43 protein-coding genes are annotated in these 49,321 nt (G+C 60.0%); 23 read left to right on the top strand and 20 right to left on the bottom strand.

Annotation, left to right across the window (positions count from 1 at the left end):
• Nucleotides 1-2,199, bottom strand: a 2,199-nt coding sequence (locus tag VGU61_RS07030; protein ID WP_326858395.1) for a heavy metal translocating P-type ATPase, incomplete at its 3' end; no start/stop codon positions are given.
• Between the two features lie 65 nt (nucleotides 2,200-2,264).
• Nucleotides 2,265-2,708: a GNAT family N-acetyltransferase gene (locus tag VGU61_RS07025; protein ID WP_326858394.1), complete on the bottom strand. Its 444-nt coding sequence runs from the start codon at nucleotides 2,706-2,708 to the stop codon at nucleotides 2,265-2,267.
• Nucleotides 2,709-2,796: 88 nt separating this feature from the next.
• Between VGU61_RS07025 and VGU61_RS07020 the strand changes: the two genes are divergently transcribed.
• The 7 genes from VGU61_RS07020 (at nucleotide 2,797) to VGU61_RS06990 (ending at nucleotide 11,191) form a co-directional block, all read left to right on the top strand.
• Entirely contained in the window at nucleotides 2,797-3,828 is a 1,032-nt protein-coding gene (locus tag VGU61_RS07020; RefSeq protein ID WP_326858393.1) for an alpha/beta hydrolase family esterase, read from the top strand.
• A 520-nt stretch (nucleotides 3,829-4,348) separates the two neighbouring features.
• Nucleotides 4,349-4,867, top strand: a complete 519-nt coding sequence (locus tag VGU61_RS07015; RefSeq protein ID WP_326858392.1) for a PDC sensor domain-containing protein — start codon at nucleotides 4,349-4,351, stop codon at nucleotides 4,865-4,867.
• 53 nt (nucleotides 4,868-4,920) lie between these two features.
• Nucleotides 4,921-6,669 (top strand): methyl-accepting chemotaxis protein, encoded by a 1,749-nt coding sequence (locus VGU61_RS07010; protein WP_326858391.1) that lies wholly within the window; start codon nucleotides 4,921-4,923, stop codon nucleotides 6,667-6,669.
• A 334-nt stretch (nucleotides 6,670-7,003) separates the two neighbouring features.
• Nucleotides 7,004-7,702, top strand: coding sequence for an adenylyl-sulfate kinase (gene cysC / locus VGU61_RS07005; protein ID WP_326858390.1), 699 nt, complete (start codon nucleotides 7,004-7,006; stop codon nucleotides 7,700-7,702).
• On the top strand, nucleotides 7,702-8,745 hold the full coding sequence (locus VGU61_RS07000) for a hypothetical protein (protein WP_326858389.1): 1,044 nt from the start codon (nucleotides 7,702-7,704) through the stop codon (nucleotides 8,743-8,745). Before cysC ends, VGU61_RS07000 begins: the two co-directional genes overlap by 1 nt.
• A complete protein-coding gene (chrA, locus tag VGU61_RS06995; protein ID WP_326858388.1) occupies nucleotides 8,735-9,988 on the top strand; it encodes a chromate efflux transporter in 1,254 nt (417 codons plus the stop codon). The genes VGU61_RS07000 and chrA overlap by 11 nt, the downstream gene beginning before the upstream one ends.
• A gap of 105 nt (nucleotides 9,989-10,093) precedes the next feature.
• On the top strand, nucleotides 10,094-11,191 hold the full coding sequence (locus VGU61_RS06990; RefSeq protein ID WP_326858387.1) for a sulfotransferase: 1,098 nt from the start codon (nucleotides 10,094-10,096) through the stop codon (nucleotides 11,189-11,191).
• Nucleotides 11,192-11,286: 95 nt separating this feature from the next.
• Here the strand turns inward: VGU61_RS06990 and VGU61_RS06985 are convergent, their stop codons facing one another.
• The gene (locus tag VGU61_RS06985) at nucleotides 11,287-12,015 is read right to left on the bottom strand and encodes an autoinducer binding domain-containing protein (protein ID WP_326858386.1); all 729 of its coding nucleotides are present in this window, start codon (nucleotides 12,013-12,015) and stop codon (nucleotides 11,287-11,289) included.
• Nucleotides 12,016-12,436: 421 nt separating this feature from the next.
• Here VGU61_RS06985 and VGU61_RS06980 point away from each other — a divergent pair, with 421 nt between their 5' ends.
• The 3 genes from VGU61_RS06980 (at nucleotide 12,437) to VGU61_RS06970 (ending at nucleotide 14,162) form a co-directional block, all read left to right on the top strand.
• Complete coding sequence (locus VGU61_RS06980) at nucleotides 12,437-12,808, top strand: DUF4902 domain-containing protein (protein ID WP_326858385.1); 372 nt, start codon at nucleotides 12,437-12,439, stop codon at nucleotides 12,806-12,808.
• 77 nt (nucleotides 12,809-12,885) lie between these two features.
• Nucleotides 12,886-13,557 carry an acyl-homoserine-lactone synthase gene (locus VGU61_RS06975; RefSeq protein WP_326858384.1) on the top strand — a complete coding sequence of 224 codons (672 nt, stop codon included), beginning with the start codon at nucleotides 12,886-12,888 and terminating at the stop codon, nucleotides 13,555-13,557.
• Between the two features lie 407 nt (nucleotides 13,558-13,964).
• The gene (locus VGU61_RS06970) at nucleotides 13,965-14,162 is read left to right on the top strand and encodes a hypothetical protein (RefSeq protein ID WP_326858383.1); all 198 of its coding nucleotides are present in this window, start codon (nucleotides 13,965-13,967) and stop codon (nucleotides 14,160-14,162) included.
• Nucleotides 14,163-14,267: 105 nt separating this feature from the next.
• On the opposite strand, the gene VGU61_RS06965 is transcribed toward VGU61_RS06970, so the two are convergent.
• Complete coding sequence (locus tag VGU61_RS06965) at nucleotides 14,268-14,480, bottom strand: DUF3820 family protein (protein ID WP_326858396.1); 213 nt, start codon at nucleotides 14,478-14,480, stop codon at nucleotides 14,268-14,270.
• Between the two features lie 135 nt (nucleotides 14,481-14,615).
• Nucleotides 14,616-15,452, bottom strand: a complete 837-nt coding sequence (locus VGU61_RS06960; protein WP_326858382.1) for an AraC family transcriptional regulator — start codon at nucleotides 15,450-15,452, stop codon at nucleotides 14,616-14,618.
• A 262-nt stretch (nucleotides 15,453-15,714) separates the two neighbouring features.
• Here VGU61_RS06960 and VGU61_RS06955 point away from each other — a divergent pair, with 262 nt between their 5' ends.
• Nucleotides 15,715-17,397 (top strand): methyl-accepting chemotaxis protein, encoded by a 1,683-nt coding sequence (locus VGU61_RS06955; RefSeq protein ID WP_326858381.1) that lies wholly within the window; start codon nucleotides 15,715-15,717, stop codon nucleotides 17,395-17,397.
• A gap of 71 nt (nucleotides 17,398-17,468) precedes the next feature.
• Here VGU61_RS06955 and VGU61_RS06950 read toward each other — a convergent pair whose 3' ends face one another.
• From VGU61_RS06950 to VGU61_RS06940, 3 genes are all read right to left on the bottom strand, one after another.
• Nucleotides 17,469-17,870: a VOC family protein gene (locus VGU61_RS06950; protein ID WP_326858380.1), complete on the bottom strand. Its 402-nt coding sequence runs from the start codon at nucleotides 17,868-17,870 to the stop codon at nucleotides 17,469-17,471.
• Nucleotides 17,871-18,022: 152 nt separating this feature from the next.
• Nucleotides 18,023-18,637, bottom strand: coding sequence for a response regulator transcription factor (locus VGU61_RS06945; RefSeq protein ID WP_326858379.1), 615 nt, complete (start codon nucleotides 18,635-18,637; stop codon nucleotides 18,023-18,025).
• On the bottom strand, nucleotides 18,624-20,096 hold the full coding sequence (locus VGU61_RS06940) for an ATP-binding protein (protein ID WP_326858378.1): 1,473 nt from the start codon (nucleotides 20,094-20,096) through the stop codon (nucleotides 18,624-18,626). The genes VGU61_RS06945 and VGU61_RS06940 overlap by 14 nt, the downstream gene beginning before the upstream one ends.
• A gap of 325 nt (nucleotides 20,097-20,421) precedes the next feature.
• On the opposite strand from VGU61_RS06940, the gene VGU61_RS06935 reads away from it, so the two are divergent.
• The 3 genes from VGU61_RS06935 (at nucleotide 20,422) to VGU61_RS06925 (ending at nucleotide 23,146) form a co-directional block, all read left to right on the top strand.
• Nucleotides 20,422-20,964: a TRAP transporter small permease subunit gene (locus VGU61_RS06935; RefSeq protein ID WP_326858377.1), complete on the top strand. Its 543-nt coding sequence runs from the start codon at nucleotides 20,422-20,424 to the stop codon at nucleotides 20,962-20,964.
• On the top strand, nucleotides 20,961-22,673 hold the full coding sequence (locus VGU61_RS06930) for a TRAP transporter large permease (protein ID WP_326858376.1): 1,713 nt from the start codon (nucleotides 20,961-20,963) through the stop codon (nucleotides 22,671-22,673). The genes VGU61_RS06935 and VGU61_RS06930 overlap by 4 nt, the downstream gene beginning before the upstream one ends.
• 254 nt (nucleotides 22,674-22,927) lie before the next feature.
• Nucleotides 22,928-23,146, top strand: a complete 219-nt coding sequence (locus VGU61_RS06925; protein ID WP_326858375.1) for a hypothetical protein — start codon at nucleotides 22,928-22,930, stop codon at nucleotides 23,144-23,146.
• A gap of 43 nt (nucleotides 23,147-23,189) precedes the next feature.
• Here VGU61_RS06925 and VGU61_RS06920 read toward each other — a convergent pair whose 3' ends face one another.
• Complete coding sequence (locus tag VGU61_RS06920) at nucleotides 23,190-23,852, bottom strand: lytic transglycosylase domain-containing protein (RefSeq protein WP_326858374.1); 663 nt, start codon at nucleotides 23,850-23,852, stop codon at nucleotides 23,190-23,192.
• Between the two features lie 116 nt (nucleotides 23,853-23,968).
• Nucleotides 23,969-25,114 carry a glycerophosphodiester phosphodiesterase gene (locus VGU61_RS06915; protein ID WP_326858373.1) on the bottom strand — a complete coding sequence of 382 codons (1,146 nt, stop codon included), beginning with the start codon at nucleotides 25,112-25,114 and terminating at the stop codon, nucleotides 23,969-23,971.
• Between the two features lie 223 nt (nucleotides 25,115-25,337).
• Here VGU61_RS06915 and VGU61_RS06910 point away from each other — a divergent pair, with 223 nt between their 5' ends.
• Nucleotides 25,338-26,663 carry a hemolysin family protein gene (locus VGU61_RS06910; protein WP_326858372.1) on the top strand — a complete coding sequence of 442 codons (1,326 nt, stop codon included), beginning with the start codon at nucleotides 25,338-25,340 and terminating at the stop codon, nucleotides 26,661-26,663.
• A 240-nt stretch (nucleotides 26,664-26,903) separates the two neighbouring features.
• On the top strand, nucleotides 26,904-27,410 hold the full coding sequence (locus VGU61_RS06905) for a hemerythrin domain-containing protein (RefSeq protein WP_326858371.1): 507 nt from the start codon (nucleotides 26,904-26,906) through the stop codon (nucleotides 27,408-27,410).
• A gap of 53 nt (nucleotides 27,411-27,463) precedes the next feature.
• Here VGU61_RS06905 and VGU61_RS06900 read toward each other — a convergent pair whose 3' ends face one another.
• The 3 genes from VGU61_RS06900 to ahpC all read right to left on the bottom strand — a co-directional run bounded on the left by VGU61_RS06900 (nucleotide 27,464) and on the right by ahpC (nucleotide 30,304).
• Entirely contained in the window at nucleotides 27,464-27,667 is a 204-nt protein-coding gene (locus VGU61_RS06900) for a hypothetical protein (protein WP_326858370.1), read from the bottom strand.
• A 184-nt stretch (nucleotides 27,668-27,851) separates the two neighbouring features.
• Nucleotides 27,852-29,429: an alkyl hydroperoxide reductase subunit F gene (gene ahpF, locus VGU61_RS06895; protein WP_326858369.1), complete on the bottom strand. Its 1,578-nt coding sequence runs from the start codon at nucleotides 29,427-29,429 to the stop codon at nucleotides 27,852-27,854.
• Nucleotides 29,430-29,740: 311 nt separating this feature from the next.
• Complete coding sequence (gene ahpC / locus VGU61_RS06890; RefSeq protein WP_326858368.1) at nucleotides 29,741-30,304, bottom strand: alkyl hydroperoxide reductase subunit C; 564 nt, start codon at nucleotides 30,302-30,304, stop codon at nucleotides 29,741-29,743.
• 447 nt (nucleotides 30,305-30,751) lie between these two features.
• On the opposite strand from ahpC, the gene VGU61_RS06885 reads away from it, so the two are divergent.
• Together VGU61_RS06885 and VGU61_RS06880 are read left to right on the top strand one after the other, a co-directional pair.
• On the top strand, nucleotides 30,752-31,147 hold the full coding sequence (locus VGU61_RS06885) for a PA2779 family protein (protein WP_326858367.1): 396 nt from the start codon (nucleotides 30,752-30,754) through the stop codon (nucleotides 31,145-31,147).
• 35 nt (nucleotides 31,148-31,182) lie between these two features.
• Entirely contained in the window at nucleotides 31,183-32,100 is a 918-nt protein-coding gene (locus tag VGU61_RS06880; RefSeq protein ID WP_326858366.1) for a PA2778 family cysteine peptidase, read from the top strand.
• 269 nt (nucleotides 32,101-32,369) lie between these two features.
• On the opposite strand, the gene VGU61_RS06875 is transcribed toward VGU61_RS06880, so the two are convergent.
• From VGU61_RS06875 to VGU61_RS06855, 5 genes are all read right to left on the bottom strand, one after another.
• The gene (locus VGU61_RS06875) at nucleotides 32,370-33,407 is read right to left on the bottom strand and encodes a VWA domain-containing protein (RefSeq protein ID WP_326858365.1); all 1,038 of its coding nucleotides are present in this window, start codon (nucleotides 33,405-33,407) and stop codon (nucleotides 32,370-32,372) included.
• 2 nt (nucleotides 33,408-33,409) lie between these two features.
• Complete coding sequence (locus VGU61_RS06870; protein ID WP_326858364.1) at nucleotides 33,410-34,357, bottom strand: DUF58 domain-containing protein; 948 nt, start codon at nucleotides 34,355-34,357, stop codon at nucleotides 33,410-33,412.
• Nucleotides 34,332-35,360: a MoxR family ATPase gene (locus tag VGU61_RS06865; RefSeq protein ID WP_326858363.1), complete on the bottom strand. Its 1,029-nt coding sequence runs from the start codon at nucleotides 35,358-35,360 to the stop codon at nucleotides 34,332-34,334. The genes VGU61_RS06870 and VGU61_RS06865 overlap by 26 nt, the downstream gene beginning before the upstream one ends.
• Before the next feature lie 17 nt (nucleotides 35,361-35,377).
• A complete protein-coding gene (locus VGU61_RS06860; RefSeq protein ID WP_326858362.1) occupies nucleotides 35,378-36,310 on the bottom strand; it encodes a S1C family serine protease in 933 nt (310 codons plus the stop codon).
• A 351-nt stretch (nucleotides 36,311-36,661) separates the two neighbouring features.
• Nucleotides 36,662-40,642 (bottom strand): EAL domain-containing protein, encoded by a 3,981-nt coding sequence (locus VGU61_RS06855; RefSeq protein ID WP_326858361.1) that lies wholly within the window; start codon nucleotides 40,640-40,642, stop codon nucleotides 36,662-36,664.
• Nucleotides 40,643-40,960: 318 nt separating this feature from the next.
• Between VGU61_RS06855 and rfbB the strand changes: the two genes are divergently transcribed.
• From rfbB to rfbD, 4 genes are read left to right on the top strand one after another with little or no spacing between them, the layout of a single operon-like run.
• Nucleotides 40,961-42,004 carry a dTDP-glucose 4,6-dehydratase gene (rfbB, locus tag VGU61_RS06850; protein WP_326858360.1) on the top strand — a complete coding sequence of 348 codons (1,044 nt, stop codon included), beginning with the start codon at nucleotides 40,961-40,963 and terminating at the stop codon, nucleotides 42,002-42,004.
• A gap of 2 nt (nucleotides 42,005-42,006) precedes the next feature.
• The gene (rfbA, locus tag VGU61_RS06845) at nucleotides 42,007-42,897 is read left to right on the top strand and encodes a glucose-1-phosphate thymidylyltransferase RfbA (RefSeq protein WP_326858359.1); all 891 of its coding nucleotides are present in this window, start codon (nucleotides 42,007-42,009) and stop codon (nucleotides 42,895-42,897) included.
• 2 nt (nucleotides 42,898-42,899) lie between these two features.
• Nucleotides 42,900-43,445: a dTDP-4-dehydrorhamnose 3,5-epimerase gene (gene rfbC, locus VGU61_RS06840; RefSeq protein ID WP_326858358.1), complete on the top strand. Its 546-nt coding sequence runs from the start codon at nucleotides 42,900-42,902 to the stop codon at nucleotides 43,443-43,445.
• Entirely contained in the window at nucleotides 43,442-44,329 is an 888-nt protein-coding gene (gene rfbD / locus VGU61_RS06835; RefSeq protein ID WP_326858357.1) for a dTDP-4-dehydrorhamnose reductase, read from the top strand. Before rfbC ends, rfbD begins: the two co-directional genes overlap by 4 nt.
• 198 nt (nucleotides 44,330-44,527) lie before the next feature.
• Here rfbD and VGU61_RS06830 read toward each other — a convergent pair whose 3' ends face one another.
• Nucleotides 44,528-45,148: a hemerythrin domain-containing protein gene (locus VGU61_RS06830; protein WP_326858356.1), complete on the bottom strand. Its 621-nt coding sequence runs from the start codon at nucleotides 45,146-45,148 to the stop codon at nucleotides 44,528-44,530.
• A gap of 509 nt (nucleotides 45,149-45,657) precedes the next feature.
• On the opposite strand from VGU61_RS06830, the gene VGU61_RS06825 reads away from it, so the two are divergent.
• On the top strand, nucleotides 45,658-46,920 hold the full coding sequence (locus tag VGU61_RS06825) for an NHL repeat-containing protein (protein ID WP_326858355.1): 1,263 nt from the start codon (nucleotides 45,658-45,660) through the stop codon (nucleotides 46,918-46,920).
• 248 nt (nucleotides 46,921-47,168) lie between these two features.
• Here VGU61_RS06825 and VGU61_RS06820 read toward each other — a convergent pair.
• A partial coding sequence (locus tag VGU61_RS06820) for a CHASE domain-containing protein (RefSeq protein ID WP_326858354.1) occupies nucleotides 47,169-49,321 on the bottom strand: 2,153 nt, incomplete at its 5' end.

Genomic DNA, 49,321 nt, shown 5'->3' with positions numbered 1-49,321 from the left:
GTCCCCGCGCATCAGCGTCACGCCGGCCGCATGCATGGCGACGTCGGTACCGGTCGACATGGCGATGCCGACATCCGCCGCCGCCAATGCTGGCGCGTCGTTGATGCCGTCGCCGACCATCGCAACCACCTGGCCGGCACGTTTGAGTTCCTCCACCTTGGCTGCCTTGTCGCCAGGCAGGACTTCAGCGATCACCTGCCGGATGCCGAGCGCGCCGCCGACAGCGGCGGCGCTGCCGCGGTTGTCGCCGGTCAGCATCACGGTATTCACGCCGAGGCGATGCAAGCGGTCGATGGCCTCCTTCACGCCGGGCTTGATGCTGTCGCCGAACGCAATGAGCCCTAGCAGGCGGGGCCGTTCGCCGGTTTCCGCCAGCCATGACACGGTGTGTCCGGAAGCCTGCAACCGTTCCGCGCGTTCCCGCAATGCTTCCAGTGAAATGTTCAGTTCCTGCATCAGCCGGGTGCTGCCGAGCCGCAGGTCCATGCCGTCAACCGTCGCTGCCAGCCCGCGTCCCGGAAGGGCTTTCAGGCCGATTGCCGGGGCTGCCGCCAGGCCCTCGATTCGTGCCGCATCCACCACCGCCTTCGCCAGCGGATGTTCGCTGCCTTGCTGGATCGATGCGGCGAGCCGCAGCAGTTCCTCGCGCATGATTTCGAACGGCACCATGTCGGCCACCACCGGCTTGCCTTCGGTCAGGGTGCCGGTCTTGTCGAACACGACGGTAGTGACGCCATGCGCGACTTCCAGCGCCTCCGCGTCCTTGATCAGGATGCCGTGTTTCGCGCCGATGCCTGTGCCGGCCATGATCGCCGTCGGCGTCGCCAGCCCCAATGCACAGGGACAGGCGATCACCAGCACCGCCACCGCATTGATGAGGGCGGTCTCGACACCGGCACCGGCGATCCACCAGCCGGCGAACGTGGCCAATGCGATCAGCAGCACCACCGGCACGAAGACCGCGCTGACCCTGTCGACGAGCCGTTGAATCGGCGCCTTGGCCGATTGCGCGCTCTCCACCAGCCGGATGATGCGCGCCAGCGTGGTCTCGGTACCGATCGCGCCGGTCCGCACCAGCAGCAAGCCATCGGCATTGATCGCGCCGCCGGTCACCTTGTCGCCCGGATGTTTCGGAACCGGCAGGCTTTCGCCGGTAATCAGCGATTCATCGGCCTGACTTTCGCCTTCGACGATGATGCCGTCGACCGGGATGCGCTCGCCGGGACGGATCACCACCAGGTCGCCCAGCCGCACCGCATCGACCGGGATGTCGGTATCGACGCCGTCCCGCCGCACGCGCGCCGTGTCCGGCCGCAGCACCTGCAATGCGCGGATCGCCGACGCGGTCTGGCGCTTGGCGCGCGCTTCCAGCCATTTGCCGAGCAGGACCAGCGTGATTACCACCGATGAGGCTTCGAAGTACAGATGCGGCATGCCGCCGTCGCGGCCGGCCCACAACTGATAGATGCTCAGGCCGTAGGCGGCGCTGGTGCCGAGCGCGACCAGCAGGTCCATGTTCCCGGTCCCAGCCTTGACCGCCTTCCAGCCCGCCTTGTAGAAGCGTGCGCCGAGCCAGAACTGCACCGGCGTCGCCAGCAAAAGCTGAACCCATCCGGGCAGCATCAGGTGTACACCCGCCAGTTCCAGCGCCATCGGTACCGTGAGCGGAAGCGACAGCAGGGCGGCCAAAATCACATGCCTTCCGCCATTGTCCTTCGGCTTGTTGATCTCCGCCGCCGTGCTGGCTGCTTTCTTGACGGACGCGTGATAACCCGCCTTTTCCACCGCGCCGATCAGGGCGGCAACGGATACGCCTTTGCCTGCAGCGACGCGGGCGCTTTCGGTTGCAAGGTTGACGCTGGCGGCCGACACCCCATCCACCTTCCGCAATGCCTTTTCCACGCGGGCGACACAGGAAGCGCAGGTCATCCCTTCGACATCCAGATCGAATTCTTCCTGTGCAACGCTGTAGCCGGCTTTCTCGACTGCCGCCTGCAAGGCGGCAACATCGACCGTCGTGTCGGCAACCACGGTAGCGGATTCGGTGCCGAGATTGACGCTCGCCTCCGTTACGCCGGGTACCTTGGCAAGCGCTTTTTCCACTCGCATCACGCAGGATGCGCAGGTCATGCCCTCGATGCCGACCGACAATGTATGCCGGCGCTCTGCGATGGCAGGTGATTCAAGCATAGTGTTCATGGTGATTCTCCTTGACGATCCATGACTGGTTAATCGTCAGTGTGGATCTTCCCATGATGGGAAGGTCAAGCATTTGATTCGCCTGCCGGCGATCGGCGCATCGCCAGCAGGTTTTGGCCTTCCGCAATATATGAAGCCAGTCTGTCCGAAAGAAAGCCGGGTAACTCCCGCTGGTCGGCCACCGTGAATCCGGCGCTCCGGTAAAAACCGACGAGATGAGTATATGGCAGGCAGTAGGCAATGCCTTCGTCCAGGAAGGGGATGCACGCCGACAACAGCCTCGATCCGATGCCGCGCCGCTGAAAGCCGTCCTGCACCTGCATGCCCCGCAATACCGTCAGGCCTCCTTCACCTTCGGGGCAAAGACGCACCGCGCCGACTACCTTGCCACCATCGGTCGCGATGAGGACGAGATCGTTATCGGCGACGCCGCCGGTATAACCGGATCGCGCATAGAGGCTTCTGACGTCATCGAACTGGTCTTTACGGGCGATGGAAATGTCGATCATGTTTCGGATAAGTCGTTGTAGAAATGGAAATATTTTCCTACACTGCCGGACACCGGAGCTGCCGTGTTCCGCTTTCGAAAGGATTCTCATGATACGACCCGTCGTCTGCGCGATCGTGCTTCCACTCTTTATCGGCTTCGCGGCTTCTCTGTCACCGTCTGCAATCGCGGAAGACGGGCCTATCCGGCAAAGGTTGAAGGAGCGCATGATGCAGCGTCAGCAGGAAAAGGCGAATGAGCACGAGAATGCCGCCGGCGCCGAGGCCAGGATTGTGAGGCCCGGCGACTATGAATTCACCATCCGGCATGACGGCCTCGAGCGCCAGTACCGCGTCCATGTGCCGGCAACATACCGCCCTGCGAACCCCGCGCCGTTGCTGGTGGCGCTGCACGGCGGCGGCGGAAATATGGATTTTCAGGCGGACGATGAACGGTATGGCCTGATCAGCAAGTCCGAAAGCGAAGGATTCATCGCCGTTTTCCCCAATGGATACAGCAAGCGGAACAGCGGTCGATTGGCCACCTGGAACGCCGGTACCTGCTGCGGCGCTGCGCGCGATGAAAACGTTGACGACGTCGGCTTCCTGCGCAGGGTCGTGGCGAACGTCACCCGCCAGATAAATATCGATCGCAGGCGCATCTATGCCACCGGCATGTCGAACGGCGGCATGATGTCCTATCGGCTGGCATGCGAGATGTCCGATGTGATCCGCGCCATCGCCGCAGTCGGCGGCACCGACAACACCACCGGTTGCCATCCGAAGCATCCCGTCGCGGTCCTGCATATCCATGCGCTGGATGATTCCCATGTGCTCTTCAACGGCGGAGCCGGTCCCGGCGTTCCCAGAAAAGCGGCGGTCACGGATTTCACATCGGTGCCGGATACGACGGCCAGATGGGCCGGCCTGAACAGCTGCGCCACTCCACCCAAACGCATCCTTGAAAAAGCCGGCGCCTATTGCGATCTCCATGCGCCATGCAGGTCGACGTCGGAAGTGCAGCTATGCGTTACCGAAACAGGCGGGCATTCATGGCCGGGTGCGGTAAGGAGCCGCGGCGATACGCCATCACAAGCGATCAATGCCAACGATGTGATGTGGGACTTCTTCAATCGGCAGTGAGCTGCCGGCTTGACGGCTCCAAACGGCTCGATAGTGTTCCGGTCGGGCCGGCTCCTTGCGGTCAATCGTCGTGCGAACAACATGCTGCTCGATCCTGGCCGGTTGCACGATCCAGCCAGGCGTGAGCAGATTGATGGAAAACGATTGCACTGACCGGTGTTCAATTCACTACAACTGCTTTGCTTCTCTGTCTGTTAAGCGTCAGCAGGCAGTCCTTGGCATGTCGGATCGATCCTACATCCCCGCCTGTCAAGGTTGACAGTTTTTGCTCCGGCTTCCGATTTCGTTGTTGACGTCGTGTTTCCCAATAGCAATAGTGAAGGCAAGCGCACGGCTTCTTCTCCCTGTCTGCAGCATTGCAGACGAAAGCCGAACGGCGTGCGTTGCCCGGCCCGGACAAAAGCAGTGCCACCAGCCGTGCCAGCAACGATGACAACAGCAACATTCAACGGAAAGGAAGTCCTGCATGAAAATAATGGAAACGAAACCAGTTCAAAAAAGGCGCATTGCATCCTGCCTCATGATGCTGGGAATGGTATTGATGATCTCGCCGGCTGTCGCCGCCGATTCGCTTCCCCCGGCCTTGCAGGCCAAAGTCGAGCAGTACAAGAAAAAAATGGCGGAGTGGGCCGCCGATCCGGCGATCGTCGCGGCGGTCAAGGAAGCCAACGCAAGAGGGAGCCTTGCAGGCATGTCCAACAGCAAGTGGCTGGAAGTCGATGAAAAAAGCCCGACATCCCAGGCATTCACCACCAGCAAGGCTGGCCTCATCATCAAGAAATGGGAAGAAGACAAGCAGATCAACAAGCTGGTCGTCCGCGATGAGAAGGGCAATCTGGTGGCGGCCAGCACCAAGCCGCTGCTATACAACAACGCGATACGGCCGGTGTACATCAACGCGATGAAAGGCGAACCGTGGGCGGCGGGCAATATCGCCCCTGATCCCACCACGCAGGTCAAGAGCGTGCAGGCATCTGCCCCTATCATGGATGGCGGCAAGGTGATCGGCGTGGTACACGCCGGCATCACGACCGAGTAATTTCCTTCCTGCCACGCGCATCCGCGCGTGGCCTCCTCTAATCGGAGATATCGATGAAACTCTTGGAGTCCCTGAGGGTCGGCCCCCGGCTTGCCATCGGCTTTGGCATCGTGTTGGTTCTGATGCTGATCCTGACTGGCGTTGCGATCAGCCGCATGTCATTCATTCGCGCCAGCCTGGACGGAATCGTGCAAGGCGATGCGGCCAAGCTCAGATTGGTGAACTCAATGCGCGATCTGGTCCGCTACCAATCGGTCACCGTGCGCGACGTGGTGATGCAGGACGATTTCGCCTTCAAGAAGAAGGAGCTGGCGTTGGCAAGGCAGGCGAAGGAAACCTACCAGGCGACGGTCGTGAAACTTGAAAAGCTGGACATCGGTCCTCAGGAAAAAGCGATTCTCGCCAAAGTGGCCGCCATCGACGGTAAAGTGCGCGAGGCGATGGACAAGGCGATCGACATATCGTTGAGCGGGGATCAGGCCGAAGCCGCCAACATGATCCGCGACCACGTAAGGCCGAGCCAGATCGAACTAATGGCCGCACTGGATACCCCGCTTGAACATGTAGAGGCCGGATCGCGCAGCGCAGCGACTGAAGCGGGAGAGATTTACAAGGGCGCGGTAACGTTCATGACAATACTGGGCATCGTCGCGCTCCTGGTCGGACTGGTTGCCGCCTACGCGATCACCCGCGGCTTGCTGAAGCAGCTCGGCGGCGAACCCGCGTATGCCGCAAAAATTGCGAATCAGATTGCGGCGGGTGATCTGGCCGTCGCCGTCGACATCAAGGAGAACGATCGCGGCAGCCTGTTGTTTGCGATGAAGGAGATGCGCGAAAGCCTTGCGCGAATCGTTAGCGAAGTGCGCAACAGCACCGATACGATCAACACCGCAGCCGGTGAAATTGCTTCCGGCAATTTGGATCTGTCGTCGCGCACCGAACAGCAGGCAAGCTCGCTAGAGGAAACCGCTTCATCGATGGAGGAGTTGACCTCTATCGTCAAGCAGAACGCCGACAATGCCCGGCAGGCCAACGGACTGGCGACGACCGCTACCGACGTCGCGCGAAAAGGCGGAGAGGTGGTTTCGGAAGTGGTGGGCACGATGGGCGCGATCAACGATTCGGCGAAGAAGATTGTCGACATCATCGGCGTGATCGACGGCATCGCTTTCCAGACCAATATCCTCGCGCTCAACGCCGCAGTCGAAGCCGCGCGCGCCGGCGAGCAGGGACGCGGTTTCGCGGTGGTGGCTGCGGAGGTGCGCAACCTCGCGCAGCGTTCGGCGGCGGCGGCCAAGGAAATCAAGACCCTGATCGGTGACTCGGTGGATAAAGTCGATGCCGGCGCCAGGCTGGTGGACCAGGCCGGCGCCACGATGGAGGAGATCGTCGGCAGCGTCAAGCGCGTGAACGACATCATCAGCGAGATCGCCGCAGCGAGCGCGGAACAGGCCGCCGGCATTGAGCAGGTCAACCAGGCGATCACGCAGATGGACCACGTTACCCAGCAGAATGCGGCACTGGTGGAACAAGCCACCGCTGCCGCTGAATCGATGCAGGAACAGGCGGGCAGCCTGTCGCAGATGGTCAGCGTGTTCAAGCTGGATGCAACCATGGGGCAGATGGCGGTGACCAGTTCCAAGCCTGTGAACAATGTTGCTGCGATAGCACCCGCCACCCCGGCAAAGGCTGCGAAGCTACCCAAGAAAGCAGCACCGCAACCCATTGCAAAGCAACCTGCGCGATTGAAGAAAATCGTCAATGCACCGGCTCTTGCCAACTCTGAGTGGGAAGAATTCTGATGCGAGCGAAACTTGCAAGCGGTCCGTCCTCGTTAAGCGCATTGCATGAGAATGGACATGACACCATGCGGATCTGAAAAGCAACAAAGAGATTTCACTAACAATATCAAAGCCGGAAATTTCCCTGTCAGGCTTGACAGGGGCGAAGCAAAATCAACGATATCAAGTTGACGTAAGCCCATGCGATGTCAATAGTACGAGCAAGCACATCCCGCTCATACTTTGACGCGGCCATTTGAAAACCTGCCGGGCTCGCAGAACTCGATACCGCTTTCAAACGGGTGCCGGAGAGTGTGTATGCATTGCATTGCGTGCTTTGATCGAAAGGTTGGAAATGACTACCAAGACACTCATCTGCGAAGAAGATGCCGTTACCGGTGAACAAGCGGTTTCCCCGGACCCCGATCCTCTTTGCAACAGGGCAGGCTCCACTCCGGCAGCGTGCAATATTTTCTGGAATGCCGGCCGCGTGTCACAGCAGGACCGGCAGCAGCAACTGGGCCATCGTCCGGCAACGGTCTGGCTCACCGGGCTGAGCGGCGCCGGCAAGTCGACACTCGCCTATGAACTGGAACTGATGCTTCTTACAGAAAAACATCCCTGTTATGTGCTGGATGGCGACAACCTTCGCCATCATCTGAATCGTGATCTCGGATTCTCGACCGAGGATCGCAAGGAAAACATCCGTCGCGCGGCGGAGGTGGCGCGGCTGATGAATGAAGCGGGATTGGTCGTGATCACATCTTTCATATCCCCCCGCAGGGAGGACCGGGAAATGGCGCGCGCCATCATCGGTGAAGAGCGCTTTATCGAAGTGCATGTGAGTACGTCGGCGCGGGTATGCGAATCGCGCGACCCGAAAGGTCTGTATGCAAAAGCCCGTGCAGGCCAGATCCCGGACTTTACCGGTATCTCATCGCCTTACGAGCCGCCAACGTCACCTGCGCTCGAGATCGATATGGGAAGGACGACTCCCGACGAAGCGGCACGGACCTTGCGCAACTGCCTTGCGAATCATCTCGGACGTTCATAATGAATGCATCAATTTCAAAGCCGGTTCCCGAGACGGCATCGTGGTTGCGCGCCTACGACGTTTTCAACGGTGACGCCGACGGCATCTGCGCCCTGCATCAACTGCGACTGGTACATCCACGGGAAGCGACGCTGGTCACCGGCGTAAAACGCGACATCGATTTGCTGAAAAGGATTCCTCCCGGCGAGAAGGCCGACGTGACCGTCCTGGATATCTCGCTGGTTGTCAATGCACCGACGTTGCTGCGCATCCTGCACGACGGTGGGCAGGTCGCCTACTTCGATCACCATTCCGGCGTTGGCCCGTTTCCGCATGCGGGCCTGACACTTCACTGGGATGACTCGCCGGATGTATGCACCAGCATTCTCGTGGACCGCCACCTTGGCGGTGTGTGCAGGAAATGGGCCGTGGTTGCAGCGTTCGGGGACAATCTTGATGGCCCGGCGCAAGCCCTGGCTGCCTCTATCGGCGTTGATCGCCGGCGCTTGCAGGAACTCGAAGAGCTTGGACGCCTGATCAACTACAACGCCTACGGAGAACGCGTCGAGGACCTGCATGTGGCGCCGGATATTCTTTATCTTGGGCTGCGGGCCTATACCGATCCGTTTGATTTCATCCATGGCTCGGACCATTTTCGCCTGCTGTCCGAAGGATATCGCGACGACGCGGCTCGCATGCGCAGCTTGTCGCCCGCCAGCGAAACCGAGGGCGGCGCAATCTACCTGCTTCCAGATGCGCCCTGGGCTCGTCGGATCTCGGGGACGTTTGCAAACAAACTGGCTTCCGAAGGAACGCCCCGGTCCTATGCGGTCCTTACCGAACGCAGCGACGGCGGTTACGTCGTCAGCGTTCGATCGGGGCAACCGGAGCTGCGCAGCGCGAACAGGTTATGCGACTGGTTTCCCACCGGCGGCGGGAGGAAGGCGGCAGCAGGCATCAACTGTCTCGCGGCGGACGACCTGGAGAACTTTGCAAGGGCGTTTCACGAATATTTCGCACCAAACTACGCAAACGGCGTTCCGGCGAGAGTGCATGTTGAATAACGGCGGTCAGCACGTCATCCGGCACGGCGAGGACATCCGCCTGGCGGCGCTTTGGTGGATGATCCTGCGCATCGCGAGTACGAGTTTCGGCGGCTTCATGGCCATGATTTCCGTGACGCAGAACGTGGTCGTCGAGCGCCGCAAGTTGCTGTCGAGCGAAGAAATGCTGAATGGCATTTCGCTTGCATCGGTGTTGCCGGGCCCGACCGCCATCAATGTCGTTGCCTACATCGGGTACCGCCTGCGCGGGGTGCCCGGCGCGGCGATATGCGTGTGCGCTGCGGTGTTGCCCGCATTCATGCTGATGGTCGGACTAAGCTTTGCGTACTTCAACTGGGGCTACGGTGCGGCAATGGGCCAGGCGTTCATGGGCATCGTTCCCGCGGTCGCTGCGATTGTTGCAGTTGCTGCATCGCGCATGTGCCACACCGCAGTGACGAGGCCGCTCGAAGCCATTCTGGCCGGTGGCGCAGCCGCGGCCGTGCTTTCAATTGGAGGCCTGGCCGCTACGCTGTTGCCGATAGCGCTGGCTGGCATTGCGGGATACCTGCATCCCGCCAACCCCCCTGAAGGAAACAGTCAATCGGCCGCAGCACACGACCACGCCACGCTTGCCGCCGTGCTGTCCGCTGCAATGCCGGCACTGCGGTCGAGGGTCCGCCTGCTTGCGGCATGCGCGCTGATGACGCTTCCTCTGGCTGCCGCCGCGCTGCAGGGGCGGGAGGCCGGACTGCTTGCGAAGCTGTTTGCCGTCTTTTCGGGCCTGAGCCTGCTGATGTTCGGTGGCGGCTATGTCTTCATCCCGATGTTTCAGCAAGCCGTCGTTGATGGCTACGGGTGGGTAACGCAACAGGAATTCATCGATGCCATTGCGCTCGGCCAGGTTACTCCGGGGCCGGTGCTGATCAGTGCGGCGTTCATCGGCTACAAACTCGCCGGCGTCGCCGGCGCGGGAGCGGCCACGCTCGGCATGTTCATACCGCCGGCGGCGCTGGCGATATTGTGCGCGCGCCTGGTTTCGGGGGTCCGTGCATCCGTGCGTCTGCACGGGGCATTGCGCGGTGTGCGCGCGGCAACATCCGGGATGGTCTGCGCAGCGGCGGTCCTGATCGGAAAATCGGCGGCACCCCACTGGTTATCCGTCGTCCTTTTTCTGCTGGCGCTGGTGGTCCTGACGCGCTGCCGGATCGAAGCTGTCTGGGTTGTACCGGCGGCGGGACTGATCGGATACCTGTCGTACTGATCGGGCGGAACAGCCATGGACTCAGGTCAAACCAATGTTTCGGCATCACCGGCGTATCGACTTCAGCAACGCCGCATTCATTCATCATCTGGAGAAGAATAAGCTATGAACACAAGCATGCACATCCCTGGTGTCAAGTCGGCGTCATCTCGTCCGCGCCCCGTACTGATGATTCCCGTAAGGCGGTGCGGCAGCCATGCGTTGCGGCTTCGGCTCAATTTCAATCCACGGTTCTTTTCGCCGTATCCGCTCCATATCGTCGATTTCATGCCGTTGGTGCCGCTGTATGGCAATCTGGCTGATGACGATGCCTACTTCCGCATGGTGGTCGACGTCGTCGGCCTGCAGGCCGCAAGCATGGTCAAATGGCCGGACACTGCGTTCGATCCGATCGATATCTTTGAATCGATCTGCGACGAACCGCGTAGCGTCCATCGGATTGTGTGGGAAATGCTGCTGCGTGCGGGCGAGCGCCACAAAGCCAAGGTGGTGATGGACAAGTCGCTTGACAGTGTGCAGTACGCCGACGAGCTGATGCGGCTTTTTCCGGACATGCTGTTTCTGAATGTCGTGCGCGATCCGCGCGCGCAGGTCGCGTCCATGAACAAAGCCATCATTCATGAATTTGATACGCTGCTCAATGCCCGGATCTGGGTCGATGCCCATCGCAGCGCCTGCGAGCTGCTGGCTCGTTATCCGGATCGTGTCCTGACGATCCGCTACGAGGACTTTCTTTCCAACCAGGAGAAGACGTTGATGAAAGTCTGCACGTTTTTCGAAATCGATTTCCTGCCGCAGATGCTGGATGTGACCCGGTCCGCTGAAGCTAATCAGATAGCGAAGTTGTCCGCGCTGTGGATGTCCAACTGTTATTCACCCATCGTGGCGAATGCGGACAAGTTCAAGAAACAGCTTTCGATGGACGAAATCGAAATGGTCGAAACGTTGGCGCAGCAGTATATGCGGCTTTACGGATATGAAATGATGACGAATGCACGCGCGACGGTGGACGATAAGGTGCTTGGAATCGCGCGTGCACGTTCCGACGCAGGCAGGGAAATCGCATGGCGTGATCTCAGGGAGAAAAACTTTCGTGACTACACGCTGCGCCGGTACAGAGCGGACTATCTCGCCCGGGTGCGGGCAGGACTGGAAGCTGCGCGTGGCATGGCAGGCCATGCCACGCGCAGCGCGGTTGCCTGATTGTTGCCGCGCGCAGGCATGGCATGAAGCAAGCGGCGGTATCGTACCGCCGTTCCGGCGGTGAAAGGGACGCTGCGACGGAAAGCGGCGCCGCGCTACACCAGCAGCCCAAGGGCCGCAGCTTTCACCGCGGCCTGGGTCTTGTTGCAGGTGCCAAGTTTGGTAACCACGTTGTTGACATGGAAGTTGACCGTGCGTTCGGAAATCGACAGGATCTGCGCTATCTCGTAAGCGGTTTTTCCTTCTGCGGTCCAGCGCAGCACTTCCTTTTCCCGCCCGGTAAGCGTGATCTGCGTTTCCGGTGCAAGTCTGGGCGTGAGCAGATTGGCCATCGCCGCATGCGTGTATTGGCCAAGCCATGACATTTTCGTCTGATTTTCACCCAACTCCGATGCCGTCAGCGGTTCGGCGCTGCGGGCCAGTGTCAGCAGGCCAACGGCGCCGTTCGGCCCGCGTGATGCCTGGGCCCATCCAACCTGTAGTCCCTGGCTGCGCGCCTCTTCCCACATATCCAGCGCCGATGAAAACAATTTGTTCGACCAGACGATCGGCAGCGTCGACCTGAATGCATGCTGCACTGTCGGATCGACCTGCAGATAGCCTCTCTCTTGATAACAGCGTTTCCACCGCTCCGAGTAGTTACTGAACATCGCGGCGCTTGGGCGGGATATCGGCACCGGCATCTTGATGCCGTAGGCGCAGTATTCGAAACCCAGCAACTTGGCCATATCGACGACGCGCGTGAACAGGTCCTGTTCCGATTGAACCTTTAGTAGCGCATCGAAGGGGTCATTCATCCAGTTCTCCATTGCTCGCATCTCCATCACCTGCTCTCCTTTCGTGTCCCCAATCCCTGATTTCTCTCATCCATTTTTCTGTAGCATCCGCCGTAGATTTGGTTAAGTCAAGCGATGTACTAATAGTCGTGCGTGCGGTATGCGACACGATAGCGCACAAAACAGCGTTGCAATCAAAGACTTATTAATTCCACGCAACGGACACGATGACTCTGTAGTGAACAGCATGAGTGCGCAGGACATGGATGGAGCAGGGCGTGTAGGCCGCGACAGTGGGAGTGCCATTGTCAAATCTAACAGTCCTAAGATTCAAGCGCCTCGCATAGACTTTATTGGCAGCTACTTGTTTGTTTAATCCAATCCAGATAGATGGGCTTTCAAGACCTCGTCACCAACTTACGTGATCTCATATCCGCCACCAGTTCCGTATGAAAGGCGCGCACCGACCATGTCGCCGGACGGCTATATCCGCATGCAGTTCGCTTGCCTTGCCAAACTGCCTCTCGTGCATCTGTACTCGGACAGTGACCCCGAATATTTGCAGGAGTTGAAGGCGCAAACCGTATCGGCACGTATCGCGGGATTTTGCGAATGGCGTAGCGAAATCGATCCCACGGTTTCGCTCGGCTGGAGCTGGTTCATTCACAGTCAGTCGGATCGCATGATGCTCGCCCCGGATCCCGTCCGGAGCAATGTCATGCTGATCGATGCGCAGGGGTACGACCTCGGGCAAGCGCAGACAGCAAACCTGTTTTACGCGTGGCTTGGTGAATTCGAGTGGCGCAACACTGTCGGCGGATTTCTCAAGCAGTCTTGCTAGTCCTGTTAATTCTGTCAGTTACCAAACTCGTAGCCCGGCGTTGTAATGGTTGCAAGCCAACAACCTGTTTAGCTGCCATGCAAACGATGACCGGAAGATCCAAAGACCTTACGCCAGAATTCGAGACTGCCCTTGCACAGTACCGGCACAAGATATTCATCGAGCGGTTGGGTTGGTCACTTCCTGTTGATGACGGCTTGGAGCGCGACCAGTTCGATCATCCGGAAACCATCTATGTCGTCACGCGCGAGCCGGACGGTGCGATCTGCGGATGCGCTCGCCTGCTGCCGACTACCGAACCGTATCTATTGAGTGAGGTGTTCCGCCATCTGATGCACGGTCAGCCGGTGCCGAAGTCGCGCGACGTATGGGAACTGTCGCGGTTTGCCGCCGCCAGTGTCAAATCGGATTCCCCCATCGACGCGGCATTGAATACACGCGCGCTCCTGGCGGAGGCAGTCCGCACCGCCGCGGCACATGGGGCGAAGCGCCTCATCACTGTATCCCCCCTTGGTATCGAGCGGCTGCTGCAACGCATGGGCGTGCATGCGCATCGTGCCGGTCCTCCGATGTTTGCGGAAGGCAAACCTGTTTTCGCGTGCTGGATCGAGATCGATGAGCAGACCTTGAACGCACTGAATATCTTGCCGAGTGAAAGCACGCGAGGCACCAACATGCTCCAGGCAGTAGACCGCATCCTTTCCGCCGTGGTCGAATCAGGCCTCGCGATGAGTCCGCGACATGCCTGATCTTTCCATGCGATTGCCCCTGGCGCTCATTACTTCATGCCAGACTGCATATGGAGCGGATAGGCACAATTGATTGTGATGTTTTGCAGGCCTGCCACTGCGCACCATCTTGCATCCACTCTGGCGCATCCGGTCCGGACGCAGCACGTTTTTGTTCTGCACGCCCGTTTATCCGCTCCGGCGACACGCACCGAATGTTGATCTCGCCCTGCTGATTTCCGCTATCTTCCCTGGTCTTTTCGGCTAAGCTGCTGTTCTGAGGAAGTCGATTCGTCGATTCCGCGATGCAACCGGCTTTCAGCCCGATGCAGCAATCATCGTGCAATGTACCGGTATGCCCAATGCGGGAATCAGATGGATACCTATGTTGAAATGTCGGTCCTGCGAACCGATCAAAGGTGGGAACAATGGGAAAGAAAGAAAAACTGGATCCGGAAACTGCCGCGTTGATCCAGTGGTGTACGGAAGTCGAAGGTTTCCTGGTCGCCGGCGGCGCGACCCTGGCGCAGGCGCAGGAACACATCGAGGAACAGGTGGAGTGGTTCACCGATATGTTTTATGAAGGCATGACGCCTGAGGCAGCGGCGAAGGCGGCGCTGAACTGAGTGTTCTCGCAGTGTTGGCAGGACACTAACCGGTGGGGCGTCGGGCTGAGCAGGGCGTGTCATCAATTGGGGTGGTGCTCCTTCGCCCCCAATTGATGACACGCCCTAAGTGCTGCGCAGCGGATCGAGCAGGTGACGCAACGCGTTATGGTCCAGCTCGTACATCAGCGCCAGCAACTCTCCCAGTTCACCGCGCGGAAAACCCTCCCGCGCAAACCAGCCAAGATAGTGCCCGGGAAGATCCGCCAGAAGTCTGCCCTTGTATTTTCCATAAGGCATTTCACGGACCAGCAAAAGTTGCAGTTGTTCGGGCTTCATGATCGCAAGGCGGCTGGGGAGTTTCCGGTGATTGTCATCGGTCTTATCGTAATCCAACATGCCTGAAACCCATTCATCGCCTGTCATTCCCGCACGGCTGCATGTATATCCTCGCCAAGGAGCATGGTCACGGACTCATGTCCCGCGCTTGCGGGCAACGGCTGATAGCCAGGATTTCGGCGATGTGCCGGTCTTTTCCTTGAATGCCCTGGCGAACGCCGGCTGGCTGCCATAGCCGACATCGAGGCTGATCCGTTTTATCGGTTGTCCTTTTCTCAACAGCTCCTGTGCCAGCCTGATGCGACGTTCGGTAATGTATTGGCCCGGAGTAGTGCCAACCACGGACTGGAATTGTCGTGCAAAGGTGCTGCGTGACATGCCGCACATATCGGCAAGCGACTCCAGTCGCCATTCCTTTTGCGGATTGTCGTTGATGGCTGCCAGCACGCGCGACAGTTTTTGATCCGCAAGCCCGGATAGAAGCCCGAGCGAAATCCGTCCGGCTTGCACTTCCCGTCGAATCATCTGGATCAGGAGCACATCGCACAGGCGATCCAGGATCAGGTCCTGCCCGTACTCGGCATTGCCGGCTTCGCGGAACAATATCTCGAGGGTTTCCGAGGATGCATCCATATCGGCGAGCGCCACATGCAGGTAGTCGGGCAATGCCTTGGCCAGCAGATTGTCGATGCCGCCATGAAAAGCAATCGAGGCGCAAAGCAGACTCGCCGGACCGCCCGATGGGACGACGAGAGTGTGCCGCATACCGCGGGGATAAAAGACCAGCGCGGGGGCAAGTGCATGAATCGACGGGCTGTCAGGGTGATTGAAGATGACCGGGCCACGCCGCACCAGATGTAACTGCCCGGTGTGCGCATCGTCGGAAAACTCCGTCGCGCCGCAGAATTCGCCATTGTGGAAAACCCGCGCGCCAACCGCATTTCGTCCAATCAATACGGAGAGCTTATCCATTAAGGAGGGTGCCGATACGTAAAGCTAAGAATTCTGGACGAACTGCAAAATTTCTGTCTGTAAAGTAGCGTACATTGCTCGGACTAAGAGAAGACCGAACAACGGCCTGCATTTCAATCCTCTCTCATGGGTAATTGTCAATAATTCAATGCGCTTTGCTGGTACGGCAGGGGGACACCTTCTTGTTCGCCGGCCTGCGTGGCGCCGGAAGCAGACGCGGCTGATTCCCCTATCCCTGCCAATTATGAACTCCTCTTCAAGCATGAAAATCGGCACAAAGCTCGGCTTGGGCTTCGGCCTGATAGCGTTCATCATCATATCGCTCGCAGCGTTCTCGCTCATTCGCATGCATGGGATCGTGGAAGTCATCGAGGCCCAGAACAAACTGCGCACGGAAAAGCTGGAACGGCTTTACGTTGCCCGTGAGGCGCTGGGACAAACCGGCCTGGCGGCAAGAAACGCGTTCATCTTCACCGACAAGGCACAGGCCGCGCGTGAACTCGACATCCTCGATCAGCAGAAAGCCATCTATCTTGATGCAGTGAGTGCAATGACGCCGCTGTTCAAGGACGATCCTGACTTTGAAAAAGTGCGCAAGGGGCTGTTGGCCATGGCGGAAGAGCTGAAGCGGCCGCGACAGTTCCGTGAGGCGGACAAGATGCAGGAATTCGGTGAATTTCTGGTCAGGGAATGCAGCCCCTTGCGCAGGCAGATCGTCACCGACATGGATATACTTCTCACATCGTTGCAGCAGGTCGTCGAAACCGGAAGTCGCGATGCGGAAGAGTCGTTGCTGCAGGCCGAGAAAATAGTCTTCCTGTTCTCGGTCGCCGCTCTGCTGGCGAGCATCGCCATCGGCGTCTTCCTCACCCGGGGGCTGCTGAAGCAGCTCGGCGGCGAGCCGGCGGATGTCGGTGCGATTGCAAGCCGCATTGCCCAGGGCGATCTGGCTGCCGCCGTGGTTACGAAGCCGGGGGACCGTACAAGCATGATGCACGCGATGAAGGAAATGCGCGAAAGCCTGTTGAACATCGTGGCGGAGGTTCGCTCGGGAACCGATTCCATCGGCACTTCATCTCGGGAGATTGCCTCCGGCAACCAGGATTTGTCCGCCCGCACCGAACAGCAGGCAGCATCGCTGGAAGAAACGGCGTCGTCCATGGAAGAACTGACATCCACCGTCAAGCAGAATGCCGACAATGCCCGGCAGGCCAACGAGCTTGCCCGCTCCGCATCGAATGTGGCGCTCAAGGGCGGCCAGGTGGTGTCGCAAGTCGTCGACACCATGTGCTCGATCAACGAGTCGGCGAAGAAGATCGCCGACATCATCGGTGTCATCGACGGCATCGCCTTCCAGACGAACATCCTCGCACTCAATGCCGCAGTCGAAGCGGCACGTGCCGGCGAGCAGGGGCGCGGCTTCGCGGTTGTCGCAACCGAAGTGCGCAATCTTGCGCAGCGATCCGCTGCCGCCGCGAAGGAAATCAAAACTTTAATCAGCGACTCGGTGGATAAGGTGGAAACCGGCGGCAGGCTGGTTGCCGAGGCCGGCAGCACGATGGACGAGATTGTCGAGAGCGTCAGACGGGTAACCGACATCATGGCCGATATCGCGGCGGCGTCGGAGGAGCAGACCGCCGGCATCGAACAGGTCAACCAGGCTATCGGGCACATGGATCAGGCGACCCAGCAGAATGCGGCATTGGTGGAGCAGGCCGCAGCCAGCGCGGAATCCCTGCGCGAGCAGGCCGGCACGCTTGCCAGGCTGGTCAGCATCTTCAAGCTGGATGCGGAGCGGAATCAGGCAATCCATGGCAGCAGCACGCTGCCTGGCAGTGCAAAAACGGTTGCCCCGGCGGCACGGCCGATTGCTGCACCAGCACCGGCACGCCGGCTGCCTTCCCCGGCGGAAAAAACCACCGGCGGAGATTGGGAAGAATTCTAGGCAACCTTCACGCGATCCGCTGTGGAATCAGTTTTCTGCTGCTGCACCTGATGGGTCAGGCCGACGCTACGTCAGGACGCAGTGACTTCTTCCATGTACACCAGTTCCCAAATGTGTCCGTCAAGATCCTGAAAGGAATGGGCGTACATGAATCCATGGTCTTGCGGATCGCTGAAGGTGGTACCTCCGGCGGCAACCGCCTTGCGCACCATGTCATCGAGGGCCGGGCGGCTTTCCGCTGACAGGCAGATCAGCACCTCGGTACTCTTTCTGGCGTCGCAGATCTCCTTCGGCGTAAAGGTCTTGAATTTCGCTTCGGTAAGCAGCATTACGAAGATATCGTCGCTCACGATCATGCAGGTGGCAGTGTCGTCCGTGAATTGGGGATTGAAGGTGAAGCCGAGGCTGGTAAAGAATGCGACGGAAGCGTTCAAATCCCTGACAGGCAGGTTGACGAAGATTTTTCTGGCCATGCGTATTCCTTGAAGAGGGGTTTCTCAAGCCTTGATATGGGCGCCATAATCTCATGTATAGGCCATTCCGGTTCGTTTCGCGCATGGTTTTAATGTCTCGATGAATAAGCCGAAGATCGCCGTTCAGCCGTTCGGACTACCTCGCGGCGTATCTACCGCAAAAACAACCTGAACAACTCCGCAAGCGAACTTACTCCCAGCTTTTCCCTGATGCGCGACCGATGGAACTCCACCGTCTTGATGGTTACGCCCAGGCTCTCCGCGATAGCTTTCGTCTGCCGGCCTTCCAGCACCAGGTCTAGGATTTCGCGTTCCCGTTCCGTCAGGTCCGCCAGGCGCGGGTTGGAAGTGACGGTCAATTTGTCGGCAACCGGCGTGCCGCTGCGCCGCGCCATGTCGTGCTTGAGCGCCGCGAGCACGACCGGGATTAGCCTTGGCGAGTCGATCGGCTTTTCGATGAAGTCGAATGCGCCGTCCTTCATCGCCCGCACAGCCATCGGCACGTCGGCATGGCCGGTGAGAAAGACGACCGGGATATCGAGGCGCCGGCTGCTCAGTTCCTTTTGCAGCGCCAGTCCGCTCATGCCAGGCATGCGGATATCGAGCACGAGGCAGCCGCCGAGTTCGAGCCGGTAGTTCTGCAGGAAAGAGCCGGCCGACGGGAAGGTTTCCACTTTCAACCCGGCGGCGCGGAAAAGCATGCTGAGCGCATCGCGCACGGCGGCGTCGTCATCGACGACGAAGACAGTTTGTTCAAGCTTGGGCATGTCGTGATACCGCCATGTGGGGAAGGGTGAACTGGAATACGGTTTCGTTGGCCGATGTCCTGCAATAAGACAGTTGTCCGGCATGCGCTTCGATGATCGACCGGCAGATGCAAAGGCCGAGCCCGAGTCCCTGCGACTTCGTGCTGAAGAAGGGCGTGTAGAGGCGCGCTTCATCTTCTTCCGCAATGCCGGGCCCATTGTCTTTCACGCATACCGTGATCGACCTGCCCGGCTCGATGGTGGTGCCGACCGATACCTTCCGCGCTGTCGGGCCTGCCTGCTGTACCGCGTCGATCGCATTGCGCAGAAGGTTCACGACGACCTGCTCGATCAGGGTGCGGTCGAACATCATTTCCTGAGCGTAGTCCGCGAGATCCATCTCGAAGGCAATCATGGAATTCTGCAATTCGATTTCCAGCGATTGCACCGCTTGTACGATGATGTCGTTGATGTTGCAGCTCTCGGGACTGGGTGCGCGGCGGCTGAGGAAACTGCGGGTGCGGTCGACGATGTGACTGGCCCGGATGGCCTGGACCCGGCACTTTTCCAGGGCGGTAATCACCTCGTCGATTTCCGGTTCGCTTTTCGATAGCAGCATGATGGACGCATTGTTGTAGGCGGCGATCGCCATCAGGGGCTGGTTGATTTCGTGTCCGAGCATGGACGCGATTTCCGTCAGTACCGATGAACGTGCAGTGTTGTGCACCATTTCCTGGTGCTGCCGTTTCAGCGCCTGCGCCTGTTTCTGTTCGGTGATATCCATGAAGATGCGCAGCGTCACAGGCTCGTTGCCGACCCAACGGATGGGCGTGGACTGGATCAGGTACCAGTGGCCGCTCTGCTCGTCCCTTGCTTCCTGGTAGACGAACTGGGCCGCAGTGCCGGTGGAAACGTTTCGCTGCTGACCGGCATCAATGAAGGTAAGCCGGGATTCGAAGGCCGCGAGGGTTTGTGCATTCACCTCTGGCGCAACCATTTCGGCGCAGTACTGATTGGCGTACAGCACGTCGCCATCCGCGCGATTGGCGACATAAATCCCCGCCGACAGCCCGTTCAGTACATGAAGAAATCGCGCATCCGCCTGGGCCAGCGCTTCCCGCAGGCGATGCAGCAAGGTCACGAAGATGACGAATGTGGCCGCCAGTAAAAAGCCTTCCCAGTAATAAAACATCTCTTGGGAATACATGTGATCGGGGCTGAAGCTGATTCCCCAGCATGCGACTGCCGCCGCCGATACCGACAGGCCGGAAACCATGCCGCCGGACCATGTGGCAAGCGCGATCGGCAACATGTAAAGAATGGCAAGACGTATCTCATAACCGGTCCGGTAGTCGAGCACCGCAATAAGCGCGACGAGAGCAAATGCGACGAGCGCGCCATGCACCTTGTTGCCGACCGCCCAATGCCAGAGCAGATTTGCCGGAATAAACGCCCGGCTGCGTGCTTGCGAAATATCCATTGCGCTTTCCGTTTCATGCTGCAAGGCCGTTGACGTTTCAACATCTGCATTGGCCATCCTGCCCGGATGCGGAGAGAAGCATTTCACCGGGCGCAGCGCAATCGTACTCAATTCGGGTCCGCTTCGTGCCGTATCCGTAACCGATTCGTAATACTACGTAGCCCGAAACTAGGGGTAACCCTAGTAGGGATTAGGTGATGGGCTCCTATACTGCGACGCTGAATCAGGCCCTGTGCAAAATCAATCGATCGCGCATGAAAAGGGACGTGAAATCGGTGCGGATACCCGGGCGGGCCGGCCGATGTCGCAAACTCAGGAGACGCGGATGCACCTGCTTTTACAATTGTCGAAATGGATCGACGTGCTTGGCGACCGCTTCGGCCGGCTCGCCAACGTGGCGATCCTCCTGTCGTGCGCCATCAGCGCAACCAACGCGCTTGCCAGGTATGGTTTCAACCTCAGCAGCAATGCGCTGCTTGAAGTGCAGTGGTATCTGTTCGGCGCCGCCGTCATGCTCGGTGCTTCGTACACTTTGCAGAAGAACGAGCATGTGCGGGTGGACCTGGTCTACGGGCACGTCTCGCCGCGCGTACAGCGCTGGATCGATATCTTCGGCATCGTTTTTTTCCTGCTTCCTGCCTGCCTGCTGTTTGCCTGGCTTTCCTGGACCACCCTGTTCCTGCCATCCTGGCGGGTGATGGAGCAGTCCGGCAATGCGGGCGGGCTGGCCCGTTATCCGATCAAGTTCCTCGTCCCCGCCGGTCTCCTGCTGCTTGCCCTGCAAGGCGTCTCCGAACTCATCAAGCGCATTGCCGCACTCAAAGGCATCGCGCAGCTCGATTCCAAGTATGAAAGGCCGGTTCAATGATCCCCTTGGAGTATATGCCCCCGCTCATGTTCGGCGGCCTGATCGTGTTCATGCTGATCGGCTTCCCGGTTGCATTTTCGCTGATGGCGCTCGGGCTGTTCTTTGGCCTGATTTCCATTGAACTCGGCTTCTTCGGCTCGCAGTTCCTGCAGGCGGTGCCACAACGGATTTTCGGCGTGCTGTCGAATGACCTGCTGCTTGCGATCCCTTTCTTCACCTTCATGGGCACCGTTCTTGAAAAATGCGGCCTGGCGGAAGAAATGCTCGATTCGATGGGGCAGCTGTTCGGCACCGTGCGCGGCGGCCTGGGCTATTCCGTCATTATCGTCGGCTTCATCCTCGGCGCCATCACCGGCACGGTGGCGGCCCAGGTGATCACGATGGCGATGATTTCGCTGCCGGTGATGATGCGCTACGGGTATAACGTGCGTTATACGACCGGCGTCCTCGCCGCATCGGGCACGATTACCCAGCTCGTTCCGCCGTCGCTGGTGCTGGTGGTGCTTGCCGACCAGTTGAAGACTTCCACCTCCAGCGCCGATGTAGGCAGCATGTACCTGGGCGCATGGGGGCCGTCGCTGGTGCAGATCGGCCTGTTCGTGCTCTATACCTTCATCCTGTCACGCATCAAGCCGGACTGGATGCCCGGCATCCCGAAGGAAGCGCGCACGCTCGATGGCTGGCCACTGGTGCGCAAATGCCTGCAGGGGATCGTGCCGTCCGCCGTGCTGATTTTCATGGTGCTGGGTACGATGATGATGGGTATCGCCACGCCGACCGAAAGCGGCGCGATGGGTGCGCTCGGCGCGGTGGTGCTCGCCGTCATCCGCAGCAAGGAATTCACCAAGCGCGACCGGCTGTTCTTCCGCATCGGGATGCTCGGGCTTGGCGCCGCCATCCTGCTGGGGATTTTCTTTTACAGCACGCATGTCGGCATCGACGACAAGGCGAAACCTTTCCTGCAGGCGTCGCTGGCTGCGGTGTACATCGCGCTCATCTGGCTCGCCGCGCGCGCCAGCCACATCAGGGACTTGCGCAACCTGATCGTGCAAGGCTATCAGTCGACCATGCGGCTTACCTCGATGGTGGTGTACATCCTCATCGGATCGTCCTGCTTCACGGTGGTGTTCCTTGGCGTGGACGGCGGCATCTGGGTCGAGCACCTATTCACCAGCCTGCCCGGCGGATGGATCGGTTTCATGATCGTCGTGAATCTGTTCGTCTTCTTCCTTGCGTTCTTCCTCGACTTCTTTGAAATCGCGTTCATCGTCGTGCCTATCCTCGCGCCGGTTGCCGAAAAGATTCTTTCCCCGGTCATGCTACCCTATATGGGAACCCCGGAAGCGGCATCGGTCGCGGCGCTGGTCTGGTTCGGCGTCACCCTCTGTGTGAACATGCAGACCTCCTTCATGCATCCACCTTTCGGATTTGCGCTGTTTTACCTGCGCGGCGTGGCGCCGAAGGAAGTCAAGAGCTCCGATATCTATTGGGGCGCGGTGCCCTGGGTGGTGCTGCAAATGCTCATGGTGGCGCTCGTCGTGTCCTTCCCGATGATGGTCGCCGGATTGCTTGATAAAGGAAGCGCCGTCTTGCCGACCGATCCGAAAGTCATGGAGCAATTGTTCAACGAGGGGGCCGCGCCGTCGTACGGGACGGAGAAGAACGACGAGTCCCTGTTTGCCGTGCCGCCCCCGGATCCGGCCAAATAACCGGGCGGGAGAAGGAGAGGGCGAGTTCCGTAAGGGGGATTACTGCGGCTCAGGGCCGCACAAGCGCACAATCCTGCCGGTATTCGATGCAACGCATCCCGCCGGCGGTTTGATTGCGCAGCCGCGGATGCCTTATGGATTGCCGGGCGGATTGCACCGCAAATTTGTTGCTGCCTGGTGCGCTGCATCACGCCAGAACTGCGAACTGATGTCTTTCCATAATGCCTAACGTCTGACTAGACCAAGGGCAAGATATGGAAAAACACGAGATTACGGTTCAGGACCTGGAGCGGCTCGCGGAAGCAATGGCGCAGCGCATTACCGATCTTGAATGCCCGGAATGCTGCGATTGCGGTCCGGTGTACCAATACATGGAGTTGAGCGTAGCGCTCTACCGGGAAGAATGGGAGTGGGCGCTGCTGGCGCATACGCTGCACTTTCGCAGGAAGACGAAAGCATCCCCGAAAGCATGATGTCGCCGCCCGGCTCCGCCGGAGGCGCGCACCCGTGCCGGCGTCAGGGCCCCGCCTGTCCCTGGAAGCGTTTGTATCTGTCCAGCACCATCGGCACGTACTTGATAGTCTCGGAATAGGGCGGCACCCTGCGTCCGTGCCGGATCACCGCATTTTCTCCGGCGTTATAGGCCGCCACCGCAAGCTGCACGTCGCCGCCGAACATTCCTAGCAGATCGCGCAGGTAGCGTGCGCCGACGTCGACATTCTGCTCCGGGGAATACAGATCGAACCGCCCATAGCGAGCGGCGGTGGCCGGCATCACCTGCATCAGCCCAACCGCGCCCTTGGGTGACAGGGCACGGGAATTGAATCCGGATTCGACTTCGATGATCGCCTTGAGTAGTGCCGGCTGGAGGCCATGGGCCGTGGCGACGCGCTGCACCAGCGGGTCCAGGGCCGTGCGGCGGGCGGTGAGCTGGGGGAGCGAAACCGGCCCGGTTCCGGCGCGCGGCCACAGCCGGTTGCCGTCGAAGCGGGCGAAGACCTGCGATGTCTTGTTGATCGGCCGATCGGAATAGGTTGGAACCTGGCCATCGTACGACCGGTAAATCTTGAGGTCTTCGGCATGTGTGGTCGCCATGCTGCATAGCGCGATACCGAATAAGACTTGCCGCATGGTCGCGGCGCCGCTTTTGTGCGCGGCACTCCTTCTAATGGAGTTCATTGCATTCTCCCTGACTACCGGTACGATACTTCGGCACCAGAGTTTCCTGCAAGCATTAATTTGACCGTTGCGAGGTTCCGGGAACCACCGCAACGGTCTTGGGAGGATGCCGGCGCTTACTTTTTCAGGAAGGCATCCAATGCCGACCTGCCGATCGCCGGATCGTCGGTGAAGAATCCGTCGACCCCGGCTTCCAGGAAGGCGGTGATCTCCGCCGCCATGTCGCCGCGCTGCGACGGCGATGCCGGGTCACCCTTGCGCAGGTTTGCCGGGAGGAAGGGGTTTTCCGGCCTGAACGTGTACGGATGCACCAGCAGCTTGGCGGCATGTGCGTCGCGTACCAGCGCGGTGGGCGCGGCCAGGTTGTTGGCGCGGTCACGCGGAATGACCATTTCCTTGGATGGACCGATGCCATCGGCATAGGTCGCGACTTCCAGCAGCCCGGCGGGCGTGGCGATATCGGCATAGGTGCGGCTGTCGCCGGACAGGCGGAAGTCCTCCGGCTTGCCGGAACCCGACAGCAACTGGACGATCGGCAGGCCGGTCATGGCGCGGATTTCCTTCAGATTGGCCACCTCGAACGACTGGATGAACACTGGCGCTTTCCGGCCGCGATAGCCATTGGCATGCAGGGTATCGACCAGGCGCTTTTCGAGCGGCAGGTTGATCGACTTGAAGTAGCTCGGGTGCTTGGTTTCCGGGTAAATGCCGATGGTGCGTCCTGTTTCCAGGGATTTGCTCTGCGCGAGGTCGATGACTTCCTGCAGCGTCGGAATCCGGAACTGGCCGTCGTACTGGGTGTTGGCGGGACGGTTGCGCGGGATGCGTTCCTTTGCCTTCAGCGTCTTGAGTTCGGCCAGCGTGAAGTCTTCGGTGAACCAGCCGGTGATCGCGACGTTATCGATCAGCTTGGTGGTCTTGCGGCCGGCGAATTCCGGCCGGTCCGCGACATCGGTCGTGCCGGAGATTTCATTCTCATGCCGGGCGACAAGCACGCCGTCCCTGGTAATGACCAGATCCGGCTCGATGACGTCCGCGCCGTCCTCGATCGCCTTGGCATAGGCCTCGATGGTATGTTCCGGCCGCAATGCGCTCGCGCCGCGATGCGCCAGTACCAGCTTGGCAGGAAGGCGGTCTTTTGCATGTGCCTTAGTGTGTTTGGCCGGATGAGCATCCTTATGGCCTGCATCGGCGCTTTGTGCCGTCAATGGAAACAGGCTGAAAGCGCCTGCCGTCAAAACGATGTTCAAGAGCAACTTCATGATGTCGTCCCATGGCTAAGAAGGAGTCACATTATTGATAACCATTGTTACGCCGCGATGTCATCAGCGCGGGATGTTGATGTATCGGCGCAAGTGCGGCCGCATGAATGTTGCACTAAGGAATTATCATTTAGTCATCTTATTTCGAATGCCATGTCGCCCGAGTACAATACCGGTTCTTCAACAACCGGAACTGACGGGATAACCGTGTCGTTCTACCTCGGTGGATATATTAATTATCCTGGGTCTCATTCTTCTCAACGGCGTTTTCGCCATGTCCGAACTGGCCATCGTTTCCTCCAAACGCATGCGGCTGGAAAAACTCTCAGAAAACGGCAGCCGCGGCGCACGTGCCGCCCTGCAGCTCGCGGACAGCCCGAGCCGGTTTCTCTCCACGGTCCAGGTGGGTATCACCCTGATCGGCATTTTCAACGGCGCCTTCGGTGAAGCTTCGCTGGTGGAACGGCTGACACCGAACATCGCGACTGTTGCCGTGATTGCCGACTATGCGCGTGAAATCGCGCTCGCCATCGTTGTCATCGGCATCACGTTCGCATCGATCATCCTCGGCGAACTGGTACCCAAGCGCATCGCGATGCAATACCCGGAAACGGTCGCCACGCTGATCTCCGTGCCGATGCAATGGCTGTCCCGCGTCATGGGGCCGTTCGTCAAGATCCTGTCGGTCGCTACGGAATTCATCATGCGTCTGCTGGGATTGCACAAAACGACGGATAGCGCGGTGACGGAAGAGGACATCACCGGCATGCTGAGAGAGGGGACCGACGCCGGCCTGTTCGAAAAGACCGAGCACGACATCGTGACCCGGGCCCTGCGGCTCGACGACCAGCGTCTGGCCGCGTTGATGACGCCGCGCACCGATCTCGAATTCATTGATCTCAACGACACTGTCGAGAAGAATCTCGCCAGGATCGCCGATAGTCCCTACAGCCGCTTTCCGGTGTGCGACGGCGACCGTTCGCAGGTCATCGGCATCGTCCACGCCGGCGATCTGTTCGAACAATCGATCCGCAGCAAATCCCTGTCCAATATCGATATCGCCGCGGTCACCAAGCCACCGTTGTATGTGCCCGAATCCCTCAGCGGCATGCAGCTCCTGGAGGCACTGAAGAAGAACCGCGCCGAACTGGCACTGGTGGTCGATGAATACGGCGAGATCGAGGGCATGGTCACATTAAGCGACGTGATGGGCGCGCTGGTGGGCGACGTCTCCGTTATCGATGAGCAGCAGGAAGCCGACGCGGTACAGCGGGACGATGGAAGCTGGCTGATCGATGGCGGCGTCTCCTTCGACCGGTTCCGCGAGCTGCTGCAGACCGAGGCCCGGTTTCCGGAAGAATCCTCCGGTACCTACCACACGCTCGCCGGCTTCGTGCTCACCCAGTTCGGCCGTATCCCGAACACCGCCGAACATTTCGAATGGGATGGCTACCGCTTCGAGGTGGTCGACATGGATCGCAACCGCATCGATCGCCTGCTGGTGTCGAAGATTGAATCGGCCGATCTTTCCGAAACGCCGGCAGAATAAGGCCGGCCGGGCTTCAGGTGGCCGGCTATCGGGTGCCTGAAACGCCATATGGCCGGACCGGGATAAGCAGCCCGGCGTGCCGTTCGGAATCATCCATGTATTTGCGTATGCTGTTTCACAGCGAAATCACGTGCCTGAAGTTCCTCATAACGCTTGAAAACCATCAAGCAAAGAGGCCTTGCAATCAAAGTGCGGCACTCTACACTCCAATGTCCCTCTATCTTCAGCAAGGAGCAGTACATGGACATGGATTTCAGTGCGTACCAACGCGGGGACTTTCCGGTGGATCAACCGATGGAAGCGCTCAAGACCGATCACCGCTTCGTCAGGGAATTATTCGAGCGGTATTTTCAGGCGCAGGATGCGGATGAAAAGAAAGGGTTGGGCCGGCACGTTTTGTTGCTGCTGGACATGCACGCGGCGATCGAGGAACGGGTCTTCTATCCTCGAGTGCGCGAGGCTGACCCGTCGCTCATCGACCGGTGCGAACAGGAGCATGATCAGGCCACCCGGCTGATCGAAACCTTGCGATTGATGGATGACGACGATCCGCTCGCGCCGCAACTTTATCGTCAGCTGGCAGACGCAATCCTTGCGCACATCGAATCGGAGGAGCAGGAACTGTTTCCCAAGGTGGCACAGGCAAACATGGACCTGACCGCGATCGGAAATGAAATGCAGACGCTGGAAATCACGCTGATCGCCGATCGCATGCAAAAGCCGGTCGCACCCGGTTTGCGGGTCTAAGTCAGCAAGCGAAGCGAATAAGCAGGAGCAGGTATCGTTTCGCGACGACGCAGTCAGTTGTTGCCGCCGCTATTGCCCCCATTGCCGCCATCATTGTCACGACGATCCTGCTTCCTTCGTTCGACGCAGTCCCATCCGATTTCACGCCGGATCTGCTCGGGGTCGTGCAATGGCGAGCGTGCATCATTGCGGCGTTCGTTCTGTCGCCGTTCCATGTACTCCCGCACCTTTTCCTTGCCGCTGGTGGGTTCGCTCATCGGTGCCATGCCTGCTTCGGAAGGATGGACTACAGGTTACGAACTCCTGTCCGGCATCGCTTGATGCGGCACAAGGGGATGAGAATAAAAAGTTCAGTTCTTCCAGGCAAGAAAACGCCGGCATGGATAGCCGGCGTTTTCTTGCTGCATGTCATCATCAGGCCGGAAGACCAGGGCCGCGACACTATGCTGCGATCGCAACATCCTCCTTCGGCGCCGTCGTGCGGATCAGGTGATCGAATGCGCTCAGCGCTGCTTTCGATCCTTCGCCCATCGCGATCACGATCTGCTTGTACGGCACCGTCGTCGCATCGCCTGCCGCGAACACGCCCGGCACCGAGGTCTGGCCGCGCGCATCAACTTCGATTTCACCGCGATTGCTCAGTGCCACCGTTCCCTTGAGCCAGTCGGTGTTCGGCAGCAAGCCGATCTGGACGAAGATGCCTTCCAGTTCGATGTGGCGCGATTCGCCGCTCTTGCGGTCGGTGTAGCGCAATCCGTTAACCTTCGCGCCGTCGCCGGTCACCTCGGTGGTCTGCGCTTGCGTAATGACCGTGACGTTCGGCAGGCTGTGCAGCTTGCGCTGCAGTACCGCGTCCGCACGCAGCTGGCTGTCGAATTCCAGCAGCGTGACATGGGCGACGATGCCCGCCAAGTCGATGGCCGCTTCCACGCCGGAATTGCCGCCGCCGATCACCGCGACACGCTTGCCCTTGAACAGCGGACCGTCACAGTGCGGGCAATAGGCAACCCCGCGATTGCGGTATTGATCTTCGCCCGGCACGTTCATCTGCCGCCAGCGTGCGCCGGTGGCCAGCACGACGGTTTTCGCCCTGACGCTGGCGCCGCTCGCCAGTTTGACTTCAATGACGTCACCCGGCACCAATGCGGTTGCGCGCTGCAGGTTCATGATGTCGACGTCGTATTCCTTCACATGCTGCTCCAGCGCGACCGCCAGCTTCGGTCCTTCGGTCTCCTTGACGGAAATGAAGTTTTCGATGCCCATGGTATCCAGCACCTGGCCCCCGAAGCGTTCCGCCACCACGCCGGTGCGGATGCCCTTGCGGGCGGAATAGATTGCTGCCGAGGCGCCGGCAGGACCGCCGCCGACGACCAGCATGTCGAATACGTCTTTCTTCGCGATCTTCGCGGCGTCGCGCTGCGCGGCGCCGGTATCGAGCTTGGCGAGGATCTCTTCCAGGCCCATGCGGCCCTGGCCGAAATTCTGGCCGTTCAGGAAGATCGTCGGCACCGACATGATCTGGCGCTCGTTCACTTCATCCTGAAACAGCGCGCCGTCGATCATGACATGGCGCACGTTCGGATTGACCACGGCCATCAGGTTCAATGCCTGCACCACGTCCGGGCAGTTCTGGCAGGAGAGCGATATGTAAGTCTCGAAAAGGAATTCGCCTTCGAGGTTGCGGATCTGGTCGAGCACATCGGCTTCCACTTTCGGCGGATGGCCGCCGGCTTGCAGAAGCGCGAGCACCAGCGATGTGAATTCATGGCCCATCGGAATGCCGGCGAAACGGATGCCCATGTTGCTGCCGACCCGGTTGACCGAGAAGGAAGGCGTGCGTTCGCCATCGCCGCGCCGTTCGGTCAGCGTGATGCGGGGCGAGAGTTCGGTGATTTCTTTCAGCAGCGCGAGCATCTCGCGGGATTTATCGCCGTCATCGAGCGATGCGGTGAGCTCGACGGGCTGGGTAACTTTTTCGAGATAGGCTTTGAGTTGATTCTTCAGGTTTGCATCCAGCATGGCAATCTCGCTTTCGTGTTGGTTGATACGCTATTTCAGGGTGTGCAGTGCCACTGCCGGATCAGCATGGAGCTGCGGCCGATTTTGCTGATCGGGGAGTGGTACTGATTAAATGAACAACTTGCCGGCTCCTTCCCCCTTTTCAGGGGGAAGATTGGGATGGGGCGGCCCGCGTAGGGTGTGAAGGTTGAACAACTGCATGCAATTGCTCGACCTCACTACCCCCACCCTAACCCTCCCCCTGCGAGGGGGAGGGAACCGTGAGGCGGTGTTGAAAACTTGGACGTCCTGCCGCTACGCCGCTGTAATACTTAGATCTTGCCCACCAGCTCCAGCGATGGAGCCAGCGTTTCTGCGCCTGGAGTCCACTTGGCCGGGCAGACTTCGCCCGGGTGCGACGCGACGTATTGCGCTGCCTGCACCTTGCGCAGCAGTTCCGAGGCGTCGCGGCCGATGCCGTTGTCATGGATTTCGCACAGCTTGATCTGGCCTTCCGGATTGATGACGAACGTGCCGCGCAGTGCCATGCCTTCTTCTTCGATCATCACGTCGAAATTGCGGGTGATCGTGCCGGTCGGATCGCCGATCATCGGATACTGGAGCTTGCCGATGGTTTCGGATGTGTCGTGCCATGCCTTGTGGGTGAAGTGGCTGTCAGTCGACACACCGTAGATTTCAACGCCGAGCTCCTGGAATTTCGCATAGTTGTCGGCGAGGTCGCCCAGCTCGGTGGGGCAGACGAAAGTAAAGTCGGCAGGGTAGAAAAACACCACGGACCATTTGCCTTTCAGATCGGCATCCGTCACCGGCACGAATTTGCCGTTGTGATATGCGGTGGCGGTGAAAGGTTTGACTTGGGTATTGATCAGGGACATAGATACTCTCTCGTCTTGGTTGATGAAAATGGATAGATGAATGATAGCAGCGATCTATGAACTATAGAAATTAATAGTATTTATAGATGGCATAGCGACTTTATATTCGCAATTGCGAACCAAGCCGGGAACGAGCCGGACGTTCCGACTCAAGTCGAGATATGAGAGTCGATACGATGTCCGGTTCCTCTGCGAGTTCCGGTTCGTCGAAAAAGCGAATTCATTATCGGATTCCGCCTTGGCGGCATGCGAAATCCGGGGCCAAATGATAGCAAAATGTTCAACATTAGTCGTCAGCACTGATATCCATCAACATCAGAGGGGCAAAACTTAGTACAACCTAACTTGAACTGCGCCGTGTCGACGTCAGTACTTATTGCCGCGCGACAACGGCGTATTTCCATTTGCCATTCATCTTCGCTTCGATCCCTCTTCCTGGAGAAAAACATGTCCCACTTCAAACGATTTATTGCGTCCTTCCTGATCGTATGCCTGACCAGCATCACCCTGCCGATGCAGGCTTTCGCGGCGATTGTCTCGACCGAAGAGGCGACCGGCACGATCACGGCGGGTACGACAGCCGAGCGCGAGCGCATCACCGGCTTCCTGGCGCGGGACGACATACGCAAATCGCTTGAAGCACAGGGCGTGGATCCGCAGGCTGCGATCGACCGCGTCGGCACGCTGTCCGACGAGGAAGTACAGCAACTGGCCGGCCGCATCGACCAGATGCCCGCCGGCGGCGATGTCCTCGGCGTTCTGTTCACCGTCTTCATCATCCTGCTGGTGACCGACATCCTCGGCTTCACGAAAATCTTCCCGTTCACCCGCTCGGTTCGATGATCCGCAACGCGCCACGACGAAAGGCGGCCTCGACTGTGGCCGCCCTTGTCTGCGGCGTTGCCTTGCTGGCAGGCTGCGCAACGCCGCAGATGGCGTCGCTGCAGCAGCGCTGGCCTGATGCGCTGCCGGCATCGGCCCTGATTGCAGGCGTTCCGTTCTATCCGCAGGAGGATTACCACTGCGGACCCGCCGCGCTGGCCATGGCGGCCGGCGCCGCCGGCGCGCGCCTGCAGCCGGAGCAACTCGCCGACCAGGTCTACGTGCCGGGACGCCAAGGCTCGCTCCAGGTAGAAATGTTTGCCGCCGGACGGCGCCATGGCCTGCTGCCGTACAGGCTTCAACCCAACATCGAAACGCTGCTGCAGGAAATCGCGGCCGGCAATCCGGTGATCGTCCTGCAGAATCTCTCCTTCTCGTTTGCACCCGTATGGCACTACGCCGTCGTGATCGGATTCGACCGCGACACCAATATCCTGCAGCTCCATTCCGGTCGTACCGAGAAGCTGGAGATGTCGCTGTACACCTTTGAACGCACCTGGGCGCGGGCCGACAAATGGGCCATGCTGCTCCTGCCGCCCACCCGTCTGCCGGCAAGCGCCGAGCCGGATGCCTATGCGGCATCGGCGGCGACCCTGGAGCGCATCGCGCCCGCCGCTGCAGGAACGGCCTATGCCACCGGCCTGGAAAGATGGCCTTCGCATCGGACCCTGTGGCTGGGGGCAGGCAATACCGCCTACGGTCAAGGCCAGCTTGATGCGGCCATCCTGGCGTACCAGAAGCTGGCAAACCTGCATCCCGAATTCGCCGATGCATGGAACAACCTTGCGCAGGCCTTGCTGGATAAGGGGAAGGTGAATGAAGCGGCGACGGCCATCAGCCGGGCGGTCGCGCTCGGCGGCACGAGGCTCCCGCGCTACCTGGAGCTGCAAAAGCAAATCCAGGCGAAGCTATAAGAGCCTGCGCAACCGGTTGCGACGACCCTAACCTGGATATTTAACCAGAGCGGCCTTTAACTTGACTGGAAGGCGTATGTTTAATCGGCGTGCGGCTTGCTACAGTCAGATCCAATTGTACCGCTGGCCTACGCGGGTGCTGGCGTGCGATTTGCGGCCATTTTGCGTTTCCGCTTCGCGCCAATAGACCAGCTATTGGCTTGTCACGGAATCGCAAACTGCCTCGCCACTCGCGCGCCATCATTCCGCGTCCTGATGAAAAATCCAGGCTAGACGATGCGGTTGAACCAGAGCATGGACAGCGCTGCGGCGAGGGTTGCCAGCACGGCGCCGGCCAGCGCGAACAGCGCGGTGATTTCGGTTTCCTTCTTCTCGAACACGAGCTTCGTGCTGAGCGATTCGTAGACATCCTTCAAATCGTCGGCGGTGCCGGCATAGAAGTAGGACGCATGAGTCATGTTGGACACTTTCTTCAGCGTTTCCTCGTCCAGCCTCACCCGCATCGACCAGCCCTCGAAGCCGATGGTTTCACCCGCCACCGTGCCGACACCGACGGTGTAGATGCGCACACCGCGGTCAGCGGCCATGCGGGCGGCATCCATCGTATCGACGCCGGTAGTCGGCTGCCCGTCAGTCAGCAGGATGACCGCCGACGAAGTGTTCGAACCCGGCGGCACCGGTTTGAAATCTTTCTTTTCCGCCTCGCCCGCCTTGTCTATTGAGCGGCTGCGCAGTTCCTTCTGATCCGCGCCTTCCAGGTTGATGCCGGCATCCGGGAAAAGGGCGGCCAGCGACAGCACGATGCCGTTACCGATGGCGGTGCCGCGCTGCAGCTGGAAGCGCTCGATCGCGTTGACGAGGTCGTCGCGGGCCAGCGTCGGCGCCTGCACGACCGCGGCGGTGCCGGCGAAGGCGACGATGCCGACCTTGACGTGCGACGGCAACTCCTTCAGGAAGGCCTTGGCCGCATTCTGCGCCGCGACCATGCGGTTCGGCTTCACATCGGTGGCCCGCATGCTGCCGGACACGTCGATCGCCAGAATGATCGTCTGCTGCTGCGAGGGAAGCGTCATCACCGCCGTCGGCCGGGTGCCGGCGAACAGCATCGCGCCGATGCCCAGCAGGAACAGCGCAGGCGGTACATGACGTTTCCATGTCTGCTTCGCGCCGATCGCCTGTTTGACCAGACCGAGGCTGGCGTACTTCACCTGCATCTTCTTTTTGCGCTTCAGCATCAGGACATAAATGCCGACCAGCATCGGCAGCAGAAGCAACAACCATGACATTTCAGGCCAGAGGAATTTCATGCCTACGACTCCATCAGCGCCGGGCGCAAGTGTGCAGGAAGTCCGCTGCCCGCGCTGCCGCGCACCCGGCGCTTGCGCAGATCGGTGAAGCGCAGCAAGGCTTCGATCAGATTGTCATCGGTCGACAGTTCCAGCGTATCCACGCCGGCTGCCGCCAGTGTTTGCCGCAGCGTCGTTTCGCGTTCCGCGGCCAGTTCGGACAGGCGCCGGCGAAATCCGGCGTCATGGGTATCGACCAGCAATTGCTCGCCGGTCTCCGCGTCTTCCAGCGTCAGCAGGCCGAGGTCGGGAAGATCTTTCTCCAGCGGATCGGACAGCCGCACCGCGGTCACTTCATGGCGCCGTACCAGCTGGCCCAGCGCCTGTTCCCAACCAGGCGCGCTGATGAAATCCGACACGACGAACATGGTCGAGCGCCGCTGCACCATGCCGCCGCCCGCATGCAGCAGATCCAGCAGTTTCGTCTCGCCGCCGGCGGTGCCTTCCGGCCGCTCCAGCATCTGCTTGAGAAGATGCAATACATGCCGTCTTCCGCTGCCGGGTGGGATGACCCGTTCAACGCCGCTGCCGTAGAGAATCGCGCCGACGCGGTTGCCGTGGCGCGTCAGCAGGCGTGCGAGGATGGCGACGAACTCGGCGGAGACGGCCCGCTTGCGCACGTCGCCGGAACCGAAGTCCACCGACGGACTGAGGTCGAGTAGAAACCAGGCGGTCATCTCGCGGTCCTCGGTGAATTCGCGCACATGGGGTACCTGCAGCCGTGCCGTCACGTTCCAGTCGATATGGCGGACATCGTCGCCATGCTGGTATTCGCGCAGGTCGGCCAGATCCATGCCGGCGCCGCGCATCAGCGTGCGGTAATCGCCCTGCAGCAAACCGTCCAGACGGCGGATCACCGTCCATTCCAGGCGGCGCAGCAGGTGCTCAGGCGTGGACGACAGGTTTGGCATGGAACTCCAGAATTTTTTCAGGCGCCTTTACCTTGGCGAGGATCTGCTCGATCACCTTGTCGGTGCTCACCGATTCCGACAGCGCTTCATAGGTCAGCACCACGCGGTGCCGCAATACATCGGCGGCAAGGTCTTTCACATCGTCGGTCAATGCATATCGCCGTCCGCGCAGGAATGCCAGCGCACGGGCGCCTTCGATCAGGTTGATGGTCGCACGCGGGCTGGCGCCATACTCGATGAAGCGCGCCATGTCCTTCAGGCCGTGCCGTGCCGGTGAGCGGGTCGCCGACACCAGCCGTACCGCATACTGGATAAGCGACGGATCGACATACACTTCGCGGCATTCCGCCTGCAGCGCGTGAAGCTGTTCGGTCGTCGCCACCGAATTGACCGAGATGGACGGACCGGTGACGCGCTCGACGATCACGAATTCCTCCTGGTCGGTCGGGTAATCGACCAGCACCTTCATCATGAAGCGGTCGACCTGCGCTTCGGGCAGCGGATACGTGCCCTCGGTTTCGATCGGGTTTTGCGTCGCCATGACGAGGAAGGGTTCCGGTACGCGATGCGTGTCGCCGGCGATGGTGACCTGCCGCTCCTGCATGACCTCCAGCAATGCGCTTTGCACCTTGGCCGGGGCGCGGTTGATCTCATCCGCCAGCAGCAGGTTGGTGAATACCGGGCCGAGCGACGTGCTGAAGTCGCCGGTGCGCTGGTTGTAGATACGCGTGCCGACGAGGTCCGCCGGCACCAGGTCCGGCGTGAACTGGATACGCTTGAACGAACCGCGGATCGTCTGCGCCAGCGTCTTCACCGTCAGGGTTTTCGCCAGGCCCGGCACGCCTTCGACCAGCAGGTGTCCCTGCGCAAGCATGGCCACCATGACGCGCTCAAGGAAGCGATCCTGGCCGACGACAACCCGCTTCACTTCATACAAGATGCTTTCCATCAATGCCGGTACATCGGCGTTGCCGCCCTGGCCATTCGCGTATTGAGTATCCATTGTTTCCTTTTCAGTGTTCAGAAAGGCGGCATGCCGGCTGCGGCCGCCGCGTTTTCGATTGGTACCGCGAAGCCGATACCGATGAATACCGATTGCTCGGTGGGATTGAGAATGGCAGTGATGATGCCGACCACCTCGCCTTCAGAGGTAACCAGCGGGCCGCCGGAGTTGCCCGGATTGGCTGCCGCATCGAACTGGATCAGGTTTCGCAATTCCTGCTCGCCTTCGGGCGATTTGTAATTCCGCTTGAGGCCCGACACCACGCCCGCCGACAGCGACGGGCCGATGCCGAATGGAAAACCGATGGCGAACACATGGTCGCCCGGCACCAGCTTGTCGGTGGAACGCATGGTGGCGGCGACGAGATCATCCGGCACGGTTTCCGCCTGCAATACGGCAAGATCGTTTTCCGGCTGCGTATTGACGACCGATGCGCCGGTTTCCATGCCGTTGGCGAAGGTGATCTTCAAGCGCTCCGAACCCTGGACGACGTGCAGGTTGGTCAAAATCAACCCCTTGTCGACGATCACGACGCCGGTGCCGACGCCGTTCGGCTCTTCGCCTTTCTCTTTCTTGTTGTAGCCGGTGACGCGCACGACCGACGGCAGGACGGCGGCATAGGCGCGTGTCGCGGGCGAAGGCAACACCGCCGTTTCCAGCGTACGCATGACGGCGAGATCGATATCCTTCTGGGTCAGTTTGTAGGGCAAGGGATTGATGCCCACAAATAGTGCGGCGACCATTGCCGCGCCGAGCGCGCCGCACAGCACAAAGACGGTGCGCGGCCAGCGGGCCAGCAGGGCGCCGATACGCGAACGCGGCTTTCGTGCCGGCGTTTCGATCGACTCCCGAGACGTATCTCTGGATGAATCCGGGGAGGGTTCCTGGATTTCGGCAGACTGTGCTGCGGCCGGTCTGCTGCCACGGCTATAGAGGGCGGTTCGGCGCATGGGGAATGGCGGTGCGGGGTTGTTGGTACAAGGTAGCATTCATAAACACGCTCGTATTGAGGTGTATCAGCCGGTTCTTGAAACTTCGAGTGCAGGGCGTGTTTTTAGCTCCGGAGCGCAGCGCATTTTTTTGTGATGCCATGCACCACACTTTTGCCTTACTCTCCCGCCAACTCCGTGAAGACGTGAATCCGGGGCAGTAGAGTGTCTTCATTATTGCAATGCAAGCAGTTCGCCGATGCGCCTCGCCGGAGGAGCCAGGAACCCGGACACCCTGGCGTTCGCTGCGCATGAATGAAAGGTCTGCTTCGCGGTCCACTTCGAGGCTTATTGTGCGAATTCAATTTTTTGTCACAGCCTCTCCGCCGGCATCGGCTGGCTGAACAGGAAGCCCTGATAAGCATGACAGCCATGATGCGCAAGGAAATCCCGTTGCGCTATCGTCTCCACGCCTTCCGCCATGACGGACAGCCCGAGACTGCGGCCAAGAGCGACGATGGTGCGCGCGATTGCCGCGTCGTTGGGATCGGTGAGCACGTCGCGGACGAAGGATTGATCGATTTTCAATTGGTCGAGGGGCAACCGTTTCAGGTAGGCGAGCGACGAATAGCCGGTGCCGAAATCGTCGAGCGAAAATCCGACGCCTTTCTTTTTCAGCGCTGTCATCTTGACGATGGTTTCCTCGACGTTTTCAAGGAGCAGGCTCTCCGTCAGTTCGAGCTTGAGCTTTTGCGGATTCGCGCCGGTGCGTTCCAGCGCGTCCATCACCTGGTCCACGAAATCCGGATGCCTGAACTGCCGTGCACTGACATTCACCGAGACATCTAAACCGGCAGTTTTTTCCTGCCGCGCCCACGTGGCGAGCTGCGCGCAGGCGGTTTCAATCACCCACTGGCCCAGCCGCACGATCAACCCGGTTTCTTCAGCCAGCGGAATGAATGCGGCTGGCGATACCATGCCGCGCCGCTTATGCTGCCAGCGCACCAGCGCTTCGACGCCGATCGTATGGCCGTTGGCGTCGCTCTGGGTCTGATAATGCAGCACGAATTCGTCGTGAAGCAGACCGTGCCGGAAATCGGCTTCGAGCGCAGCGCGGGCGCTGACGATGGTTTGCATCTGGGGATCGAAGAACCGCAAGGTGTTGCGGCCCGCCGCCTTGGCCTGATACATCGCCAGATCGGCGCGCTTTAACAGTTCATCGATGGTGCTGGAATTGCCGCTGAACAACGTGATGCCGATGCTGGGCGTCGTATTGTGTTCGTGACTGTCGAGCTGGAAGGGATGACTGAAGGCGGCGAGGATGTTTTCAGCGACGGTTTTTGCCTGCGCAACGGAATGCTTGGTATGCGGGCTCAAATCTTCCAGCAGCACAACAAACTCATCGCCGCCCAGGCGTGCAACCGTATTGCTGTCGCGCACGCAGGCTTTCAGGCGCTGAGCCACCTGCTTGAGCAGCATGTCGCCGAAATCATGGCCCAGAGTATCGTTCAGGGTCTTGAAGTTATCGAGATCGATGAACAGCAGTGCGCCGGTATGCCGGTTGCGAGCGACGGTTGCGATGGCATGCTGCAGGCGATCGATCAGCAACAGGCGGTTCGGCAGGCGGGTCAGCGAATCGTAAAAGGCAAGATGCTGGATTTCCCGTTCACTCGCCTTGCGATGCGTGATGTCGGTATTGATTTTGAGTATGGATTGCGGCGTGCCGTTTTCATCCCGGACAAGGGTCCAGTGGCTTTCAACGATCAGTAACCGGCCATCCTTGCTCTGCTGCTCGATTTCGCCGGTCCACTCGCCTTGCACCAGTGTCTTGCCTACGGCCATGAAATAGGTTGATTCGTCTTCGCCAAGCAGCACGTTGATCTGCTGCCCGACCGTTTCTGCCTGCGTCCACCCGTAGAGCCGTTCCGCGCCCTTGTTCCAGAACAGCACACGGTGGGCGGTATCGCAGACCATGATGGCATCCTGGGCCTTGTCGAGCAGCGATGCCTGGTTGCGAATGCGCATATCGGTATCGAGACGTTCCAGTTCGCCGGCGGCGCGTGCGGCGAAAATCTGCAGGGTGGACAGCACCAGGCCGGTATCCCGCAACGGTTGACGATACAGCGCATACACCAGGCCGATCGTGCGCCCGGTGGAATCGTCGAGGCGCTTGCCGGCATAGGCGCGCGCTTTCAGCGAGCCGAGCGGTTCACCCAGTTTTCCCGATTCCGGATACCGTTCATCAAGACGATCCGGAACGATCCAGTGGCGTTGCCTTGCCAGCGTTTCGCACGGCGTGCCGGCAAGCGGATAGTCGAAACCGGCAGCCGGCTCGCCGTCAACCACGCCCGCCACGATGCGGACCGTGAGTGGCTCGCCGGGCAGGATGCGCGCGACGAAGGTCCCGTTTGCACCCAGAGCGTCGGCCATGTTGGCGGCAAGCTGCTGGAAGAACGAGGTGTCGGTGCTTGCTGAAACGCCTGCTGCCACCTTCAGCATCGCAGTCTGGGTTCGCTGCCTTTCCGCTTCGGCCCGCAATGCACCAATGCCGTACGCCAGGTTATCTGCCAGCTCCTGCAGTAGTGAAATTTCCTTGTCGGCCACCGGACGGACTTCGCGTGAGTACATGGCGAAAAATCCGAATGTGCGGCCCTTGCTTCGCAAGGGAAGCGATATCACACCTTGGTATCCCCGCCGTTGCGCGGACGACATCCAGAGCGCAAAGCTGGGCTCACGGGAGATGTCCTCAAGGATGACCGGTCGCCCGGTACGGATTGTGCGACCGCCCGGACCCTGTCCGGTGGGGTTGTTCTCGGCCCAGCTGAGCTGAAGTTCGTTCAAATAGGACTTGCCGTCTTCGTCGGGACCGGCGTATGCCATCGGCACGATACTGCATTGCACGTCGTCCTGCGCATATCCCACCCACGCCATCCTGTAACCGCCGATGTCGACTGCCAGCTTGCAAATCTGTACAAGCAGTTCCTCTTCCTTTTCGGCCTTGATGAGTGCCTGGGCGCACCGACTGAGCATTTGCAGTGACCGGTTGGTATTGGCCAGTTCGAGCATGCGCATCTTGCGCTCCGTGACATCGCGCTGGATGCCGACGAAATGCCGTGCATATCCCGATTCGTCCGTCACGGGAACGATATTGTTTTCCAGCCAGAACTCGCGGCCATCCTTGGTGTAGTTGATGATCTCGACATCGACCGGCAATTTCGCCTCCAGCGCCTTGCGCATCGTCCGTATTTCGGCGCGCGCCGTTTTCGGACCCTGGAGCAGGCGCGGCGACCTGCCGATGATTTCGTCGCGCCGATAACCGGTGCGCCGCTCGAATGCATCGTTCACGAACACGACACGCGGTCCGGGCTCATCCAGGGGTTCGGCCTCGGTGATCATCACCACGTCATCCATGCAGGCGATGCATGCCTCCAGCAGGCGCAGATGTTCCTGCGTTTTCCGTTCGACGGTGATATCCCTTACGGTGCCTGACAACACCAGTTGTCCATCGACATCGATCAGTTCGGCGCGCTCTTGTACATGCCGGATCTCGCCGCCGGGCCGGATGACGCGGTGTTCTATGTCGAGATGGCGAACGCCCTGCAGTACCTGCTGCTGTGCCGTCATCATTTTCGCCCGGTCCTCTGGATGGATCAGCGACATGAGCGCATCGAAGTCCGGCTTGAACAAATCCCGCTCAACCCCGAAGATGCGGTAGGTTTCCTCCGACCAGTACAACACATTGTTTTCCAGTCCGAGTTCCCAGCTTCCGACGCCTGCCACATGCTGGGCATTATTGAGATGCCTGGTCTGGCGCTTGTACGCATCGGCGTGGGCGGTGCGTTCCTCCAGCAGCTGTTCGACATTCAACCGGCGCAGACGAAGTTCGAATTCCTTCATCACATGGTCCGCCAGCAGATGCAGGGCAGCCAGTTGCGCATCTTTCATTTGACGCGGCGTCGTGTCCAGCACGGCGAGCGAACCGATGGCGAAGCCATCGGAAGTAATCAGGGGTACGCCGGCATAAGCCCTGATGCCCGGCTGGTTCGTGACCAGGGGGTTGCCGAGGAAGCGGGGATCGGTGGTGGCATCAGGCACCAGAAGCAGATCCTTGGCATGGATTGTATAGGTGCAAAAGGAGATGGCCCGTTCGGTTTCCCGCACATCCAGCCCGACTGTTGCCTTGAACCACTGCCTTTCCTCATCGATCAGCGTAATGATTGCCATGGGGGTTTCACAAATGCGGGCAGCAAGAGCGGCCAGGCGATCGAATGTTTCTTCCCTGGACGTATCAAGGATCTGAAAAGATTTCAGCGCCTCCAGTCTGGCTTGTTCGTTGCGGATATCGTCGTCCATGTGGCAGCCAAGGTTTTTAGTATGAGCGCGGTAAATAACCAACGTTCAGTTACATCGAATTTTCCATACTGATGATGTACGGATGCTTGCGCGTGCTCATACCTGGAAAGCATGAAGACGATGTGACGCAACTGGTCGGTGCAACGAAAATAACGGGAGGACTCATGTTCAGGGTCGCGCTTCCCGCCGGCAAGACACTATGAAACAAGGCGGTATGAGAAAATCACCGTTTGGCTTGCCGGAATACATCTGGAATCATCCCGGTCGGGCCACGCTTTCAAGTTAGCCAAATATCCAAGAAGCAGAAAGATTTTTCGCATGATTCTTGTCACCGGCGGTGCCGGATTCATCGGCGCCAATTTCATCCTCGACTGGCTTGCGCATAGCGACGAGCCGGTCGTCAACATCGACAAGCTGACTTACTCCGGCAATATCGCCAAGTTGTCGGCTGTGCGCGAGGATGCACGGCACATTTTCATGCAGGCCGATATAGGCGATCAGGAACGCATGCACGCCGTGTTCCATACCTATCGTCCGCGTGCGGTGGTGCATTTCGCCGCCGAAAGCCATGTCGACCGCTCGATCGCGGATCCCGCCGCCTTTATCGCCACCAACGTCTGCGGCACCTTCAGCCTGCTGGAAGCGGCGCGCCGGTATATGGCAAGCCTGACTGGAGAGGAAAAGAACAGTTTCCGTTTCCTGCACGTGTCTACCGACGAAGTGTACGGATCGCTCGATCCGGGCGACCCGCCATTCAATGAAGCCAGCCCGTACGCACCAAACAGTCCGTATGCAGCCTCCAAGGCGGCCAGCGATCACCTGGTTCGCGCCTGGCACCATACCTATGGCCTGCCGATGCTCGCCACCCATTGCACCAACAATTACGGTCCCTATCAGTTTCCGGAAAAACTGATTCCCCTGACCATCGCCAATGCGCTGGCGGACAAGCCGCTGCCGCTGTACGGGGACGGCCATAACGTGCGCGACTGGCTGTATGTCGGCGACCATTGCGCGGCCTTGCGCAGCGTGCTCGCCGGTGGCGTGCCGGGAGCGACGTACCACATCGGTGGCAACAGCGAAAAGACCAATCTCGACGTCGTGAACCTGCTATGCGACCTGCTCGACCGCCTGACGCCGCGCGCCGACGGTCACAGCTACCGCAGGCAGATCGCCTTCGTCGCCGACCGGCCCGGGCATGACCGGCGCTATGCGGTCGATGCGGGCAGGATTGCGCACGAACTCGGCTGGAAGCCCGCTGAAAGTTTCGACACCGGAATCCGGAAGACGGTCGAGTGGTGTCTCGCCCATCCCCAATGGCTTGCTCCTGCCGAGGCGGTGTCGGCGGAAGGTACCGGCGCATGAACATGCAAACCCGACAACGCAAGGGCATCGTTCTCGCCGGCGGCAATGGCACACGGCTTTATCCTGTCACCACATCCGTGTCGAAGCAATTGCTGCCCGTGTACGACAAGCCGATGATCTACTATCCGCTGACCACTTTGATGCTCGCCGGCATACGCGACATCCTGCTCATTTCCACGCCGGAGGATACGCCGCGTTTCCACGCGCTGCTCGGTGACGGCAGCCAGTGGGGGATCAACCTGCAGTACGCGGTGCAACCATCCCCCGGCGGTATTGCACAGGCGTTTCTCATCGGCCGCGGCTATATCGACGTCAGCCCGTCTGCGCTGATTCTCGGCGACAACATCTACTACGGTCATGACCTCGATGCGCAACTGCGGCTGGCGATGTCGCGGCCCGAAGGCGCCACCATCTTCGCCTATCATGTGCAGGACCCGGAACGCTACGGCGTGGTGGAGTTCGATGACGGGCGGCGCGCGATCAGCATCACCGAAAAGCCGGCCTCGCCGAAGTCCAATTACGCCGTGACCGGACTCTATTTCTATGATCATCACGTCTGCGACATCGCTGCCGCCATCCGGCCTTCCGCGCGCGGCGAACTGGAAATCACCGACATCAATCAAACCTACCTGGAGCGCAGCATGCTGAATGTCGAAGTAATGGGGCGCGGCATGGCATGGCTTGATACGGGCACGCATGAATCCCTGCTGGATGCGGCGCGCTTCATCGCCACCATCGAAAAGCGCCAGGGACTGAAGGTCGCCTGTCCGGAAGAGATTGCCTTTCGCAAAGGATATATCGATGCCGCCCGGCTTGAAGCGCTGGCGCAGCCGCTGCTGCAGAACGAGTACGGCCGCTACCTGATGCGCATCCTTACCGAAAGGGTGTTCTGACCATGAAGATATCTCCAACCGCGCTGCGCGAGGTCTTCATCATCGAGCCGGACGTGAAGGTCGACGAACGCGGCATGTTTTTCGAAAGTTTCAATGAGCGCCGTTTCGCCGAACTGACCGGCATCGAAGCGCGATTCGTGCAAGACAACCATTCGCGCTCGCTGCGCAATGTGGTGCGCGGGCTCCATTACCAGATCAGGCATACCCAGGGCAAACTCGTGCGCGTCGTGTCGGGCGAAGTGTTCGATGTGGCCGTCGATATGCGGCGCAGGTCGCCGACGTTCGGCAGCTGGACCGGCGTGGTGCTGTCCGCCGACAATCGCCGCCAGACCTGGATTCCGCCCGGCTTCGCGCATGGCTTTGCGGTGCTCAGCGAAGCGGCCGAAGTGCTGTACAAGACCACCGACTATTTTGCGCCGGAGCATGCCCGCGCTGTCTGCTGGAACGATCCGTCCATCGGCATCAAATGGCCGCTCACCGGTGTGCCGCTGCTATCGGAAAAGGACCGGAACGCGCCGCCGTTGGCCGATGCCGACGTCTTCGAATGAGGATTCTGCTTGCCGGCGCCACCGGACAGGTGGGACACGAGTTGCTGCGCAGCCTGCAAAAGCTCGGCGGTACGGCGACGGAAATCATTGCGCCGGGACGCGATAGGTTCGATCTGTCGGATCCGGCGCAATGCCGTCGCTTCATTCATAACACGAAGCCGGCGCTGATCGTCAATGCCGCCGCCTACACCGATGTCGATCGCGCCGAGAGCGAGTCCGCCATGGCGATGCGCCTCAATGCCGACGCGCCGGCAGTGATGGCGGAAGAGGCCGCGCGCATCGGCGCCGCACTGGTGCATTTCAGCACCGATTATGTGTTTGATGGCAAAGCATCCTTACCGTACCGTGAACAGGATCCTGTCGGTCCGGTGAATGCATACGGACGCACCAAGCTCGCCGGCGAACAGGCGATTGTCGCAGCCGGCATTCCGCACCTGATCCTGCGCACCGGATGGGTGTACGGCATGCGCGGCCGAAACTTTCTTCGGTCGATACTGCATCTTGCACGCACGCAGGACACGCTTCGTGTGGTGGACGACCAGTTCGGTACGCCGACCTGGTGCCGTACCGTTGCCGATATGACTGCGCAACTTCTCGCCATGGCGCAGGCTGCGCCGAATACGGCGCAATGGTGGAAGGAGCATGGTGGCCTGCTGCACATGACCGCAATCGGCAGCACGAGCCGGGCGGACTTTGCACGCCGGATCATCGAGCTCGCGGGTCTGTCCGCGAAAGCGAAAGTGGAGCCGGTATCCACTGCCAGCTATCCGACTGTCGCGACACGGCCACGCTATTCGGTACTGGATACCGGCAAACTGCAAGGATTGTGCATGCCGCCGCGCTGGGACGAAGCATTGCAGCGCTGCATGCAGCAATCCGGCTGAGGCCATTGCATCAGTGCTTTGCGCAATGATTCGTCATTCCCGCGAGGACGGGCATCCGGGGACACGCCGCAGAACGATGACGCTGCTCCGGATTCCGCATCCTTACGAACGACAGACTTCCATTCGACGAGCGTTCATCCTTGAAGCGGGGTGACGCCTAATCCCGCTTCAGCTTCAATAACGCTATCGATGCATCGCTTAATGATGCGTCGAGTTCGAACGCCTGAACAGATAGGTGCCGGCGAGCACCGCACCGGCAGCCATCAGCATCGTACTGGTTGGCAATCCACGGAGCGTGTTCGACGCGAATTCACCAGCGCGTGGCGCGGCGATCTGCATGCGGCGCTTGGTCATCTCCATGCCGAGTTCGCCGAGGCGATCCTTCAGCAGTCGTTCCGCATCCGGCAGCAGGGTGGTTTCCTCATCCGCCACGTGGTGCAGCACATCGCGCATCAACTCCATGAAAGTCTGGTCGTATTCCGCATCGGTTGGTTCCATGCCGCGCAACTTGGTGATAAGCCGGCGCATTTCGTTGTGCTCCGGAACGCTCTTCTCCATCACGGTGCCGTCGGTGTCCGCTGCGCGCATTGCAGGATAGAAAATCTCCTCTTCCAGCTGTGCGTGAATTTCCAATGCCATGCAAGCCGTGTCCACCAATGCCTTCTTGGTGCGCGGACTGGAGCTGATTTCATACTGGTGAAATGTTGCCAGCACGCTGGTGTGGTCCATGCGGATCATGTTGGTGATGCTGGGCGACAGTGAATTCGTAAGCGACCTCATGTTGGTTCTCATGTCGCTTGTCATGTCTGCGGTTCTCATGATGTCTCCATTAACGGGTTGTCGGAATGAACCCGTCATAGAAGCAAGCGATATGCCCAGCGGTTCACAGGCGCATATGCCGCAAATGCAGGCGCATATTGGCGTTTTGTGAGTAGCGCATCATCGTCGTTTGCACATTCAGCATCTGCGCTTGCAATTTATACATGCGCGCAGGGAATCAAGCGTACCTGCTGTAAATATTGCTGATGCGGCATACGCATTTTCATGGGGCGGTGAGAGTACTCCCGCGGGCGCACTTTCCTTCTGCTCTACCGCAAAAACAAGCATTGCAATCACCGCTGAATTTTATGGTCCGCATACCTGAATACAACACCTGTGTATCCATTCCGATAGATTTGATAGCGGTCAACAGTGTCCGTGGCGTATCTCGTTACCGTGAAGACTCTGATGCGCCAACTTGCCGCAGGGGCTCCGGCAAGGCCATCGGGATAAAAACGATTCTTATAGGAACAGGGAGTTCCGCAACATGTTTTTTTTAGGTGAACCTGATGTCGAAAATTAGTCTGACCCAACCCGCAGGACGTGGTCTTGCAACCATGGTTTTCTCAACTTTCCTGGCAGCATGCGGTGGCGGCGGAGGCGGTGCGGATAGCGCGCTTACTCTGACGGGCACCCCGACGCCGGCTGGCCAGCAGACGCAAGGCAATCCCTCGACACCGCAGTCGACATCGCAGCAACCATCTGCCAATTCCGCAACACTGGTGGCGAACGCTCCGACGAATCTCGGACCTCAGGCACGGTTCAATAGTCCTGACGGCATCACCGTCGCGCCAAGCGGCGACATCTACGTGGTCGATGCGGGCAACGGTACGATCCGCAGGATCGCGCCTTCCGGCCGGGTCACCACCGTCGCCGGCTCGCCCGGCGTGACCGGCAGCGCGGACGGCACCGGCAGCGCGGCGTCATTCAACGCACCCGCAGGCATCGCCGCCGACCGCGCCGGCAACCTCTATGTCGCCGACACCGGCAACAACACGATCCGCAAGATCATGCCAGGTGGCGCAACCGTTACCTTCGCCGGTACGCCCGGCGTCGCCGGCAGTGCCGACGGTACCGGCACAACGGCGAGTTTCAACCAGCCGAGCGGCGTCGCGACCGATGCAGCAGGCAATGTCTATGTGGCCGATACACGGAACTATGCGATCCGCAAGATCACGCCGACCGGCACGGTCACCACGGTCGCCGGCATCAAGGGCACACGCGGCACCGGCGACGGCGCCAGCACGGCGTCCTTCCTCGGACCGCGCGCCATCACCACCGATGGCGCAGGCAACCTGTATGTCACCGACACCTTCTTTATTCCGTCCCCCATCCTGAGCCGGGACATGAGCACCGTGCGCAGGGTGTCACCCGATGGCACCGTCACCACACTCGCCGGCCAGCCGACGTCGGGCGGCGGCGTCACCGATACCGATGGCACCGGTGCGCAGGCACGCTTCTACAATGCCTCCGGCATCACCGCCACTCCCGATGGAAGCGTGGTCTATGTCGCGGATACCAGCAACCATAAGATCCGGCGCATGACGGCCGGCGGCCTGGTGGATACCTTGCGGATCACGGTCGCCGACGGTACGGCCGCGCGCTTCACTTATCCGAGGGGCATCGCGCTCGACGGCAACGGCAATCTGTATGTCGCCGATACCGGGAATCATGTTATTCGCCGGATTGCGCCGGACGGCAGCTCGGCGATTGTCGCGGGTCGGGAAGGGGAGCAGGGGAGTAATGATCGGGGCGGGGATAGTCCGTTTTGAGAAGATTGAATGGCAGGGTTTCTTCGGTGATGCAGTGCTTGTTGCTCTCCGAAGAGACTCGCCGGGACTGGTTCCGGCTGGCCATCTGCTGCATGTCATTCACTGGAATGATGGCACTGCCGGTACTCGTCCTGCAAGGGAGAATCCAGGGCGACGGAGTGTCTCAGGTAATGCAGTAACCTGTCATTCCCGCCTGCGCGGGAATGATGCAGGAGGTGGTGTGGCGCCGCAACCGGCCAACCACCCCTTCAAGCCGCCCGCGTATCCATCCTCTTCCCACCTGTCTCCATCGGAATAAACACCGTCAGCACGGTCCCGTGTCCAGGCGCGCTGTCGATCCGGAACTCCCCATGCAATGCATGAACCCGTTCCTCCACTCCAATCAATCCGAACGAGTTGCCGCACTTCCGGCGCTCCGGATAAATGCCGACACCGTTATCCGTAATTTTCATGACCAGTCGGTTACCGTCGCGGTACAGCTCAATCAGCACCCGGTTGGCGTTTGCATGGCGAATCACATTGGTCAACGATTCCTGCAGGATGCGGAACAGCGTCGTGGCGCGCTCGTCGTCCAGTGCATATTCGGTATCGCTCAGCACCAGTTCGCAGGCGATGCCGCTGCGGCGCCGGAACTCGTTGACCTGCCACTCGATGGCGGCGGTGAGGCCAAGGTCGAGTACCGACGGGCGCAGGTTGTTGATGATGGTGCGGATGGTTTTCACCGTGGCGTCCAGCTGGTTCAGCGCGTCGCGCACGCGCTCGTTCAGCCTGGGATGCGACTTGGCCGTGCGTGCATCAAGCATCGACACATCGATACGAAGCGCCAGCAATGTCTGTCCCAATTCATCATGGATCTCGCGCGCGATCCGCTTGCGCTCGTCTTCCTTCACCCTGTCCTGGTGGGCGGTGAGGTCACGCAGCAGTTCCTGCGAGCGCTTCAGCGCTTCCACCGTCTGCTTGCGTTCGCTGATGTCCATCAGTGTGCCGCGCAGGATGTTGCGGTCCTGATGGCCGGGACGCGCAATCGCATGCACCCAGCGTACCGTGCGGTCGGGCCGCACGATCCGGTGCTCGATATTCAATTCCTTGCCGGTCGTGATGGACTTGCGCAAGCCGTCCCGCACCATGCCCCGGTCCTCCGGATGGATGCGGTTGAGGAAGTCGTCATACCCCGGCCGCCGGACGAAGCTGTCGAGGCCGAACAGGCGGTAGGTTTCGGCCGACCAGGTCATCTTTCCGGATTCCGGCTCCAGCACCCAGCTGCCGAGCTGTGCCATGTGCTGCGCTTCCGCGAGACTGGCCTCGCTATCGCGCAGATCCTTCGTCATCTCGCCGGCGAGCTCCACCGCACGCCGGCGCGCCGAGATCAGCGAGTAGTAAATGCTGTACAGCAGCACCGAACCGAGCACGCCTGTCGCCAGCACAATCCACGGCAGATAGCGCTCGAAGCCGCCCATCATCGCAGACTTGCTGGCGGAGAACTCCGCTTCCCACAGGCGCGGACCGACCGTCATCCGCACCCGCTTGACGAATAGGGCGCGCATGTCGCCGTCGCGGACGTGATGGCTGTCGGCGGCATCGCTTTCATACAGCAGCTGCGCCGGATCGGTGATCCCGGCGGCGAGCACCGGCGCGGGATGGCCGACGCCGCCGGCATCGTACAAGCGCAGGTTGATGCTGCGCAGCGTATTGGCGTCCACGGCGCCGCGCAGCAACTGGTTCACATCGTAGCTTGCGCCCACCGATCCGTAGAAAGCGGCCCGCCGCTGTTCGACGGTCCGGATGGGCATGCCGCGGCGGTACAGCGGTATGCGCATCGCCAGTCCGGCGTGCTGGTCGGGGCCGTTGATATTGACCGTGCGTCCGGACGAGATCAGCTGGTCGTTGTCGCGGGCGAATGCAAGCGCTTCCGCGTTATCGGGAACCGACGCCAGATCGAAACCCAGCAAGCGGGCGTTGCCGTGCATCGGTTCAAGATAGGTGAGTACATGGTAATGGGGGCGATTGCCGTTGGGCTTCGTCTCGAAGCGCGGATAGCCCTGCGGATCGACGGAGGTATCGGCCCGGACCGCGAGCTCGAAGGAATTCTTTTGCACGGCCGGCAAATGCTGGGCGAAGTTAAGGTTGCGGATGCCGGGAAAACCTTCTTCGAGATGCAGTTGCTTCACATAGGAATGAAACTGTTCCCGTGAAATCGCATCGTGGGTGTAGAACAGGGCCGCTGCGCCGCGCAGTACGTCCATGTAGGACTGCACCCGCGTCTGGATGGCGACTTGCGCATTGTTGGCCTGGTATTCGAACTGCGCGCGACCCTTGTCTTCGACGATCTGCGCAACCAGAAGGTGCAGCACCAGGGATATCGCCACGCCGGACCACCAGGCGGCGGAAGTGAGGCAGGAGT

Source organism: Noviherbaspirillum sp., from assembly GCF_035944575.1.
Classification (GTDB): domain Bacteria; phylum Pseudomonadota; class Gammaproteobacteria; order Burkholderiales; family Burkholderiaceae_D; genus Noviherbaspirillum.
The sequence above is the reverse complement of the archived record's forward strand: the minus strand, read 5'-3'. Positions and strand labels throughout refer to the sequence as shown.

Coding starts and splice junctions, on each gene's coding strand:
- VGU61_RS07025 (WP_326858394.1), bottom strand. CDS start 2,708: ATGATCGACATTTCCATCGCCCGTAAAGACCAGTTCGATGACGTCAGA.
- VGU61_RS07020 (WP_326858393.1), top strand. CDS start 2,797: ATGATACGACCCGTCGTCTGCGCGATCGTGCTTCCACTCTTTATCGGC.
- VGU61_RS07015 (WP_326858392.1), top strand. CDS start 4,349: ATGATGCTGGGAATGGTATTGATGATCTCGCCGGCTGTCGCCGCCGAT.
- VGU61_RS07010 (WP_326858391.1), top strand. CDS start 4,921: ATGAAACTCTTGGAGTCCCTGAGGGTCGGCCCCCGGCTTGCCATCGGC.
- cysC (WP_326858390.1), top strand. CDS start 7,004: ATGACTACCAAGACACTCATCTGCGAAGAAGATGCCGTTACCGGTGAA.
- VGU61_RS07000 (WP_326858389.1), top strand. CDS start 7,702: ATGAATGCATCAATTTCAAAGCCGGTTCCCGAGACGGCATCGTGGTTG.
- chrA (WP_326858388.1), top strand. CDS start 8,735: ATGTTGAATAACGGCGGTCAGCACGTCATCCGGCACGGCGAGGACATC.
- VGU61_RS06990 (WP_326858387.1), top strand. CDS start 10,094: ATGAACACAAGCATGCACATCCCTGGTGTCAAGTCGGCGTCATCTCGT.
- VGU61_RS06985 (WP_326858386.1), bottom strand. CDS start 12,015: ATGGAGATGCGAGCAATGGAGAACTGGATGAATGACCCCTTCGATGCG.
- VGU61_RS06980 (WP_326858385.1), top strand. CDS start 12,437: ATGTCGCCGGACGGCTATATCCGCATGCAGTTCGCTTGCCTTGCCAAA.
- VGU61_RS06975 (WP_326858384.1), top strand. CDS start 12,886: ATGCAAACGATGACCGGAAGATCCAAAGACCTTACGCCAGAATTCGAG.
- VGU61_RS06970 (WP_326858383.1), top strand. CDS start 13,965: ATGGGAAAGAAAGAAAAACTGGATCCGGAAACTGCCGCGTTGATCCAG.
- VGU61_RS06965 (WP_326858396.1), bottom strand. CDS start 14,480: ATGAAGCCCGAACAACTGCAACTTTTGCTGGTCCGTGAAATGCCTTAT.
- VGU61_RS06960 (WP_326858382.1), bottom strand. CDS start 15,452: ATGGATAAGCTCTCCGTATTGATTGGACGAAATGCGGTTGGCGCGCGG.
- VGU61_RS06955 (WP_326858381.1), top strand. CDS start 15,715: ATGAAAATCGGCACAAAGCTCGGCTTGGGCTTCGGCCTGATAGCGTTC.
- VGU61_RS06950 (WP_326858380.1), bottom strand. CDS start 17,870: ATGGCCAGAAAAATCTTCGTCAACCTGCCTGTCAGGGATTTGAACGCT.
- VGU61_RS06945 (WP_326858379.1), bottom strand. CDS start 18,637: ATGCCCAAGCTTGAACAAACTGTCTTCGTCGTCGATGACGACGCCGCC.
- VGU61_RS06940 (WP_326858378.1), bottom strand. CDS start 20,096: ATGGATATTTCGCAAGCACGCAGCCGGGCGTTTATTCCGGCAAATCTG.
- VGU61_RS06935 (WP_326858377.1), top strand. CDS start 20,422: ATGCACCTGCTTTTACAATTGTCGAAATGGATCGACGTGCTTGGCGAC.
- VGU61_RS06930 (WP_326858376.1), top strand. CDS start 20,961: ATGATCCCCTTGGAGTATATGCCCCCGCTCATGTTCGGCGGCCTGATC.
- VGU61_RS06925 (WP_326858375.1), top strand. CDS start 22,928: ATGGAAAAACACGAGATTACGGTTCAGGACCTGGAGCGGCTCGCGGAA.
- VGU61_RS06920 (WP_326858374.1), bottom strand. CDS start 23,852: ATGAACTCCATTAGAAGGAGTGCCGCGCACAAAAGCGGCGCCGCGACC.
- VGU61_RS06915 (WP_326858373.1), bottom strand. CDS start 25,114: ATGAAGTTGCTCTTGAACATCGTTTTGACGGCAGGCGCTTTCAGCCTG.
- VGU61_RS06905 (WP_326858371.1), top strand. CDS start 26,904: ATGGACATGGATTTCAGTGCGTACCAACGCGGGGACTTTCCGGTGGAT.
- VGU61_RS06900 (WP_326858370.1), bottom strand. CDS start 27,667: ATGAGCGAACCCACCAGCGGCAAGGAAAAGGTGCGGGAGTACATGGAA.
- ahpF (WP_326858369.1), bottom strand. CDS start 29,429: ATGCTGGATGCAAACCTGAAGAATCAACTCAAAGCCTATCTCGAAAAA.
- ahpC (WP_326858368.1), bottom strand. CDS start 30,304: ATGTCCCTGATCAATACCCAAGTCAAACCTTTCACCGCCACCGCATAT.
- VGU61_RS06885 (WP_326858367.1), top strand. CDS start 30,752: ATGTCCCACTTCAAACGATTTATTGCGTCCTTCCTGATCGTATGCCTG.
- VGU61_RS06875 (WP_326858365.1), bottom strand. CDS start 33,407: ATGAAATTCCTCTGGCCTGAAATGTCATGGTTGTTGCTTCTGCTGCCG.
- VGU61_RS06870 (WP_326858364.1), bottom strand. CDS start 34,357: ATGCCAAACCTGTCGTCCACGCCTGAGCACCTGCTGCGCCGCCTGGAA.
- VGU61_RS06865 (WP_326858363.1), bottom strand. CDS start 35,360: ATGGATACTCAATACGCGAATGGCCAGGGCGGCAACGCCGATGTACCG.
- VGU61_RS06860 (WP_326858362.1), bottom strand. CDS start 36,310: ATGCGCCGAACCGCCCTCTATAGCCGTGGCAGCAGACCGGCCGCAGCA.
- VGU61_RS06855 (WP_326858361.1), bottom strand. CDS start 40,642: ATGGACGACGATATCCGCAACGAACAAGCCAGACTGGAGGCGCTGAAA.
- rfbB (WP_326858360.1), top strand. CDS start 40,961: ATGATTCTTGTCACCGGCGGTGCCGGATTCATCGGCGCCAATTTCATC.
- rfbA (WP_326858359.1), top strand. CDS start 42,007: ATGCAAACCCGACAACGCAAGGGCATCGTTCTCGCCGGCGGCAATGGC.
- rfbC (WP_326858358.1), top strand. CDS start 42,900: ATGAAGATATCTCCAACCGCGCTGCGCGAGGTCTTCATCATCGAGCCG.
- rfbD (WP_326858357.1), top strand. CDS start 43,442: ATGAGGATTCTGCTTGCCGGCGCCACCGGACAGGTGGGACACGAGTTG.
- VGU61_RS06830 (WP_326858356.1), bottom strand. CDS start 45,148: ATGAGAACCGCAGACATGACAAGCGACATGAGAACCAACATGAGGTCG.
- VGU61_RS06825 (WP_326858355.1), top strand. CDS start 45,658: ATGTCGAAAATTAGTCTGACCCAACCCGCAGGACGTGGTCTTGCAACC.